Origin of the sequence: Pseudonocardia ammonioxydans (assembly GCF_900115005.1) — a bacterium.
GTDB classification, from domain to species: Bacteria; Actinomycetota; Actinomycetes; order Mycobacteriales; family Pseudonocardiaceae; genus Pseudonocardia; species Pseudonocardia ammonioxydans.
This window is the reverse complement of record NZ_FOUY01000019.1, coordinates 57,246-114,770: the sequence shown is the minus strand read 5'-3', so window position 1 is coordinate 114,770 and position 57,525 is coordinate 57,246. Positions and strand designations below refer to the sequence as shown.

Sequence of the window (57,525 nt, the reverse complement as noted above, 5' to 3'; positions counted from 1 at the left end):
GTCCGGACCGTCACCCATGAGGTGCGCGGGCCGGGCACTCTGGTGCTGTTCACGGGCCCGGCCGCGGCGGGGGCGGACGGGCGGCACCCGGCGGCGTCGGTGGTCCACGGCGACCCGGCCCGCACCGTCGCCGCGCTCACCGCGGCGGCACACGCTGCGGGGCACCGCGGCTCCGGCGCCGCCGCCGTGGCGGTGCCGGCTCCGGGCGGCCCCGCCGCCGTGGCGCCGTCCGGGCATCACGTCAGCGCCGAACGGCCCACGGCATAGACGTCTCTATGACGTAAATGGTGCGAAAAATGATTGATTCGTAAACCGTCCGGGAACAGTGGACATCGGTGCGGGAGTTGTCGTACAAAGTAGATTCGCTGAGCCGCCGACGGCGAGGACCTCGCAGGTCGCACCGACCGCGGAATCGGCGGTCCGGGTCACCGGGAACAGTCGCATCACGATTGTGCCTACGCGCGCCATCTGGGGGGAGACGCCGTCGTGGACACGTTGGTCCGGCGCTGTGCGCTGCCGGGGTGCGCGGCGACGATCGAGCAGCGCGCGGACCGTCCCGCCCGGCTCTACTGCACCCAGGAACACCGCCGGGCCGCCCGCCGGATGCGGGCCGAGCACGCCCGGACCGTTCCGGCGCCGCTCCGCCGCAGCGACGCGGGCCCGCCCCGCGCGCCGGAGGTCGGCGACCGCACCGGGCCCACCGCTCCCGGCGACGTGACCGCGGGTTCTGCACCGGCCCCGATCGACCGCACCTCCGCGGAGATCAACCACGACACGCTGATCCGCCCGGCGCGGGCGGCGTCCGCGCGGGCGGCCCGGCAACGACCGGAGCTGCTCGCCCGGATCCGGGGCCCGCTGTCCGGACCCGCCCGGGTCGCGGTGCTGTCGCTCAAGGGCGGGGTCGGGAAGACGACCGTGGCGGCCGGGCTGGGGCTGGCCCTCGCGGAGCACCGGGGTGACCGGATCGCCGTCCTCGACTCCGCGCCGGACCCGGGCACCCTGGCCGACCGGCTGGTCACCACGGGCTCCGGCGCGGGCCGGCGCGGCCTGGCCGGGCGTGCCCGCGTCGAGTCGCTCGGCGAGCTGCTCGGCTACGCCGGGCTGGCCGGCCGGCTGACGGTGATCGGTGACGACCGGGCCGAGAGCGGCACGACCGACGGTTTCCGGGCCGAGCACCTGGTCCGGGTGGACGAGCACCTGAGTCGCTTCTTCGACGTCACCATCGCCGACTGCGGTCCCGGCCTGCGGCACGGCGCGGTCCGCGCCGCCGTGGCGGCCGCGGACGTGCTGGTCGTCGTCGGGGGTCTGGCGGTGGACGACGCGAGCCGGGCGTCGGCGACGCTGCGCTGGCTGGTGGCGAACGGCGTCGCTGCCCGCGCCCGGGACGCGGTGGTCGTCCTGACCACGGACCGGGCCGCCCCCGACATCCCCGCCGAGCGGATCCGCTCGCACTTCCACCGGCACGCACGCGCGGTCGTGGAGCTGCCCCACGACCCGCACCTGGCCTCCGGTGGCCCGATCGACGTCGACCGGCTGCGCGCCACGACCCGGGAACGGTTCCTCGAGCTCGCCGCGCTCGTCGTGGAGGGTCTGCCCGGCGCGGGGAGCGCCGGGACGGGGGCCGGTCGGTGAGCCCGCGCAACCGGCGTGCGCGACGACGGGCCGACCGCCGGCGCGTCCGGCCCGGACCACCGGTCCGGGCGGCGCGTCCGGCGCGGGCCGGCCCGCCGAGGACAGCACCGGAGCCGGGTCCGGCCCGGTCGCTCCCGGGCGGGAAGCGGCTGCTCGTCCTGTTGCTGCTGGTCCTGCTGGTACTGGCCCTGGTCGCGTCCACCCTCGTGATCTCCGTGCCGGTCGGCGTCCCGCCGGCCTGAGCCTTCCTCCTGCGAACACCCCAGAGAGAACACCCCCGAGAGGACACCGTCGATGACAGAGCGGGACGTGAGCCCGGCCGTGACCGACCGCCCGGGCCCGTCGGCCGACGAGATCACCCACGACCAGCTGATGCGGCGCAGCGCCGAGCGCCCGCGCCGGGGCTGGCGCAAGACGCTCTACGAGGCCACCGGCGGCCGGTACAACCCCGGCATCAGCGAGGCCGAGGCCGAGCGGAACGCGCTGCTGCGCCGGATCCGGCGGCAGCTGCCCGGCGCCTACCGGATCGCGGTGACCTCGATCAAGGGCGGCGTCGGGAAGACGACGGTGACCGCCTGCCTGGGCATGACGCTGGCCGACCACCGTGGGGACCGGGTCGTCGCGCTCGACGCGAACCCCGACGCCGGCACGCTGGCCGACCGGCTCACCGGCGAGACCGGCATCACCGTCCGCCAGATGCTCGAGAAGATCGACGACATCGACTCGCTCACCGAGATGAGCCGCTACACCAGCCTGGCCGGCCGGCTGCAGGTGCTCGCGAGCGACCAGGACCCCGCGATGAGCGAGGCGTTCAACCGCGAGGAGTACACCCGGATCTGCACCGTGCTCTCCCGGTTCTGCAACATCCTGCTCACCGACTCCGGTACCGGGCTGGTGCACTCGGCGATGGAGGGCACCCTCGAGCTGGCCGACACGGTGGTCGTCGTCGGGGCCCCCACCGTCGACGGGGCCAGCCGGGCCGGGAAGACCCTGGACTGGCTGGCCGCGCACGGGCACAGCCGGCACGCGGAGAACGCCGTCGTGGTGCTGTCGCACGACCGCAGCAGCGAGGAGGTCGACGCGCAGCGCATCCACGACCACTTCGCGCAGCGCTGCCGCGCGGTGCACTCGGTTCCGGCCGACCCGCACCTGGCCGCCGGTGGGCGGATCGACCTGGACCTGCTGCGCGAGCCGACCCGGGAGGCGTTCCTGCGGATCGCGGCGACGATCGCCGACGACTTCCCGACCCGCTGAGCCCCGGCACACGCTGGGCCCGCTCTGAACACACTGCCCGGCCGGGCGGCGGGTGCTCAGGTCCAGCGGCCGACGAACTCCACCACCGCCGCGTTCACCTCGGCCGGGTCCGAGGCGCTCAGGAAGTGCTGCCCGCCCTCGACCACCCGCAGCTCGGCGGCCGGTGAACCGGTGAACCGGGCGATCCCGTCCTCGGCGTTGGCCACGGAGTACACGGCGTCGGCGGTGCCGTGCAGCCACAGCACCGGGCAGCGGACGCCGTCGAGCCGGGCGAGCAGGCCGTCGCGGTCGCGCAGGTTGATCGTGCTGGTCCGCAGCCGGTGCCGGCCCGCGTCGCCGGTGTAGTTGCGCCGGTAGGTCGCCAGCCAGAACTCGCGGTCCTCGGCGGTGACCGTGTCGCCCAGGCCGGCGGCGAGGACGCCGTCGACGAACTCGTCGGGCACCACCCAGTCCTCGCCGACCGGCTCGGCGAGGGCGTCGATCGACGGCGAGCAGAACTCGATGGCGTCCCAGCAACCCAGCTCGCGGCTGGTGGGGCTCTCCAGGTCCATCGAGGTCCCGAGCGGGACGATCCCCGAGATCCGGTCGGGGGCGAGCATCGCCATCCGGGCCGCGATCCAGCCGCCCTGTGAGGTCCCCAGCACGAAGGCCCGGTCGATGCCGAGCACGTCGAGGGCCTGCAGGTCGGCGACCGCGCTGTCCCAGTAGGTGAACTGCTCGTACCCGGCCCGGGTCGCGCCGTGCCCGTACGGCTCGAGGGCGAGCAGGTTGACGGCCCCGGCGAGCGCCGGGTCGGCGAACTGCGGCCGGTACAGCTCCACCGAGGTGGTGAACGAGTTGACCAGCACCAGCGTCGGCAGCGCGGGGTCGTACGGCCGGGCGAACCGGTAGCCGATCGCCGAGCTGCCGAGATGGCCGACGGCGAGGGTCTCGGTGGACCCGGGAGCGGGTGATGTCGGATCGGGCACGCCGGCCTCCGGGGCTCGAGGGATGCTGGGGCAGGGGCTGGTGGGGCTGCGCCGATCCTTGCGCACGGCACCCGTCCGGGGGAGTGGATCGTCCGGAATCCGCACAGCCGAGACCTGCGTCAACGTGTGAGCGGTCACCTCCTTAGAATCGCGACGGTGAATCCCGACGTGCTCGCCGACCTGGTCCGTGACGTCGCCCGGGACGTGCTGACCCGACGCGGCCTGGACGTCGCCGCGCTGCCCGCCGACGCCGGCGTCGAGCGCCCCCGCAACCCCGAGCACGGTGACTACGCCACCAACGTCGCGCTGCGCACCGCCAAGAAGGCCGGGGTGAACCCGCGCGAGCTGGCGACCTGGCTGGCCGAGGAGCTGGGTGGCCGGGACGGGATCGACAGCGCCGAGATCGCCGGTCCGGGGTTCATCAACCTGCGCCTGGCCGCGGACGCGCAGGGCGCGATCGTCGGCGAGATCCTCGCGGCGGGCGAGGCCTACGGCACCGGTGACGACTACTCCGGCCGCAACGTCAACCTCGAGTTCGTCTCCGCCAACCCGACCGGCCCGCTGCACCTCGGCGGGACCCGGTGGGCCGCGGTCGGCGACGCGCTCGGCCGGGTGCTGTCCGCGCGCGGCGCGAAGGTCACCCGCGAGTACTACTTCAACGACGCCGGCGCCCAGATCGACCGGTTCGTCGACTCCCTGGTCGCCGCCGCGCAGGGCGAGCCGGCCCCGGAGAACGGCTACGGCGGCGCCTACATCGCCGAGATCGCCCGCCGGGTCGTCGACGCCGAGCCGGGCGTGCTGGAGCTGCCCGCCGGCGAGCGGGACGAGACCTTCCGCCGGGTCGGCGTCGGCTTCATGTTCGCCGAGATCAAGGAGAAGCTCGGCGACTTCCGCACCGAGTTCGACGTCTGGTTCCACGAGCAGTCGCTGCACGACTCGGGCGCGGTCGAGGCCGCGGTCGCCGCGCTGAAGGAGAACGGCTCGCTCTACGAGGCCGACGGTGCCTGGTGGCTGCGGTCCACCGACCACGGCGACGACAAGGACCGGGTGGTCCTCAAGTCCGACGGCCGCCCGGCCTACATCGCCGGCGACATCGCCTACCTGCGCGACAAGCGGGCCCGTGGGTTCGACCTGTGCATCTACATGCTCGGTGCCGACCACCACGGCTACGTCGCCCGGCTCAAGGCGGCCGCGGCCGCCTTCGGCGACGACCCCGCCGTCGTCGAGGTCCTCATCGGACAGCTGGTGAACCTGGTGAAGGACGGCCACCCGGTCCGGATGAGCAAGCGGGCGGGCACCGTCGTGACGATGGACGACCTGGTCGAGACGGTCGGGGTCGACGCGGCGCGGTACTCGCTGGCCCGGTCCTCGGTCGACTCGTCGCTCGACATCGACCTGGACCTGCTGGCCAGCCGGACCAACGAGAACCCGGTCTTCTACGTCCAGTACGCGCACGCCCGGCTGGCCTCGCTGGCCCGCAACGCCGCCGACCTCGGCGTCGAGCCGGGCGACGGCTACGGCCTGCTCACGCACGACCGTGAGGGCGACCTGATCCGCACGCTCGGCGAGTTCCCCGAGGTCGTCCGCGCCGCCGCGGAGCTGCGTGAGCCGCACCGGGTCGCGCGCTACCTCGAGTCGCTGGCCGGCGCCTACCACAAGTTCTACGACTCCTGCCGCGTCCTGCCCCAGGGCGACGAGCAGCCCGGCGACCTGCACCGGGCCCGGCTCGCACTGTGCGTGGCGGCACGCCGCGTGCTGGCCAACGGCCTCGGCCTGCTGGGCGTCGGCGCGCCCGAACGGATGTGAACCGATGAGAGCCCATCCCGCAGGCCCGCTGCACGCCGGCCTCACCCCCGCCCCCGAGTCGGCCGGTCCCCGCCCGGAGTCCGCGGCCGAGCTGGACCATCTCGCCCCGGCGGTGTGGCCGCGCGGCGCCGCCCGCGGCACCGACGGCGTCCTGCGGACCGCCGGTGTCGACGTCCGCGACCTGGCCGGCCGCCACGGCACCCCGCTGTTCGTGCTCGACGAGGACGACTTCCGGTCCCGGTGCGCCGAGTTCGCCGCCGCGTTCGGCGCGTCGTCGGTGCACTACGCGGCCAAGGCGTTCCTGTGCACCGAGGTCGCCCGCTGGGTCGCCGAGGAGGGACTGTCGCTGGACGTCTGCTCCGGCGGTGAACTCGCCGTCGCGCAGCGGGCCGCGTTCCCGCCCGAGCGGATCGCGTTGCACGGCAACAACAAGTCCGTCGAGGAGCTGGCCGCCGCGGTCGACGTCGGGGTCGGCGGGATCGTGCTCGACAGCTTCGACGAGATCGCCCGGCTGGAGGCCGTCGCGGCCGAGCGGGGCGCGACGGCTCCGGTGCTGATCCGGCTCACCGTCGGCGTCGAGGCGCACACCCACGAGTACATCGCCACCGCGCACGAGGACCAGAAGTTCGGCTTCTCGATCGCGGCGGCCGGGGACGCGAAGGACTCGGCGGCGCTGGAGGCCGCGCGCCGGGTGCTCGCCGCGCGGCACCTCGAGCTCGTCGGGCTGCACAGCCACATCGGCAGCCAGATCTTCGACACCGAGGGGTTCGAGGCGGCCGCCCGGCGCGTCGTGAAGGTGCTCGCCGACCTGCACACCGAGCACGGCGCCGACAACCTCGCCGCCCTGCGCACGCTCGACCTGGGCGGCGGCATCGGCATCGCCTACCGGCCCGGCGAGGCCCCGCTGTCGATGCCCGCGCTGGCCGAGGAGCTGCGCGCCATCGTCAAGCGCGAGTGCGCCGCGGCCGGGCTCGACGTCCCCGCGATCGCGGTCGAGCCGGGCCGGGCCATCGCCGGGCCGGGCACCGTGACCCTCTACGAGGTCGGCACGATCAAGGACGTGCCGCTGGGCGGCGGCTACTCCCGGCGCTACGTCAGCGTCGACGGCGGGATGAGCGACAACATCCGCACCTCCCTCTACGACGCCGAGTACGACGTCCGGCTGGTCTCGCGGTCCTCGGAACGCGACGCGGTCCAGGGCGGCGCGGGCGGCGCGCCCGACGGGGCCGAGCCGGTGCTGTCCCGGGTGGTGGGCAAGCACTGCGAGTCCGGTGACATCGTGGTGCGCGACTGCTGGCTGCCGGCCGACCTCGCGCCGGGCGACCTGCTGGCCGTCGCGGCCACCGGGGCCTACTGCTACGCGATGGCCTCCGGCTACAACCGGCTGCCGCGGCCCGCGGTCGTCGCGGTGCGCGAGGGGGCCGACCGGACCCTGCTGCGTCGCGAGACACTGGAGGACCAGTTCCGGTTCGAGGTGTGAGGCCGGCTCGCCGGAACCACCGGCGGCCCCCGGGCCGGTGCCGGGTGACAACAGCCACCCTGCGCTGCCCGAGGGTGGCCTGACCAGGAATGATCGGCGCTCGCTGAAAGCGGGTGCGGTTACGCGAGGAGGGCTTGTGGCGAGCGGCGAGGGCTCCCGGAATTCTGCTGCCGTCCGGGTGGCACTGCTGGGCTGCGGCACCGTCGGCACCGAGGTGGTCCGGCTGATCACCGGACAGGCCGACGACCTGACCGCCCGGGTCGGTGCCCCGGTGGAGCTGGCCGGCGTCGCCGTCCGGCGTCCGCACAAGCATCCGTGGCTGACCGAGAACTTCGGCGACCTGGTCACCACCGACGCCGGTGAGCTGGTGACCCGCGACGACGTCGACGTCGTCGTCGAGGTCATCGGCGGCATCGAGCCGGTCCGTGGCTGGCTGCTGGAGGCGCTGAAATCGGGCAAGTCGGTCGTGACGGCGAACAAGGCGCTGCTGGCCGAGGACGGCCCCACGCTGGCCGAGGCCGCGGACGCCTCCGGTGCCGACCTCTACTACGAGGCCGCGGTGGCCGGGGCGATCCCGCTGCTGCGTCCGCTGCGCGAGTCGCTGGCCGGTGACCGGATCACCCGGGTCGCCGGGATCGTCAACGGCACCTCGAACTTCATCCTCTCGGCGATGAGCGCGGGCGGCACGTCGTACGCCGACGCGCTGGAGGAGGCCACCCGCCTCGGCTACGCCGAAGCCGACCCCAGCGCCGACGTCGACGGCTACGACGCCGCGGCGAAGGCCGCGATCCTGGCCACACTGGCGTTCCACACCCGGATCACCGCCTCCGACGTGCACCGCGAGGGCATGCGCGAGGTCAGCTCCGCCGACGTGGCCGCCGCCCGCCGGCTCGGCTGCACGATCAAGCTGCTCGCCATCTGCGAGCGCGTCGTCGACGCGTCCGGGGCCGAGTCGGTGTCCTCGCGGGTCTACCCGGCGATGGTCCCCGACACCCACCCGCTGGCCGGTGTGGACGGCGCGTTCAACGCGGTCTTCGTCGAGGCGGAGGCCGCCGGCCAGCTGATGTTCTACGGTCAGGGCGCCGGTGGCGCGCCGACCGCGTCCGCGGTGCTCGGCGACCTGGTCGCGGTGGCCCGCAACCGCGTCGGCGGTGGCCGCGGCCCGCGCGAGTCGGCGTACGCGAGCCTGCCGGTGCGCCCGATCGGCGAGGTGCCCACTCGCTACCACGTCGACCTGGAGGTCGCCGACCGCGAGGGGGTGCTCGCCGGGATCGCCGGCGAGTTCGCCCGGCACGGCGTCTCGATCGCCGCCGTCCGGCAGACCGGCGGGGTGAACGGGGCCGTCGACGGCGACTCCGGGCAGGCACGGCTGACCGTCGTCACGCACTCGGCGCCGGAGGCCGCGCTGTCGGCCACGGTGTCGGCGCTGCTCGACCTCGACCACGTCCTGGGCGTGGCGGGCGTGCTGCGGGTGGAGGGCCTGGGCCGTGCGGTCAGTGCGCTCGGCATGGGCGAATGAGATCTCGAGCCAGAGGAGGCGCCCGGCGATGACCGGCAGCGTGCAGAACGTCCGCGGACCGGCAGCCGGGGGTGCGGACCTCGTGGCGCAGACCGCCGGCGCGGTCGCGCCCCCGCCGCCGGGGCACTGGCCTGGGGTGATCGAGGCCTACCGCGACCGGATGCCGGTCCGGCCGGACTGGACGGTGGTCACCCTCGGCGAGGGCGGCACGCCGCTGCTGCCGGCCCCACGACTGTCCGAGCGGACCGGGTGCCAGGTCTACCTCAAGGTCGACGGCGCCAACCCGACCGGCTCCTTCAAGGACCGCGGGATGACGATGGCGGTCACCGCCGCGCTGGCCGAGGGCAAGCAGAGCGTGCTGTGCGCGTCGACCGGCAACACCTCGGCGTCCGCGGCCGCCTACGCCACCCGCGCCGGGATGACCTGCGCGGTCCTCGTCCCGCAGGGCAAGATCGCGCTCGGGAAGCTCGCCCAGGCCGTCGCGCACGGCGCCCGCATCCTGCAGATCGACGGCAACTTCGACGACTGCCTGGAGCTGGCCCGCAAGACGACCGCCGACTACCCGGCGATCGCCCTGGTCAACTCCGTGAACCCGACCCGGATCGCCGGTCAGGCGTCGGCCGCGTACGAGATCTGCGACCAGCTCGGCCGGGCGCCGGACGTGCACTGTCTGCCGGTCGGCAACGCCGGCAACATCACGGCGTACTGGAAGGGCTACCGCAGCTACCACGCCGACGGGCTGATCGCCGGGCTGCCGCGGATGTTCGGCTTCCAGGCCGCCGGGTCCGCGCCGCTGGTGCACGGCGCACCGGTGACCGAGCCCGAGACGATCGCGACCGCGATCCGGATCGGCGCACCGGCCTCCTGGAAGGGCGCCACCGCCGCCCGCGACGAGTCGGACGGCAAGTTCGCCGCGGTCACCGACGACGAGATCCTCGCCGCCTACCGGATGCTCTCGGCGGAGGAGGGCGTGTTCGTCGAGCCGGCGTCGGCCTCCAGCGTCGCCGGGCTGCTCCAGTCGCACGGGGACGGCTCGCTGCCGCAGGGCTCGCTCGTGGTGTGCACCGTGACCGGGCACGGCCTGAAGGACCCGGACACGGCACTGCTCACCGCCCCGGAGCCGGAGGTCGTGCCGATCGACCCGGGCGCCGTCGCCTCGGCCCTCGAGCTGGTCTGATGGGGCGCCCGTCGCGCGTGAAGCTCCGCGTCCCGGGATCCACCGCGAACCTCGGGCCGGGGTTCGACTGTCTGGGGATGGCGCTGGGGCTCTACGACGAGATCGACGTCGAGGCCTTCGACACCCCCGGCCTGTTCGTCGACGTCGCCGGTGAGGGCGCGCGGTTCGTGCCCCGTGACGAGCGCCACCTGGTGATGCGTGCGATGCGGCAGGCCTTCGAGGTGTTCGGCGGCACGGGCAGCTCGCCGTCCGCCCCGCCCGGTCTGCGGCTGCGCTGCACCAACGCCGTGCCGCACTCGCGCGGGCTGGGCAGCTCGGCGGCCGCCGCCGTCGCCGGGGTGGCCGCGGCCGCGGTGCTCTCCGGCCGGGACGTCGAGCTGGAACGCGACGCGTTGCTGCAGCTCTCGGCGGGGATGGAGGGCCACGCGGACAACGCCGCGGCCAGCCTGCTCGGCGGGTTCGTGGTGGCGTGGGAGACCTCCGAGCGCGGCGCGGGCGGGACCAGTGTCTACGCCGGTGGCGGGCGCAGGTTCCACGCCGAGCGGCTCGACGTGCACCCCGACGTGCAGCCCGTCGCGTTCGTGGCGGGGGTGGAGTCGTCGACCAAGACCACCCGTGGGCTGCTGCCCGCCGAGGTCCCGCTGTCCGACGCCGCCTTCACCGGGAGCCGGTGCGCGCTGGCGGTGCTCGCGCTCACCCGGCGCCCCGACCTGCTGCTGGCCGCGACCGAGGACCGGCTGCACCAGCCGTACCGGCGCCCGGCCTACCCGGCCTCGGCACGGCTGGTCGAGAGCCTGCGCGAGCACGGGGTGGCGGCCGCGATCTCCGGCGCCGGTCCCACGGTGCTGGCGCTGACCTGCGACGGCGCCGTGCCGGACGGGGTGGACACCGAGGGCTTCGCGGTGCTGCCGCTGCCGGTGGACCACGAGGGTGTGCGGGTCGAGGTCCTCTGACCGCTCAGGTTGTTACCACGGTGCGGGGCATGCCCTCGTCCGGACGTGACCGACGTGACCACATGCGACGGCGCGCCGAAGGTGGGGTGTTGTTGCTGCCGCGGGGGGATACGTCTAGTCTCGCCCCTGCATGGCGATCCACGCGACATCGGCGTAGTCTTGCGGCCGGGCCCGCTCGCCCGATCCCTCTTTCTGACCGGATTCGGATCTCCGAACGGGCGGCCTGACTCCCGCGACGTCGTCGTGGGGGCTCCATCTGTGAATGCTGCCGGTACGGGCTCTCCGTGCCGGTCGAGCGTGTGACATCCCCTGACCTGGACAGGACAACCGGGTCGGTCAGGAAGGAACTCTGTGAGCGAGACCGATCTCGCCGGTACCGGGACCGCATCGACCGAGGCGGCACCCCGCCGTCGTGGCGGCCTGTCCGGCATGGTGCTGGCCGAGCTGCGACAGCTGGCCACCGAGCTGAACGTCCCGGACATCTCCGGCATGCGTAAGGGCGACCTGATCGCGGCCATCAAGGAGCGGCAGGGCGGAGCCGCCACCCCGGCGCGCAAGCCCCGTGCCAAGGCCGGGTCCGACGGCGCCGACACCCCGACGCTCCCCCTCGAGGAGCCGGCCGCGACCTCGGGCAGCACCAACGGTGCTGGTCGGAGCGCTGCGGACGGCGCCGACCAGGCCCCCGCCGCGGGCGGTGAGCAGGCGGAGGCACCCGCTCCGCGGGCCCGCCGTCGTCGTACGGCCAGCCGCCCGGCCGGTGCCCCCGACACCTCGGCCGAGCCCGCCGCGGCGGAGCCGGCGGCTGCGGCGGCTCCGGTGGAGGCGGCGGCCCCGGCCGACGAGCCGAAGGCCGAGCGCAAGCCGCGCACCACCCGGGCGAAGCAGTCCGCCGAGTCCGCTCCGGCCGTCGAGTCGAGTGCTCCGGCCGAGGCGAGCGCTCCGGCCGCGCAGGCGGCGCCCGCCGAGGCGCCGGCGACGCCGGGGAGCCCGGACGACGCGCCCGGCGGGGACGACCGCAAGGGCGACCGGAACTCCGACGGCGCCGACGGCGGCCGTCGCTCCCGCACCCGTCGCCGGGGCGGTCAGGGCGACGACGGCGGTCAGAAGGACGGCCAGCCGGACACGGGCACCGAGGACGGCCGCAGCGACAGTGGCCGCACCGACGGTGGCCGCACCGACGGTGGCCGCACGGACAGTGGTCGCACCGACGGTGGTCGTGGTGACGGTGGCCGCAACCGCAACGACAGCAACCGCGGCGACAGCAACCGCAACGACAGCAACCGCAGCGACAACGGCGGCGGCGACAACAACGGCGGCGGCCGGGGCGGTCGCAACCGCAACGACGGCAACCGCAGCGACAACGGCGGCGGCGACAACAACGGCGGCGGCCGGGGCGGTCGCAACCGCAACGACCGCAACGACAACGGCGGCGGCGACAACGACGGCGGTGGGCGGAACAACCGCAACAACAACCGCGACAACCGCGTGGACGACGACGGTGACGACGGTGACGGCCGCGGTCGCCGCGGCCGCCGGTTCCGCGACCGCCGCCGCGGCCGGGACCGCGAGCGCGGGGGTGGCGGCGGCAACGTCGACACCGAGATCCGCGACGACGACGTCCTGCTGCCGGTCGCCGGCATCGTCGACATCCTGGACAACTACGCGTTCGTGCGGACCACCGGCTACCTGTCCGGCCCGACCGACGTCTACGTCTCGATGTCGATGGTGCGCAAGAACGGCCTGCGCCGTGGTGACGCCATCACCGGTGCGGTCCGCCAGCCCCGCGAGGGCGAGCAGCAGCGGCAGAAGTTCAACCCGCTGGTCCGGGTGGACACCATCAACGGGCGCGACCCGGAGGCCGCGCGCCAGCGGCCGGAGTTCACCAAGCTGACCCCGCTCTACCCGAACGAGCGGCTGCGCCTGGAGACCGAGCCGACCCAGCTGACCACCCGGGTCATCGACCTGGTGATGCCGGTCGGCAAGGGCCAGCGTGCACTGATCGTGTCCCCGCCGAAGGCGGGCAAGACCACGATCATGCAGAACATCGCCAACGCGATCACGACGAACAACCCCGAGTGCCACCTCATGGTCGTCCTCGTCGACGAGCGGCCGGAGGAGGTCACCGACATGCAGCGGTCGGTGAAGGGCGAGGTCATCGCCTCGACCTTCGACCGCCCGCCGTCGGACCACACCACGGTCGCCGAGCTCTCCATCGAGCGGGCGAAGCGCCTGGTGGAGATGGGGCACGACGTCGTCGTCCTGCTGGACAACATCACCCGCCTGGGCCGGGCCTACAACCTGGCCGCGCCGGCGTCGGGCCGGATCCTGTCCGGTGGTGTCGACTCGACCGCGCTGTACCCGCCGAAGCGTTTCCTGGGTGCCGCGCGCAACATCGAGGACGGCGGCTCGCTGACCATCTTCGCGACCGCGCTCGTCGAGACCGGGTCCACGATGGACACGGTGATCTTCGAGGAGTTCAAGGGCACCGGTAACGCCGAGCTCAAGCTCGACCGGAAGATCGCCGACAAGCGGATCTTCCCGGCGATCGACGTCGGCGACAGCAGCACCCGCAAGGAGGAGCTGCTGATGTCGCCGGACGAGCACGCGGTGATGGTCAAGCTCCGCCGTGTCCTCGCCGCGCTGGACGACCAGCAGGCGATCGACCTGGTGCTCGACCGGCTCAAGAAGACGAAGACCAACATCGAGTTCCTGATGCAGGTCGCGAAGAACACGCCCGGCAAGGACGACGACTGAGCGAGGCTTGCCGAGCGAAACATCGGCACAGCTCGTGCACCGGGGCCCCGGTGGGAATTCCACCGGGGCCCCGGTGGTTCAATGGAGCGTCAGCTTCCCGGCTCCGGTTCACCCGCACGGGCAGTGCTCGCGGGACCCGGCGCCATCGAGAGGAGAATCCCATGCGCGAGGGCATCCACCCTCAGTACGTCGAGACCCAGGTCCTCTGTGGTTGCGGCAACCAGTTCACCACCCGCAGCACCCGGTCGAACGGCTCGATCACCGTCGAGGTCTGCTCCGCCTGCCACCCGTTCTACACCGGCAAGCAGAAGATCCTGGACTCCGGCGGCCGTGTGGCCCGCTTCGAGGCCCGCTACGGGAAGCGCAAGCCCGCAGCCAAGTAGCCACCGATCCGGCGCCCGTCTCCTCGCCCGCACGAGGAGGCGGGCGCCGTTTCGCTTCTCGGCAGCGGTATCCCGGCGAACCCGAAGGAACCCCAGTCATGGCAGCCACCCCGGCATCCACCGCGCAGTCGGTCGGCGCACTGCTCGACGAGCACGCCGAGCTGGAGCAGCGCCTCGCCGATCCCGAGGTGCTCGCCGACCAGACCCAGGCGCGGAAGCTGGGGCGCCGCTACGCCCGGCTCGGACCGGTGGTGGCCTGCGCGAACGAGCTGGCCCGGGCCCGTGACGACCGCGACACGGCCCGCGAGCTCGCTGCGGAGGACAAGGCGTTCGCGAGTGAGGCGGACACCCTCGACGTCCGCGTGGTCGAGCTCGAGACCCGGCTGGCCGAGCTGCTCGTGCCGCGCGACCCGCACGACGCCGACGACATCCTGATGGAGGTCAAGTCCGGTGAGGGCGGCGAGGAGTCCGCGCTGTTCGCCGGGGACCTGGTCCGGATGTACACCCGCTACGCCGAGTCCCGCGGCTGGAAGGTCGAGGTGCTCGGCTCCACGCCGTCCGACCTGGGCGGGTACAAGGACGTGACGATCTCGGTCCGGGCCACGTCGGCGGTGGAGCCCGTTCACGGCGTGTGGGCGTCGCTGAAGTTCGAGGGCGGCGTGCACCGGGTGCAGCGGGTGCCGGTCACCGAGTCACAGGGCCGCATCCACACCTCCGCCGCCGGTGTCCTGGTGTTCCCGGACGCCGACGAGACCCCCGACGTCCGCATCGACGACAAGGACATCCGCGTCGACGTGTTCCGTGCCTCCGGGCACGGCGGGCAGAGCGTCAACACCACCGACTCCGCGGTCCGGGTCACCCACCTGCCCAGCGGCATCGTCGTGAGCTGCCAGAACGAGCGGTCCCAGCTGCAGAACAAGGCGCGCGCGCTGGAGGTCCTGCGGGCCCGGCTGCAGGCGAAGGCGGAGATGGAGGCGGCCGCCGAGGCGTCGGAGCAGCGCCGCTCCCAGGTGCGCACCGTCGACCGGTCCGAGCGGATCCGCACCTACAACTTCCCGGAGAACCGGATCTCCGACCACCGGGTCGGGTTCAAGGCCCACAACCTGTCCACGGTGCTCGACGGCGACCTGGCCGACGTCGTCGCCGCGCTCACCGCGGCCGAGCGCGCCGAGGCGATGGCGGGGGAGAGCGGGGGCGCGTGACCCCCCGGCCGGGTGATCTTCCGGTCACGTCACGTGCGGTCGGGCCGTCCGGTCGCCCGGGGACGGGTGACACTGGGGGCGTGACCAGGAACGCCGCCGGGAGCCGGCTGCCACTGCGGGTGGCGATCGCGGAGGCCGAGCGCGCCCTGGCCGCGGCCGGGGTCGCGTCGCCGCGGGTGGACGCCGAGCTCCTCGCCGCGCACGTGGTCGGGGCGAGCCGGTCGACACTGCCGATGATCCCGCTCGTCGACCCCGACGTCGTCGAGCGCCTGACCGCGCTGGTCGAGCGCCGGGTGACCCGGGAACCGTTGCAGCACATCCTCGGCACCGCCGTCCTCGGGCCGGTCGAGGTGGCCGTGGGCCCGGGTGTGTTCACCCCCCGCCCGGAGACCGAGCTGCTGCTGGAGTGGGGGCTCGAGGCGATCGGCGATGTCCGGCGGCCGGTGGTGCTGGACCTGTGCACCGGCTCGGGCGCGCTGGCGCTCGCGTTCGCCGTCTCCCGGCCGGACGCCGCCGTGCACGCCCTCGAGGCCGACCCGGCCGCGTTGTCCTGGACCCGCCGCAACCTCGCCGCGCACACCGAGCGCGGTGGCCGCCCGGTGACCCTGCACGTCGCCGACGTGCGGTGGCCGGACCTGCTGGTCGAGCTCGAGGCCAAGGTCGACCTGGTCGTCTGCAACCCGCCCTACGTGCCGGACGGCACCGCGGTCCCGCCCGAGGTCGAGCGTTGGGACCCGGCGACCGCGGTGTTCGGCGGACCGGACGGGACCGAGATCATCCAGGCGGTGGTCCGCGGCGCGACCGGCTGGCTGCGGCACGGCGGGTCGCTGGCGATCGAGCACGACGACACGCACGGCGAGACGGTGCCCGCGCTGCTGCGCCGCAGGCGCACCCTCACCGAGGTGACCGAGCACCGGGACCTGACCGGCCGTCCCCGCTTCGTCACCGCTCGGCGGCAGGCCGTGAGTGGATAACGCGGTCAGGGCCCGCTTTTCCGCTCACAGGGCCGACGGCCTACTCTCGCGAGCCGTGAGCGTCCCGAATGCGGCACCGTCGCAGCAGCTGTTCGACTGCAGCAACCCGGCCGAGCGGGAGCGTGGCCTGAGCGCAGCGGCCCGTGCCGTCCGTGGCGGGGAGCTCGTCGTGATGCCGACCGACACCGTCTACGGGCTCGGCTGCGACGCCTTCAACGGCACCGCGGTGCGCGGGCTGCTCGCCGCGAAGCGGCGCGGCCCGGACATGCCGGTCGGTGTCCTCGTCGGGTCCTGGCACACGATCGACGGCCTGGTCACCAGCGTCCCGCAGTCGGCCCGGTCGCTGATCGAGGCGTTCTGGCCGGGCGAGGTGTCGCTGGTCCTCGAGCACGCGCCGTCGCTGGCCTGGGACCTCGGCAGCACCCACGGCACCGTGATGCTGCGGATGCCGCTGCACCCGGTGGCGCTGGAGGTGCTGCGCGAGGTCGGGCCGATGGCCGTGTCCAGCGCGAACACCTCGGGCAACCCGCCCGCGTCGAACGTCAGCGAGGCGATCACCCAGCTCGCCGGCAGCGTCGGGGTGTACCTGGACGGGGGCCCGTCCGGCGACCCGGTGGCGTCCACGATCGTCGACCTGACCGGCGTCCGCCCGCGCCTGCTCCGTGTGGGATCGGTGACCGCCGAACAGGTCGAGGAGGTCACCGGCCAGGAGGTCGACCGGCCCTGATCCGAGGTGTGATCGCTTCGTCAGGGGCACAGTCAGGGACGATCCGGGCGGGTAACCTCTCCGGTCGTGAGTGAGCAGACCTTCTGGGGCCCGGACTTCTCCGCACTGCAGCAGCAGGATCCCGAGATCGCGGGAGTCGTGCTGGACGAGCTGGATCGCCTCCGCGGCGGACTCCAGCTCATCGCGAGCGAGAACCTGACCAGCCCGGCGGTGCTGGCGGCACTCGGGTCGACCCTGTCCAACAAGTACGCCGAGGGCTACCCCGGCCGTCGGTACTACGGCGGCTGCGGCGTGGTCGACCAGGCCGAGAACATCGGCAACGCCCGCGCCAGGGAGCTCTTCGGCGCCGAGCACGTCAACCTGCAGCCGCACTCCGGGGCGAGCGCCAACCTCGCCGCCTACGCCGCGTTCGCCAAGCCGGGCGACACCGTGCTGGCCATGGACCTCAAGCAGGGCGGCCACCTGACGCACGGCAGCAAGGTCAACTTCTCTGGCCTGTGGTTCAACGCGGTCTCCTATCTGGTGCGTGAGGACACCGAGATCATCGACTACGACCAGGTCCGTGACCTGGCCAAGCAGCACCAGCCGAAGATCATCATTGCGGGTGCGACCGCTTACCCGCGGCTGATCGACTTCAAGATCTTCCGCGAGATCGCCGACGAGGTCGGCGCCAAGCTGATGGTCGACGCCGCGCACTTCATCGGCCTCGTCGCCGGGCAGGCGATCCCGTCGCCGGTGCCCTACGCCGATGTCGTCACCGCGACCACGCACAAGGTGCTGCGCGGCCCGCGCGGCGGCATGGTGCTGTGCCGCGAGGAGCACGCCAAGGCCATCGACAAGGCGGTCTTCCCGTTCTCGCAGGGTGGTCCGCTGATGCACGCGGTCGCGGCGAAGGCCGTCGCGATGCGGGAGGCCGCGCAGCCGGAGTACCAGGCCTACGCCCGCCAGGTCGTCGCGAACGCCCAGGCGCTGACCAAGAGCCTGGAGTCCGAGGGCATGCGGGCAGTCTCCGGCGGGACCGACAACCACCTCGCGCTGATGGACCTGCGTCCGATCGGCGTCACCGGTGGCGACGCCGAGACCCGCTGCGACCGGGCCGGGATCAGCCTGAACAAGAACGCCATCCCTTACGACCCGGCTCCGCCGATGAAGCCGTCGGGCATCCGGGTCGGGTCCCCGAGCGTCACCACGCAGGGGATGACCGAGACCGACATGGCCGAGATCGGCTCGCTGCTCGCCCGGGCGGTCAAGGCCGAGCACGACACCACGGCCGGTGACGCCGAGCTGCGCAACGTCGCCGAGGCGGTCACCGCACTCGTGCGGAAGGCACCCGCCTACCCTCGGGGGTGACCTGAGAGCGAGCGGAGTCGGAGAGGCGGCGTACCCGACGTGCCGGTGGACCAGCTGAGCAGCGGACTTCCGATTCGGGAGTTCCTGCTGGTCGGCCTGGTCTCCGGTGGGGTCACGCTGCTGCTGACCGGTCCCGTTCGCATGCTCGCCCTCAAGGCGGGCGCCGTCGCCTGGCCGCGGGGCCGGGACGTGCACGTCACCCCGACCCCGCGGTGGGGCGGCCTCGCGATGTTCGGCGGGGTCCTCGCCGGGCTGGTGCTGGCCCTGCAGCTACCCGCGTTGCGGCTGGCGTACTTCGAGGGCAGCACCGAGGTGATCGGCGTCGTCGTCGCGACGGCCCTGCTCGTCGGGGTGGGGCTGCTCGACGACCGCTACGACCTCGACGCCGTCACCAAGTTCGCCGCCCAGGTGACGGCCGGCGGGCTGCTGGTCCTCTACGGGGTCCAGTGGATGATGATCTGGATCCCGCTGGGCGGCGGCGGGACCGGGATCTCCGGCTCGCTGCTGTCCCTGGGCCAGGGCCAGGGCGTGCTGCTCACCGTGCTGCTGACCGTCGGCCTGGTCAACGCGATGAACTTCGTCGACGGGTTGGACGGCCTGGCCGCCGGCATCGGCCTCATCGCCACCCTCGCGACGGCCGTGTTCTGCATCGGGCTGATCAGCGAGAACGGCAACGACCCGGCCGCGTTCACCCCGGCGCTCATCGCGGTCGTGCTGGCCGGGGCCTGTCTGGGGTTCCTGCCGCACAACTTCAACCCTGCCCGGATCTTCATGGGCGACACCGGCTCGATGCTGGTCGGGGTGATGCTGTCCGCGGCGGTGACGAGCGCCTCGGGGAAGCTGACCTACAGCGACGAGACCTCCGGGACCGACCTGCTCGCGCTGATCGCCCCGATCCTGGTCGTGATCGGGATCGTGTTCATCCCGACGCTGGACCTGCTGCTCGCCATCGTCCGCCGGACACGGGCGGGCACGAGCCCGTTCAGCCCGGACAAGATGCACCTGCACCACCGGCTGCTCCAGGTCGGGCACAGTCACCGGCGCGCGGTGCTGCTGGCCTACCTGTGGGTGGCCGTGATCGCCTTCGGTGCGGTGGCGCTGGCGCTCGTGCCGCAGACCTGGCTGGTGCTGGCCGCGACCGCCGTGGCGCTGATCATCGCGTTCGTGGCCTCCGCGGTCCCGCACCGCTCGCGCCGGCGGGCCGCGGCCGCTGCTGCACCGGTCGCCGCGGCCGATGACGTCCCCGCCTCCGGTGCGTCGGCTCCCGGCACCGCGGCTCCCGGCACCGCGGCTCCCGGTACCCCGGGACCTCGGCGGGAGACGCCGGGCCCTGGCGGGCCGGACCGGTCCGCGCAGCGACCGGCGCCGGACGTCGGGACGCCGCCGCACCATCCTGCGGGAGCACCCGGCCGGGCCGGCGATGCGGCGCCGCAGCGGCCCGGGGGTCCGCCCGGTCCGCCCGGTTCGGGGAACGGTGCGACGCCGCACCGGCCGGGGGGCGCGCCCGTTCCGGGCAGTGCCGGGGCAGCGCACCGTCCGGCGCCGCCGGTTCCGGGGAACGGCGCGATGCCGCACCGGCCGGGAGACTCGCCGGTTCCGGGGAACGGCGCGATGCCGCGCCCGCCCCAGGAAGCACCGGATCCGGGGCTCGCCCGGGCACCGCACCGGCCGGGACCGCCGCCGGGGAACGGCGTGCCACCCCGTCGGCCGGCGGATCCGCCACCCCACCGGCCCGGCGAGACGCCCGTCCCCGGAGGTGCCGAGCCGCCGCGCCGCCCGCCGGGCCGCGTGCCGACGTCGGCCGGTCCGCCCCCGCCCGTTCCCACGCCCGATGCTGTGCTGCCGGGGCACCACGGCGCCCCGGCGGGGTCGGTACGGTCCCGCGACCCCGGATCGATCACGGCGGACGGGACACCCGTCCACCCGGACGCCGGCCTGCACACGCCGCCGGACCCTGCTCCGGACGCTGTCGCGCCCCGGGGCGCCGACGAGCACCCCCGGCGCCGCGGTGCTGAGCAGCCGACCGTCCCGACCGCGCCGCCCCCCGGCCCCCGCGACGACAGCGGTTCCTGACCGCACGCCGCGCCGGCCCCTCGGGAGCGTTCCGCGGAACGCGGCGCGGGGAAGCTCGTCGAACCCGTGGGTGCCGTCCATCGTGGGCACGACGTCCGAGACGGCCCCGCTGGTGCGGGTCCGGCGCCGTTGTGAGGCGTTCCGCGGAACAGATCTCCGGGTGGTTCCCTCGGCCGGGACGGCCGGGGAGGCGTCACCGGGACCCGTATCCGGGGGCAGCGCCGGGACCGCCGAGCTGTGGTTCACCGGCGGCACGGCCGGGATGTCGAGTGGCCGTGCAGGCGGTAGTGCCGGACTCCGGCGTGTCCTGGGGGACTGCGGAGCCGGCACGGCGGAGCGACCGGCAGGTGGCGGTGCCGACTCCCGGGCGTTCCGCGGAACGCGGGCGACCGTGGATCGGGCGGGTGGCCCCGGAAGATGTTCCGCGGAACGTCCCGGAGCTGCGGCGCGCCCACCCGCAACGACGGTACGGGGTGTTCCGCGGAACGCCGGATCGTCCGACCGACATGTACTGCGGGCCGGTCCCCCCGGCGACCGCCGCCCCTGCCGAAGCCGCTGCCGACCCCACGGCCGCCGCCTCCCGCCGAAGCCGCAGCCGATCCCGCGACCGCCGCCCCTGCCGATCCCGCTGCCGATCCCGCGGCCGCCGTCCCCGCCGCCGGCCGCGTTCCGCGGAACGCAGTGGGCCACCGGTTCCGGGTACCGGTACGTGGGCACCGCGTTCCGCGGAACCCGAGACGTCGGCCTTCCAGGTTTCGGCGCGCGCCGCCCCAAGTTCCGCGGAACGCAGCGGAGCCCGTTCTCCCGGATGTCGGCGCGCGTCGCGCTGTGTTCCGGGGACGCAGCGGGGCTCGTTCTCCCGGGTGCCGGTGCACGTCGCGCCGTGTTCCGCGGAACGCAGCGGTAGCGGTCTCCCGCGGCGGCGGGTACCGCACCGTGTTCCGCGGAGCCCGTTCCGCTGTGTTCCGCGGAACGCTCCCGGAGGCGGTGTTTCGTGTGCCGGCGCGGGCTGCGGTTCCGCTGAACGCCGTCGGTGCCGACTTCCCGCGCGCCGGCTTCCCGCGTGCGGCCGGCGCTCGACCGCGTTCCGCGGAACGCGATCGGCCGGACGCCGCGAAGTCAGGGCCGTGAGGACAGCACCGCGAGGGCGGCACCACGAGGGCGCTGACACCGGGCAGTCGTGACCGGGGGAGTGGCGGCGCCGGCGCCGGCCCGTTCCGCGGAACAGGTCGTCGCAGCCCGTCGTCGGACGCCGACCGGAGGCGCCTGGCCGACACGAGCCGGCGTCGCGGCCCGCCGGCCGGACACCGGAGGACGACCCGGCGCGTTCCGCGGAACGCCGATGCGGACGACGTCGGCGAGGCGACGGGACGGCGGGGAGGTGAGGGACGGAGAGTGAGCGGGACGGCGGGCGGAGCGGAACGGTGGGGCAGAGCGGGGCGGTGAGGCTGAGCGGGGCGGCGGGGCGCAGCGGGGCAGCGGGCCAGGGAGGAAGCGGGACAGCGGGCCGGCGCGCCGGCGGGGGCGATGCGACGCCCAGCCGAAGGGCGGCGGGAGGGTCGGGCCACGAGACGCCCAGCCGCGGGCGACAGGACGGCCGGATCCGGCAGCCGCCCCGACCTCACCTTCCGCGCAGGTGTCCGGGGTCACGGATGGCGGTCCCGGACCACCCGCGCCCCGGGTCCCCGCCGCCGGTGTCGGGGCCCGCCGCTACCGTGGACGCACACGTCCCTGCAGGTGGGGCGGGTCTTGATCCGGAGGGACGGCCGAACCGTGTGGCGATGGGACCGCTGGGGGACGGTGGACTACGACGGTCCCGCCGTCGGTCAGGCGCAGGTGATCCGGCGGCTCTCGGGCTCGATGGCCCGTGGCGCCGCCCTGGTCGGCGGGGTCACCTCGCTGATCTGCATCGTCGTCGCGACGGTGGCCGAGGGGCTCCCGGGGCTCTACGGCGCCGGGCTCGGCGGCCTGCTGGCCACCGGGTCCGCGCTGCTCACCCCGGCCCTCATGCTCCGGACGACCCACCTCGAACCCGGCGCTGTGATGCTGGCCTCATTCGGCGGCCTCGCCGCCAAGGCGATCCTCCTGCTGCTCGCGCTGTTCACGCTCGGCGGGGCGCCCGCGCTGCACCGCACGTCACTGGCCGTCACACTGCTCGCCGTGTTCGTCACGACGACTGCGGCGGAGGCATGGGCCGGCAGCAAACTGAAAATCCTGATCGGGGCGGAACCGGATTCCTCGAACGTCTGACCTGGGGATCGACGACCGATTTGCCGGGTTCAGGCCTTCCGGACACGGGTCCCGGCGAGTCCGCCGCGGCCGCCGGGGCGAGGCGACCGGTGAGGCGGATCCGGGTCCGGTGGCACGGTTGCGGCGACCGCCGCACGGGGTCGCTTTCAAGATCGTTTCGTGGCGCGAAGGCGCAGGTGAGCTGCGTGCCAGCCCCCGACATGCTGTAGAAGTACGGCTGATAACATCCGCCCCGTAGGCGATGTGGGTGACTTCCGGTGTTTCGACCCGGGCGCCCGGAAACGCATCGAGCCACGAGGCACCTTGCAGGCGATCCCCCGTTTCGCGTGTATGCGGGACGGGAGCACCGGAAGGACCCCCATTGGGCACGTTGGTACTGGCGGCCGAGGAGTTCACGCCCCCCGGCGCGGGACTGTTCAACTTCCCGCCGATCTTCGGTGATGTCACGAAGCCGATGGTGCTCGCGGTGCTGTCGCTGATCATCGTCGTCGCGGTGTTCACGCTCGGCACCCGCCGGATGGCGATCGTCCCGGGCAAGGGTCAGTTCCTCCTCGAGTCCTTCTACGACATCCCGCGCAACACCATGGCCCGGGACCAGATCGGCTCCGAGGACTTCAAGCGGTTCATCCCGCTGATCCTGGGACTGTTCAGCTTCATCCTGGTCAACAACCTCTTCGCGATCGTCCCGGTGATCCAGTTCCCGACGATGTCGCGGATCGGCTTCCCGCTCGCGCTGGCGATCTTCGTCTACGTCTTCTACCACTACGCCGGGTTCAAGAAGCACGGGTTCGCCGGCTACATCAAGCACGCCGCGCTGCCGCCCGGCGTGCCGGTCTTCATCGCGCCGCTCATCATCATCATCGAGCTGCTGCAGAAGTTCCTCTTCCAGCCGCTCTCGCTGGCACTGCGTGTGTTCGCCGCGATGTTCGCCGGCCACCTGATCATCGCCCTGGCGGCGGTGGGTGCGGAGTTCCTGCTCTTCGCCGGTGGTGCGCTCACGATTCCGGCGCCCCTGGTGTTCGTCGCCGGGATCGGCTTCACGTTCCTGGAGGCGCTGGTCCAGGTCATCCAGGCCTACGTCTTCGCCCTGCTCGCCGCGGTCTACATCGGCGCAGCGATCTCGGAGGACCACTAGACCACCGGCGCGTGAGCGCCGATCCGATCCGCCGGCTCGTCCGGCCCGACCCACCGAACGACCCGCATCACCGCGGACCCGACGGAAGGAAACCGAAGTGAACACGACCACCACCCAGGTGCTGGCCCAGGCCGCCGACATCAACCCCGGCCTCGCGGCCATCGGCTTCGGCGCCAGCGCCATCGGCGCCGGCATCGGCGTCGGCCTGATCTGGTCGGCCGTCATCAGCGGCACCGCCCGCCAGCCGGAGGCGCGCGGCCAGCTCATGGGTATCGGCTGGACCACCTTCGTGCTCGCCGAGCTGGTCATGCTGATCGGCCTGGTGCTGTTCTTCATCGCGCAGTAAGCAGCGGTCGATCATCCCCATGCCGGTCGTCCAACCGGCGGCCCTGTCAGGGAAGGACACACGGTGGAACTGATTCTCGCCGCCGAGGAACCGCTGCCGATCATCCCGCTGCCTGCCGAGCTCATCCTCGGCGTCGTGGCGTTCGCGATCCTGCTGTTCGTGCTGTGGAAGTTCGCGGTCCCGCGTTTCGAGAAGCTCTACGAGGAGCGGACCGACGCGATCGAGGGCGGTCTGAAGCGCGCTCAGGAGACGCAGGAGCAGGCGGACCGGCTGAAGAAGGAGTACGAGGACCAGCTGGCCGGTCTGCGGGCCGAGGCGGCGCGCATCCGCGACGACGCCCGGGCCGAGGGCCAGCAGATCAAGGCGGAGCTCCGCGAGGAGGCCGAGCAGGAGGCAGCCCGCATCAAGGCCCGCGGCGAGGAGCAGGTCACTGCCGCCCGCGATGCCGCGCAGCGCGCGCTGCGTGGCGAGGTCGGCGGCCTGTCGGTGCAGCTGGCCGAGCGCCTGCTGCGTGAGCAGCTCGCCGACGACTCGCGCCGCTCCGCGACGATCGACTCGTTCCTCGGCGAGCTCGACCAGCAGGGCGTGGCGCAGCGGACCGGGGCGAACTGATGGCACAGGTCCTGCAGCCCGCCTCCCGGGACGCGCTGGCCGCGCTGACCGAGCGGCTGGACGCCTACGTCGACGGTGCGTCGGCCCGGGACCTGACCGCGACCGCGGACGAGCTGTTCGCGGTGGCCCGGTTCCTGGACGGCGAGCGCGCGATCCAGCGCCTGCTGGCCGACTCCGCCTCGCCGGAGGAGGTCCGGGCGGACCTGGTCCGGCGGCTGTTCGGCGGGCAGCTGTCCCAGTCGACGGTCGACCTGGTCATCGAGCTGGTGCGCAGCCGCTGGTCCAAGACCCGTGACCTCGTCACGGCGACCGAGGTGCTGGCCCGCCAGGCCGCCATCGCCATCGCGGACAAGAACGGGTCGCTCGATGAGGTCGAGGATCAGCTCTTCCGCTTCGGCCGGATCCTCGGTCGCGAGCCCGAACTCAACACCCTGCTCGCCGACACCGCGCGACCGGTGCAGGGACGCGTCCAGCTGCTGGACAGCGTGCTCGGGGACCGGGTCTACCCGGTCACGGCGACGCTGCTGCGCGAGGCGGTCCGGCTGCCCCGCGGCCGGCACCTGGAGGTCGTCGCGGAGGAGCTCTCCGAGCTCGCCGCGGCCCGCCGGGACCGTTCGGTGGCGAAGGTGCGCACCCCCGTGGCGCTCACTCCCGACCAGGAGTCGAAGCTCGCGGAATCCCTCGGCCGGATCTACGGCCGCACGATCTCCCTGCAGGTCGAGCTCGACCCGGACCTCCTCGGAGGACTGGTCGTGCAGGTCGGCGGCGAGGTCATCGACGGCAGCGTGGCGGGCAGACTCGCCGCCGCGCGCCGGTCCCTGCCCAGCTGACCTGCTGAGACACCGAGGCGCCGATCCGGCGGCACGATCTCAGACCCCGTTCGAGAGAAGGAACGACGCAGCCATGACAGAGCTGACGATCTCCTCCGAGGAGATCCGGAGTGCGATCTCCAGCTACGTCTCGTCGCTGGAGAGCGGCACGTCCCGGCGTGAGGTCGGGACCGTGGCCGACACCGGTGACGGCATCGCCCACGTCGAGGGCCTGCCCTCGGCCATGACCAACGAGCTGCTCGAGTTCGAGGGCGGCGTCCGTGGCGTCGCGCTGAACCTGGAGCAGAACGAGATCGGCGCCGTCATCCTCGGCGACTACACCGGCATCGAGGAGGGCCAGCAGGTCACCCGGACCGGCGAGGTCCTCTCGGTCCCGGTCGGCGAGGGCTACCTGGGCCGGGTCGTCGACCCGCTCGGCAACCCGATCGACGGCCTCGGTGACGTCGAGACCGACTCCCGCCGCGTGCTGGAACTGCAGGCCGCCTCGGTCATGCAGCGCCAGTCGGTGAGCGAGCCGCTGCAGACCGGCATCAAGGCGATCGACGCCATGACGCCGATCGGGCGCGGCCAGCGCCAGCTGGTGATCGGCGACCGCAAGACCGGCAAGACCGCGGTCTGCGTCGACACGATCATCAACCAGAAGGAGAACTGGGACTCCGGCGACCCGACGAAGCAGGTCCGCTGCATCTACGTCGCCATCGGCCAGAAGGGCTCGACGATCGCCGGTGTGCGGCAGTCCCTCGAGGACGCCGGCGCGCTGGACTACACGACGATCGTCGCCGCCCCGGCGTCCGACCCGGCCGGCTACAAGTGGCTCGCCCCCTACACCGGCTCGGCCATCGGCCAGCACTGGATGTACCAGGGCAAGCACGTCCTGATCGTCTTCGACGACCTCTCCAAGCAGGCCGAGGCCTACCGCGCCATCTCGCTGCTGCTGCGCCGCCCGCCGGGCCGCGAGGCCTACCCGGGCGACGTGTTCTATCTGCACTCGCGGCTGCTGGAGCGTTGCGCGAAGCTCTCCGACGACCTCGGCGCGGGGTCGATGACCGGCCTGCCGATCATCGAGACCAAGGCGAACGACGTGTCGGCCTACATCCCGACCAACGTCATCTCGATCACCGACGGCCAGGTCTTCCTCGAGTCCGACCTGTTCAACCAGGGCGTCCGGCCGGCGATCAACGTCGGTATCTCGGTCTCCCGGGTCGGCGGTGACGCCCAGGTCAAGGCCATGAAGACGGTGTCGGGTTCGCTGCGTCTGGACCTGTCCCAGTACCGCGAGCTGGAGGCGTTCGCCGCCTTCGGTTCCGACCTCGACGCCGCGTCGGCCGCCTCGCTGGGCCGCGGTGAGCGCCTGGTGGAGCTGCTCAAGCAGGCTCAGTACTCGCCGGTCGCGGTGCAGGACCAGGTCGTCTCGATCTGGCTGGGCACCACCGGCAAGCTGGACTCGGTGCCGGTCGCGGACGTGCAGCGCTTCGAGGCGGAGTTCCGTGAGTACTCCCGCCGGCACGCCACCGGCCCGCTGAACGAGATCCAGGAGACGGGCAAGCTCTCGGACGACGCGATCGAGACGCTGAACAAGGCCGTCGACCAGTTCAAGCGCAACGAGTTCACCACCTCCGACGGTTCCTCGGTCGTCCCGAACGAGAAGCCCGCCGAGGCCCTCGACGAGGACGACGTCGAGCAGGAGACCGTCACGGTCAACAAGAAGAGCTGAGGCTGATACCCGATGGCGGCACAGATCCGGGTGCTGCGCCGGCGTATCCGGTCGACGCAGTCCATCAAGAAGATCACCCGCTCCCAGGAGCTGATCGCGACCTCGCGGATCGCGAAGGCCCGGGCGCGGGTGGACGAGGCACGTCCCTACGCCGAGCTGATGACGAGCACGCTGTCCGAGCTCGCGACCAACTCGGCGCTGGACCACCCGCTGCTCGTCGAGCGGGAGCAGCCGAAGCGGGCCGCGGTCCTGGTCGTCACCAGTGACCGCGGCCAGTGCGGCGGCTACAACGCCAACGTGCTCAAGGAGGCCGAGCAGCTGCAGTCCCTGCTCCGTGAGCAGGGCAAGGAGCCGGTGCTCTACGTGATCGGCCGCAAGGGCGTCTCCTACTACCGGTTCCGCAACCGGGAGATCGAGCAGTCCTGGACCGGCTTCTCCGAGCAGCCCGGCTACGAGCACGCGGCCGCGGCGGCGAAGACGCTGGTGTCGGCGTTCATGGCGGGCGCCGACGACGCCGAGGGCAATGCCGACGGCGTTCAGGGCGTGGACGAGCTCCACCTCGTCTACACCAGCTTCAAGAACATGATCACCCAGGTTCCGCAGGCGCGCCGGATGGCGCCGCTGGAGGTCGAGTACTCCGGCGGCGTGTCCGCTGCGGCGGACCCCGACGCCGAGACCGGGCCGGAGGCGCAGCCGTCCCGCGGCGAGAGCCAGGGCCCGCAGGCGTTGTACGAGTTCGAGCCGGACGCGGACACGCTGTTCGACGCGCTGCTGCCGAAGTACATCGGGGCCCGGCTCTACGCGGCCCTGCTGGAGTCGGCGGCGTCGGAGTCGGCGAACCGGCAGCGGGCCATGAAGGCCGCGACCGACAACGCCAACGACCTGATCCGTAGTCTGACGTTGGAGGCCAACCAGGCTCGTCAGGCGCAGATCACCCAGGAGATCAGCGAGATCGTCGGTGGGGTCGACGCGCTCGCGAGTTCAGGAAGTGAGAGCTGATGACCGCAACTGCCGATCCCACGGCCAACACCGCCACGGGCGCGATCACCGGGCGCGTCGTCCAGGTGACCGGCCCGGTCGTCGACGTCGAGTTCCCGCGCGACCAGGTCCCGGACCTGCTCAACGCGCTGTCCCTGGAGGTCGACCTCTCCGGCGACCACCGCAAGCTGACCCTGGAGATCGCCCAGCACCTGGGTGACAACCTGGTCCGCGCCATCTCCATGCAGCCGACCGACGGCGTGGTCCGCGGCCAGGAGGTCACCGACCTCGGCCGTCCGATCTCGGTGCCGGTGGGCGACCAGGTCAAGGGGCACGTGTTCAACGCGCTCGGCGACTGCCTGGACGACCCGAACATCCAGTTCACCGGCGACCTGCGCTCGATCCACCAGAAGGCGCCGCGGTTCGACCAGCTCGAGGGCAAGACCGAGATGCTGGAGACCGGCATCAAGGTCCTCGACCTGATGACGCCGTACGTGGTCGGCGGCAAGATCGGCCTGTTCGGCGGTGCCGGCGTCGGCAAGACCGTGCTGATCCAGGAGATGATCCAGCGTGTCGCGCTCAACTTCGGCGGCACCTCGGTCTTCGCCGGTGTCGGTGAGCGGACCCGTGAGGGCAACGACCTCATCACGGAGATGACCGAGTCGGGCGTCATGAAGAACACCGCGCTGGTGTTCGGTCAGATGGACGAGCCGCCGGGCACCCGTATGCGCGTCGCGCTGTCGGCGCTGACGATGGCGGAGTACTTCCGGGACGCGCAGGACCAGGACGTCCTGCTGTTCATCGACAACATCTTCCGGTTCACCCAGGCCGGCCAGGAGGTCTCCACCCTGCTGGGCCGGATGCCGTCCGCGGTGGGGTACCAGCCCACCCTGGCCGACGAGATGGGCGAGCTGCAGGAGCGGATCACCTCGACCCGGGGCCGGTCGATCACCTCGATGCAGGCGATCTACGTCCCCGCGGATGACTACACCGACCCGGCGCCGGCGACCACGTTCGCCCACCTCGACGCCACCACCGAGCTGTCCCGGCCGATCTCCCAGAAGGGGATCTACCCGGCGGTGGACCCGCTGACCTCGACGTCGCGGATCCTGGACCCGCAGTACGTCGGTGACGAGCACTTCCGCGTCGCCAACGAGGTCAAGCGGATCCTGCAGAAGTACAACGACCTGCAGGACATCATCGCCATCCTCGGCATCGATGAGCTGTCCGAGGAGGACAAGCAGCTCGTCGGCCGGGCGCGGCGGATCGAGCGCTTCCTGTCGCAGAACCTGCTGGTCGCCGAGCAGTTCACCCAGCAGCCCGGATCGACGGTCCCGCTCAAGGAGACCATCGAGGCGTTCGACAAGATCGCCAAGGGTGAGTTCGACGACGTGCCCGAGCAGGCGTTCTTCCTCTGTGGTGGTCTGGACGACCTGGAGAAGAACCGCAAGAAGCTCGAGGGCTGAGCGGAGCTTGCGGAGCGAAGGGACAGCGGAGGCTCACGATGCCTGCTGAGATGACTGTGGAACTGGTTTCCGTGGAGCGCCGGCTGTGGTCGGGCGACGCGCGGTTCGTGCTCGCCCGCACCACCGTCGGTGAGGTCGGCATCATGCCCGGCCACCAGCCGATGCTGGCCCAGCTGGAGGAGGCCGGCGTCGTCCGGATCGACTCCACCGACGGCGCGAAGCGCACCATCGCGGTGCACGGCGGCTTCCTGTCGGTGTCCGCGGAGCGGGTGTCGATCCTGGCGGAGTTCGCCGAGCAGGCCGACGAGATCGACACGGCGCGCGCCCAGCGGGCGCTCGAACGTGCCGACGACTCGGACGCGGGCAAGGCGGCGAAGGCCCGGGCCGAGGCCCGCCTGCGGGCGGCCGAGGCCAACTAGGACGGAAGCCGGCACGGTGGTGGGACTCATTGCGGCGATCGTCGGAGTTCTGCTGCTGTGTCTGGTCGCCCCGCTGATCTGGCTCGCCGTACGGCGGGTACGACTCATGCGCAACGGCGGCGTGGACCTGTGTCTGCGCCGCCGTTTCGCTGTCACGGATTGGCACTTCGGGGTCGGCCGCTACGAGGGTGAGCGGTTCGGCTGGTACCGGCTGACCAGCCTGCGCATCGGCGCCACCGTGGTGCTCGACCGCGCGAAGCTGGAGATCGTGGAACGACGCCCGCCGCACCGGTCGGAGGAGTTCGCGATCCCGATGGCGGTCGAGGTGCTCCGCTGCCGGGGCCGTGACGCGTGGGGCCGGGAGATCGACGTCGAGCTCGCGATGTCCCAGGACGTCCGCACCGGCTTCCTGGCGTGGCTGGAGGCCACGCCGCCGGGCCGGCACGGGTACCGCGCAGCGTCCTGACCAGGCGCCCCCCGGGTGACGGGAGGCGCCTGTCGTGTGTCTCAGGCCGTGTCGTCCGCGGCAGCGGTGTCCTCGACACCGCCGGCGTCGGGCGCCCCGTGCGGACCGCCCGGCTGCCACAGCACGTCGCCGTCGGGGTTCGCGAGCCGGCCCAGGATGAACAGCAGGTCCGAGAGCCGGTTGAGGTACTGCGCCGTCAACGGGTTGGTGTGCTCGGCGTCGGCCTCGAGCAGCGCCCACACCGACCGCTCGGCGCGCCGGGTGACCGTGCGGGCGACGTGCAGGTGGGCCGCACCCGGGGTGCCGCCGGGCAGGATGAACGAGCGGAGCTTCGGCAGCTCCGGGTTGAACTCGTCGCACCAGTTCTCGAGCCGCGTCACGTAGCCCTCGGTGACCCGCAGCGGCGGGTACTCCGGGTCGGGCACGATCGGCGTGCAGAGATCGGCGCCGACGTCGAACAGGTCGTTCTGGATCTGCCGGAGCGGGTCGACGATCCGCTCGGCCAGCCCGCCGACCGTCACCGCGACGCCGAGCGCGGCGTTCGCCTCGTCGGTGTCGGCGTAGGCCGCCAGCCGGGCGTCGGTCTTGCGGACCCGGCTGAAGTCACCGAGTGCCGTGGTCCCGTCGTCGCCGGTCTTCGTGTAGATCCGAGTCAGGTGCACCGCCACGCCGACAGGCTATGCGTACGACGGATCCGGCGGCCAGGCCGTGCCGACCCGCCCGGCCCGCGACGGCCGTTCGGTTCGCTGCGCCGGACGGCGTAACCCGCTGCGACATCTCGGGGTGTGGCCGTGCTCAGGTCCCGGCCCCGTTACCGTTCCAGACGTGGTGGAGCATTTCGCGGTCCGCGGCGGGGCCCGCCTGACCGGGTCCGTCGACGTCGTCGGGGCGAAGAACAGCGTGCTCAAGCTGATGGCGGCGGCGCTGCTGGCCGAGGGGCGCACGACGCTGACCAACTGCCCGGAGATCCTGGACGTGCCGCTGATGGCCGACGTCCTGCGCAGCCTGGGCTGTTCGGTGACGATCGAGGGCGCGACCGTGCACATCGACGTCCCGCCGGACCCGGGGGCCGAGGCGGACTACCGGTCGGTGTCGCGGCTGCGGGCCTCGGTCTGCGTGCTGGGGCCGCTGGTGGCGCGCTGCCGCCGGGCGGTCGTCCCGCTGCCGGGTGGTGACGCGATCGGCTCCCGCCCGCTGGACATGCACCAGAACGGTCTGCGCAAGCTGGGGGCGACGACCGACATCGAGCACGGCAGCGTCACCGCGTCGGCGCAGGACCTGCACGGCGCGCAGATCTGGCTCGACTTCCCCAGCGTGGGGGCGACCGAGAACATCCTGATGGCGGCGGTGCTCGCCGAGGGCACCACGGTCATCGACAACGCCGCGCGCGAACCCGAGATCGTCGATCTCTGCGTGATGCTGCAGCAGATGGGCGCGAAGCTGGAGGGCGTCGGCTCGTCCACGCTCACCGTGCACGGCGTCACCGGCCTGCAGCCCACCACCCACCGGGTGATCGGCGACCGGATCGTCGGCGCCACCTGGGCGTTCGCCGCGGTGATGACCCGCGGCGAGGTGACCGTGCGCGGTGTCGATCCGCACCACATCGACCTGGTGCTGGACAAGCTGCGCACCGCCGGGGCCGACATCACCGTGGGCGACGACGAGTTCTCGATCCGGATGGCGGGCCGTCCGCAGGCGGTCGACTTCGTGACGCTGCCCTACCCGGGCTTCGCGACCGACCTGCAGCCGATGGCGATCGCGCTCTCCGCCGTCGCCGAGGGCACCTCGATGATCACCGAGAACGTCTTCGAGGCCCGGTTCCGGTTCGTCGACGAGATGATCCGCCTGGGCGCCGACGCCCGCACCGACGGTCACCACGCCGTCGTCCGGGGGCGCCCGGAGATGTCCAGCGCGCCGGTGTGGGCCAGTGACATCCGGGCCGGCGCCGGGCTCGTGCTGGCCGGGTTGTGCGCGCGCGGCACCACCGAGGTCTGGGACGTCGCCCACATCGACCGCGGCTACCCGCGGTTCGTGGAGAACCTCTCCGCGCTCGGCGCCGACATCCGGCGCGTCGCCGGCGAGCCCGAGCGGTAGCAGCCCGGACCGAACTGCGGGGACCACCCGGCCGTGGAAGGCTTCCCGGCACAGGGATGGTGAGGCCGGTGATGGTGAGCGGTCCGGACGCCGCGGACGTGGCCCGGGCAGGGCACAAGGTCGGCCGGGGCGCGCGCGACGTGGCGCACTCCGCACCGGTGCGGATCGCGGCCCGGATGGGCATCGCCGCGAACGGGGTGCTGCACCTGCTCATCGGCTGGCTCGCGATCCAGGTCGCCCTGGGCTCCGGTGCACAGGCCGACCAGAGCGGTGCGCTGGGCGCGATCGCCGCGGAGCCGGTGGGCCGGGCACTGCTGTGGGTGCTGGTCGTGGGGTTCGCCGCGGTCGTGCTGTGGCGGGCGGTGTCGTCGGTGTGGGGTTTCGGCTACGCCGGCAGCCGCACCGAGCAGCTGGCCAAGCGGGGTGTCTCGGCCGGGCTCGCGGTCGTCTACGCGGTGCTCGCGGTGCTGGCGGCGACGACCGCGCTGCGTGGCCGCGCGTCCTCCGGCGGGGGTGGGCAGGCGACCGCGGGCCTGCTGGGCCTCCCCGGCGGGCAGGTGATCACCGCGCTCGTCGGCGTCGGTGTGGTGGTCGGCAGCGGGGTGATGGTGTGGAACGGTTGGCACAAGCGGTTCCTCGGGGACCAGGACCTGTCCGGGGCGGCCCCGGGGATCCGGCGGCTCGCCGCCCGGACCGGCCAGGTCGGGTTCATCGCCAAGGGGCTCGCGGTCGCCGTGGTGGGCGCGCTGCTCTGCGTGGCGGCGCTGACGTTCCACCCGGAGCGCGCGAACGGCCTGGACTCGGCGCTCAAGACGCTGCGCGAGCAGCCGTACGGGGTCTTTCTGCTGATCGCGGTCGGGCTCGGGATCGCCTGCCACGGGGTGTTCTGCTTCGTCGACGCCCGTTACCACCGGGTCACCTGAGCCGCGCTCACTCCGGCGAGCCGCTGAGCACCACCTTCGCGTCCCCGACGTCGCGCGGGAAGACCAGCACGGCGTACCCGCCGTCGTCGGACCGGGAGACGGTGGCCCGGATCCCCGCCGCCCGCAGCCGGTCGCGGAGCACCCCGGCGGCCTCCGCCCCCGGCGCCCGGGAGACCTCGGTGAGCAGGCCGGTGGCGACCGGGTCGTCCGGGTCGTCGGTGGGCACCGCCAGGTTGCGCTGGTGGCCGAACGTCCACCGCAGCAGCAGGCCGATCACCACGAGTGCGACGATGACGCCGACGACCGTGCCCAGGCGTGGCATGACGCCCTCCAGGTCCATCGGCCGATCGTCGCATCCCGGCCGCGCCGCCGCGCGCGCCGAGCCACAGAACGATGAACCGATCCAGTGCTCGGTTTCCCGCGCGGATCGCGTAGTTTACCGACCACAAGTGTGTGACGAGGGACGACTATCGGCCCGGAAGCGGGCTACTCGCCAGTAGTATCCACCCGACCGAGGACAGTGTCGACGAGGACGCGGAGGTGTCCGGTGCCGTACCCGACCGATCGTGAGCGCGACCGCCCGTGGGTGATCCGCACCTACGCCGGCCACTCGTCGGCGACCCAGACCAACGAGCTGTACCGGCGCAACCTCGCCAAGGGCCAGACCGGGCTGTCGGTCGCCTTCGACCTGCCCACCCAGACCGGCTACGACCCCGACGACGAGCTCGCCAAGGGCGAGGTCGGCAAGGTCGGCGTGCCGGTCAGCCACATCGGCGACATGCGGGCGCTGTTCGACGGCATCCCGGTCGCCGAGGCCAACACCTCGATGACGATCAACGCGCCTGCCATGTGGCTGCTCTCGCTCTACGTCGCCGTCGCCGAGGAACAGGCCGAGGAGCAGGGCCTCGACTACTCCGAGGTCCGGGCGAAGCTCGCCGGCACCACGCAGAACGACATCGTCAAGGAGTACCTGTCGCGGGGCACCTACGTGTTCCCGCCCGGGCCCAGCCTGCGGCTGATCACCGACATGGTCGCCTGGTCGGTCACCGAGATCCCGAAGTGGAACCCGATCAACATCTGCAGCTACCACCTGCAGGAGGCCGGTGCCACGCCGACCCAGGAGCTGGCGTACGCGCTGTCCACCGCGATCGCGGTGCTCGACTCGGTGCGCGACTCCGGCCAGGTGCCGCCGGAGAAGTTCGGCGACGTCGTCGGGCGCATCTCGTTCTTCGTCAACGCGGGTCTGCGCTTCGTCGAGGAGATGTCCAAGATGCGCGCGCTGGCGCGCCTGTGGGACGAGATCACCGCCGAGCGCTACGGCGTCGAGAACCCCAAGCAGCGCCGCCTGCGCTACGGCGTCCAGGTCAACTCGCTGGGACTGACCGAGGCCCAGCCGGAGAACAACGTCCAGCGGATCGTGCTGGAGATGCTCGCGGTCACCCTGTCCCGCGACGCCCGGGCGCGCGCGGTCCAGCTCCCGGCCTGGAACGAGGCCCTCGGCCTGCCCCGGCCGTGGGACCAGCAGTGGGCGCTGCGGATGCAGCAGGTGCTGGCCTACGAGACCGACCTGCTCGAGTACGAGGACATCTTCGAGGGCTCGGTCGTCGTCGAGGCCAAGGTCTCCGAGCTGGTCGAGGGCGCCCGGGCCGAGATCGACCGGGTGCAGGAGATGGGCGGTGCGGTCTCCGCCGTCGAGTCCGGCTACATGAAGGGCGAGCTGGTCAGCTCCCTGGCCGCGTACCGCCGGGAGATGGAGTCCGGCGAGCGCGTCGTCGTCGGGGTCAACAAGTTCGACACCACCGAGCCCAGCCCGCTGCAGGCCGAGGGCGCCGGGGCGATCTTCACGGTGGACCCGGAGACCGAGCGGTCCGCGATCGAGGCGATCCGGACCTGGCGCGCCGAGCGTGACCAGGCGGCCGTCGAGGAGTCCCTGCGGGCGCTGCGGGACGCGGCCAAGACCGAGCAGAACCTGATGCAGGTCTCGATCGACTGCGCCAAGGCCGGCGTCACGACGGGGGAGTGGGCCGGCGCGTTGCGCGAGGTCTTCGGCGAGTTCCGGGCGCCGACCGGGGTGTCCGCGGCGGCCGCCTCCGGCGAGGGCGCGACCGAGATCGCCGAGGTGCGCGAGCGGGTGCGGGCCACCGGCGACGAGCTGGGCCAGCGGCTGCGCATGCTGGTGGGCAAGCCCGGCCTGGACGGGCACTCCAACGGTGCCGAGCAGGTCGCCGTGCGGGCCCGCGACGTCGGTTTCGAGGTCGTCTACCAGGGCATCCGGCTCACCCCGTCGCAGATCGTCGCGGCCGCGGTCCAGGAGGGCGTGCACGCGGTCGGTCTCTCGGTGCTCTCCGGCTCGCACCTCGAAGTCGTCCCGGCGGTCGTGCGGGGGCTGCAGGACGCGGGCGCCGGTGACATCCCGGTCGTCGTCGGCGGGATCATCCCGCCGGAGGACGAGAAGCTGCTGCGCGACGGTGGGATCGCCGCGGTCTTCACGCCGAAGAACTACCGGCTGACCGAGATGATGGACGAGATGGTCACCCTGATCCGGCAGGCGCAGGGGCTCTCCTGAGCCGGTCGGCCACCGCTGTACGCTGCGGCATCCGCTTATGATCGACCGTTGCGCTCCGGTGCACGGCGTAAGGAGATATGTCGTGTCGCGCAGCAGAATCGGTGTCGTGCTCGCTACCGCGGCGGCGGCCGTCCTGGCCACCCTCGCGGTGCCGGCCGCGGCGTCCGCCGAGATCCCGGTCCGTACGGTCGCCCAGACCGCCCCCGCGGGCGTCCACCGCGGCGGCGGCGAGTGCATCAACTGGTCGTGGGGCGACGGGAACGTCAGCACCACGATCTACTTCCACAACCACTGCACCTCCGCCCGCTGGCTCGAGGTCGGGCGCACCGGTCAGTACTGGCCCAAGTGCATCAAGGTGAACGGCAACACCAAGGGCAGCAAGAAGATCTGGGACTCCACGCCCACCTGGATCCACGAGAAGGCCACCTGCACGCAGCAGAGCGGCTGATCCCGGAGCCGGGCCGTCAGCCCTCGTCCCGGTCCCCGCCGCGGCGGCTGAGCAGCCGGAAGCCAGGGATGCCGACGATCGCCTGCCGGACCTCCTTGAGCACGTCCAGCAGCTCGTGGACGTCCGGGCCGACCCGGTCCAGCGTGGCCAGGATCGGCATGATGTCGCGCTCCATGTGCTCGGTGAACACCGGGAGCTGGTCCACCAGGGCGATCGCGGCGCGGACCTCGGCCTCGGACAGTTCGTCGACGAACATCGTCGCCAGCGGGGCCGCGCGCCGGGCGAGCGGGCCGTAGAGGTCGAGCAGCCGGCCGGCCTGGTCACTGGTGCCCGCCGCCTGCTCGACCACCGTGCCGGCGCGGGCGGCGACCCGGTTCGCGGAGTCGACGACGGCGGTGGCCTCGCCGGTGACCTGCTCGACCTGCGCGATCAGCGTTCCGGTGCGGTCGCTGACCGTGGTGACGGTGCGGACCAGGCCCTCGGCGTCGCCCGCGACGGCGTCCACCCGGGCGACGAGGCCCTCGGCGTTCTCGGCGACCCCGGAGACCCGGGCGACCAGGCGTTCGGCGTTCCCCGCCACGCCGGTGACCCGCTCGACCAGCTCGCCGGCCCGATCGGCCACCGGCCGCACCCGCTCGACCACGTCGGTCGCGTCCGTCACCACGGATCCCACCGACCCGACGAGATCCTCCGCGCGGTCGACCACGCCGTCCACCCGGTCCAGGAGCGACTCGGCGCGGGTCGCGATCGTGCCGATCCGGCCGACCAGTGAGCCGACCTCGTCGAGCAGCTCACCGGTGCGTGACGGCAGCTGCCCCACGGTCCGGGCGAGCTCGCCGGTGCGGTCGACGACGGTGGCCGCGCCGTGGAGCAGCTCCGTGGGGCCGGGGAGGGCGATCCCGGCGATGCGCAGCGCCATGCGCGGGATCCTCGCATCCCGGGCATGGCGGCCCGGTCACGACTCGGGCGTGCGCGCGCAGAGATCGTCGATGGTGAGTTCGCGCGGGGGCAGGTTGTTCTCGGTGAACCCGAACGGCCGGGCGATCTCGAGCCAGCGGCCCGACTCCTGCAGCGCGGTCAGGCCGCGGTCGAACTCGGTCCGGAACTCCGTGTCGGCCGGCCGGAACGCGAACGCGCCGGCCCCGAGCATCGACTGCCCGTTCACCTCGGGCTCGAAGCCGCGGGTGACCTCCAGTCCGATCCCGGCGTTGCGGCGGACCTCGTCCAGCAGCGAGATCCGGGTCAGCGCCCCGACCTGAGCCTCGCCGCCGGCGACCCCGCGGACCAGTGCACCCTGGGACTCGAACGGGACGATCTGGTCGGCTCCGAGGCCCGCGGCGTAGGCGTACTCCTGCTCGGCGGAGCCGGCGAGCACGGCGAGCGTCGCCCCGGCCCGGCGGACACCGGCCAGGGACGCCACGCCGAGTGGGTTGCCGCTCGGGACGAGCAACCCGGTGCGTGAGATGTAGTCCGGCCGGGAGAACGCGACCTGCTGGCAGCGCAGCGGGGTGACGGTGAGCCCGACGGCGATCATGTCGAACCGGCCGTCGAGCAGGTGCGGGACGAGCTGGTCGAACGCCATCTGGACGGCGATCAGCCCGCCGCCGCCGAGGTCCGTCACGACCGCGCGGGCGACCTCGGGGCTCTCCCCGGTCGCGCGACCCGTGCCGTCGGTGTAGCCGAACGGACGCTCGCCGGACAGCCCGACCACGACGTCCCCGCCGGAGCGCAGCCGCTCGAGCGGGTCGCCGGACTCCCGGCCGCACCCGGCCAGCAGCGCCGCGCCGCCCAGCGCCGCGGCGGCGCCGAACAGTCGTCGTCTGCTCAGTCGGCTCGGGAGGTCCATGGTCCGCACGAGCCTAGGTGATCTCGATGCGGCGTCTAGTCGGGCCACTCCGGGGCACGCTTGCCGATGAAGGCGGCCATGCCCTCGCGGGCCCCGTCGGACTGCGACATCGAGGCCATGACCTCGGTGGCGATCGCGTAGGCGTCGGCCTCGGGGCGGTCGAGCTGTGCGTAGAGGGTCTGCTTGCCGACGGCCTTGGACAGCCGGCTGCCCCGGGTGGCCCGGGCCAGCAGCTCGTCGACGCGCGCGTCGAGCTCGTCGTCGGGCACTGCGTAGTTGACCAGGCCCCAGTCGGCGGCGGTGGCGGCGTCGATCGCGTCCCCGGTGAGCGCCAGCTCCATCAGCCGCTTGCGGCCGACGTTGCGGGCGACCGGGACCGCCGGGGTGTGGCAGAACCAGCCACCCTTGCCGCCGGGCAGCGCGAACGTCGCCGACTCGGCCGCCACGGCCAGGTCGCAGGACGCGACGAGCTGGCAGCCCGCCGCCCACGCCGTCGCGTGCACCCGGGCGATGACCACCTGCGGGACCTCCTCCACGGTCCGCATCACCGTGGTGCAGAGCCGGAGCAGGTCGCGGACGCCGGCGAGGTCGCGGTCGGCGACGTCGCCGAAGTCGTGCCCGGAGGAGAACGCCTTGCCGGCACCGGCGAGCACGATCCCGGTCGCGTCGCTGCGGCCCGCCGCCTCGAACGCGTCCAGCAGCTCGCGCAGGTGCTCCTCGGTCAGCGAGTTCCGGCGTTGCGGCCGGTTCATCGTGATCCGGACCGTGTCGCCGTCCTGCTTGACCAGCAGGTGCTCGTAGTCGGACATGCGCCGACGGTATCCCGAAAACGTGGCGGCGCCGAGGGTCGGTCGCTGCTATGGTGACCGAGTGACCGAATTTGCGAATCTGGTCATGGAGTCAGGAGCGCGGCGGACGACAGTCGAGGAGGCACGGTGGCGGCGGAGGAGCCGGACACGGCGGGGATCGACGCCGAGCGGATGGAGCGGGTGCTCGACGCGGCCGCCGAGCTGCTGGTGCGCTGGGGCTACCGGCGGGTGACCGTCGAGGACGTGGCGCGCCGGGCCGGCGTCGGCAAGGGCACCGTCTACCTGCACGTCCGCACCAAGGACGCGCTGTTCCTCACCGTGCTGCTGCGGGCGCAGCGCCGGCAGTTCGCCGACCTGGCCGACCGGATGCTCGCCGAACCGCAGGTCGCGCTGCCGTGGTCGATGTCGCGGCTGCTGTACCAGCGACTGCGTGCCGACGAGGTCTCCCGTGCCCTCTACCTGGGCGACGCCGAGGTGCTCGGACGGCTCGCGCATGAGGCCGCCGGCGCGCTCGGGGAGCTGGCGGCGCGGCGCAACGACGTCGTCCGCGAGCACTTCCGCCTGCTGCGCGAGGCCGGGCTGATCGACGACGCGATCACGCTCGACGAGCAGCTGCACGGCTGGGGCGCGGTGACCTACGGCTACTTCTTCCTCGACGGTGTGGCCGCGCAGTCCCCGTTCGCCCCGGACGGCCCGGAACGCGCCGGGGAACTGATCGAGCACGCCATCCACCGGCTGCTGGCCGGTCCGGCACCGCAGCACCGGGCTGCGGACGTCGTGGGGGAGGTGGCCGCCCTGTACCGGCCACTCGTCGACCACATCGACGCCGAAGCGAGACGTCGCACCCGCTGACGCGGGCGCGGAGCACCACCACCGAGGGGAGACCGCCATGACCGCACCGACCGAGATCCGGGACCTGCTGGCCCCGGAGCTGCTCGCCGACCCGTACACCGGATTCGCGCGGATGCGCGAGGAGGCCCCGGTCGTGAAGGTCTCCCTGATGGGGGCCCCGCCGATGCTGCTGGTCACCCGGCACGACGACGTCCGGGCCGTGCTCACCGACCCGCGCTTCGTCACCGACCCCGAGCTCGCCGGCGGCCCCGGCATGCGCCAGATCATGCTGGAGCAGCTCGGCGTGCCCGACGACCTGGTCGACTACCTGCTCCACAACATCCTCACCACCGACGGTGCCGACCACACCCGGCTGCGCAAGCTCGTGTCGCGCGCGTTCACCGTCAAGCGGGTGCAGGGGCTGCGGCCGCGGGTCGAGGAGATCACCGCCGGGTTGCTCGACGACCTCGCCGACGCCGGTGCCGACGGCCGGCCGGTCGACATCGTCGAGAAGCTCGGCTACCCGCTGCCGATCACTGTGATCTGCGAGCTGGTCGGGGTCCCCGAGCCGGACCGTCCCCAGTGGCACGAGTGGGGACGGGTGCTGACCTCGATGGACCCGGAGCGGATCCCGGCCGTCCTGCGGGCCGCCGTCGACCACGTGCACGCCCTGATCGACGCGCGCCGGGCCGAGCCGGCCGACGACCTGATCACCGCGCTGGTCCAGGCCCAGGACGAGGACGGCGACCGGCTCTCCGACCGCGAGATGGTCACCATGATCTTCGCGCTGGTGATGGCCGGGCACGAGACGACCGCGCACCTGATCTCCAACGCCACCCTGGCGCTGCTGACCCACCCGGACCAGCTCGCGCTGCTGCGCGCCGAGCCGGGCCGCTGGCCGCAGGCGGTCGGCGAGCTCATGCGGCTGCGGGGCCCGGTCCAGTTCACCCAGAACCGCTACCCGACGACCGACGTGGTGATCGGCGGGGTGGACGTCCCGGCCGGCACACCGGTGATCGCCGGGCTGCTCTCGGCGAACACCGATCCGCGTGCCTACTCCGGGCCGGACCGGCTCGACGTCACCCGGGAGGCCGGGCGGGGCGACGGGCATCTCGGCTTCGGGCAGGGTGTGCACTACTGCCTGGGCGCGGCGCTGGCCCGGCAGGAGGCCGAGGTGACGTTGCGGATGCTGTTCGACCGGTTCCCCCGGATCGAGCTCGCGGTACCGCCCGCGGAGATCGTCTGGGACGCCAAGCCCGGGTTCAGCCGGATCGTCGAGCTGCCGGTGCGGGTGGCGTGACCCGGGGTTCCCCCGCGGCGTCCACCCCGCGGGGGAGGGGAACGGGCCGGGCCCCGGCCTAGCGTCGGTGCGCGTCGCCCGGTGACCGCCGGGCACGGACACGGGAGGTGCACCGATGACGACCCGGCCCACCCGGGCTGCTGGGGACGGCGGCCTGCGCGCGACCGCCCGCCGGTTGGTGGCGGGCGGTCGCGGCATCCTGGCCGCCGACGAGAGCGTCCGGACGATGTCGCAACGCCTGGCCGACGCCGGCGTCGCGGCCTCGACGGAGCACCGGCGTGCGTACCGGGAGCTCCTGGTGACCGCCGACGGCCTGGTCGAGGGGGTCAACGGCGTCATCCTCTGCGAGGAGACGCTGCGCCAGAGCCTCACCGACGGTCGCACGTTCCCGGCCGGGATCACCGAGCGCGGGATGCTGCCGGGGATCAAGGTCGACACCGGGACCGCGCCGCTGGCCGGTGCACCCGGCGAGACCGTCACCACCGGGCTGGACGGGCTCGCCGACCGGGCCGGCGAGTACGCCGTGCTCGGTGCCCGGTTCGCCAAGTGGCGTGCCGTGTTCCGGATCGCCGACGACCTGCCGTCGACGTGGGCGGTGCGCGCGGGCGCGCACGCGCTGGCCCGCTACGCCGGGACCTGCCAGGAAGCGGGGCTGGTCCCGATCGTCGAGCCGGAGGTGCTCGCCGAGGGCGGGCACTCCGCGGACCGGGCCGCGGCGGTCACCACCCGGGTGCTCGCCGCGGTGGCGACCGCGATCGCCGACGCCGGCGTCGACCCGGCCGCGATGGTGCTCAAACCCAACATGGTCACCGCGGGGACCGACGCCCCCGGCCAGGCGCCGGCGGACGTCGCGCGGGCCACCGTCGAGGTGCTGCGCGCGACGATGCCGGACGAGCTGGCCGGCGTGGCGTTCCTGTCCGGTGGCCGGCCGTCGGCGACGGCCGCGGCGGACCTGGCCGCGATCCGGGCGGTCCCGACCCCGTGGCCGACGACGTTCTCGTTCGGCCGGGCCCTGGTCAGCCCCGCGCTGCACACCTGGCGGGGTGACCCGGACGCGGTCCGCGCCGCCCAGGACGCGCTGCTCGCCGAGGTCCGCCGCAACACCACGGAGGTGCCGGCGGCGGCCTGACACAGTGGTCGTGCCGGCGCCCTCTCCGACGGTGGCCGCCGGCCGGTCGGCCGTGCCGCCGCGGCATCGCCGTTCATCCAGGCCACGCGCCGGGTCCGAGCTCCACCGGAGCGGGCCGTCGGGGCACCGGTCAGGGGCGGTGCCACGGGCTGGTCGCGAGCACGTGTGCGAGCAGCAGCTCGGTGCTCGCGGTCGCGTCCGGGTGGGTCACCAGGTGCCACGGCCGCTGCAGCGGCGTGCCGGGCACGTCCAGCTCGACCAGCTCGCCCGCGGCGAGCAGCCGGCGCACCGCCTCCCGCGAGACGAGGGTGATCCCCAGCCCGGCCCGAGCGGCCGCGACGGTCGCGCCGTGCGAGCCCAGCAGCAGGCGCGGCGGATCCACCCCGATGTCGCCGAGCAGCGCCTCCTGGGTCGCCCGGGTTCCCGAGCCGGGTTCGCGCAGCAGCCACGTCGCCCGGGCCGGGTCGGCGCTGGTACCCGGGCCCGCCACCACGACCAGGGTGTTGTCCCGTACCGCCCGCACCGGCGGCGGGCCCGCTGTGCCCGGGGCCGCCGCGGTCGCCGGGGGTCGTCCGGCGACGACGACGTCGACCTCGTGGTGCGCGAGCATCGGCCAGACCCGGTCGCTCGGGGCGACGTCCACCTCGAGCACGACGCCCGGGTGGCGCTCCCGGAAACCGGCGAGCAGCTCCGGCAGCAGGTGCTCCCCGGCCGTGGTGACCGCGGCCAGGCGGATGCGCCCGTGCTCGGGGTCGGCCTCGCCCCGGGCGGCGGCCGTCCCCTCCTCGAGCAGGCCCAGCACCCGGCGGGCGTACCCGGCGTAGCGCTGCCCCGCCGGGGTGAGCCGTACCCCGCGGCCGTCCCGTTCGACCAGGGCGACACCGACCTCGTCGGCCAGCGCCCGGACCGCGGCCGAGACCGTCGACTCGGTCACCACCAGCCGGGCCGCCGCGCCGCGGACCGAGCCCTGCTCGGCCAGCGCGACGAACGCACGCAGCCGGGCGGTCGTGGTCACGCCGAGCAGGGTAGGCCGTGCCTGCGTGTTTCCGTGCCTCCGTGCCTCGTGGCTCCTCGCCGTGACCCCGCGTGCTCGACGTGCTCCGTGTGACGCGCGTGGCCCGTCGGTGCGCGGAGCCGCGGGAGGCCGTACCGGTCCGCGTGACCGCACTTGCCGACATCCCGCCGCCGGACCCGAGGCCGGCCCCGAGGCCGCCGCTGCGGACGCCACCCGCCCGAGCCGGGCCGACACCCGGCGCGAACGGTGCGCGCCGCACACGTTGTCGGCACGCCGCACGAGTCCGGAGTAGTGCGGCGGACCCGCAACCCGTGCGGTGGACCCGCAACCCGTGCGGCGTCCGGCCGGGCCGAGCGCCCCGGAGGTCGGGTGGCCGCGGCGGCGGGGTGGCACGCCGTCGCCGCACAGGGTGGCGGCGCGTCGCACGGGTTCGGCCATGTGCGGCGGGCCGTGAACGTGTGCGGTGCGCGGCGAACTCGTGCGGCGGCACGGGAGGCGCCGGGTGAGGAGCGTGTCGTGGCCGCTGTGCTGCCTGCCCCGGCCGAGCTTGTGCGTCAAGCCGTGAGCGTGTCCGGGCGCCGCGGGCCGGGCGCTCGGCCCGAGTGCCCCGTGCCCGCCGCGCCGGCGGCAGCGGTGTGCGCCGCACAAGTTGGTGGCGCGTCGCACGGGTCCGGTCTGGTGCGGCTGCCCGTGAACGTGTGCGGAGCTGGAGCCGGGCTCGGCGCCGGCCAAGCTGAACCGGCGCCGGCCGAGCCGGGCCGGCGCCGGGCGAGCCGGGCCGGCGCGAGCGGGCGAGCCGGCGCGAGCGGGCGAGCGGGCGGTCGGCGTGGCGCGTCAGCGGGCCAGGCCCCCGGCGAACACCCGGCTGGCGCGCAGGTCGGCGGCGGTCAGCGTGCACAGCTCCGGCATACCGACCCGGCCGGTGACCGAGGCGAGGCGCAGCGCCTGGCGCATGCGGGCCCGGTCGAGGGCGTTGCGGACGCTGCGCGCGCCGGCGAACCACGGCTGCTCCACCCGCAGCTCCAGGTAGTCGTGCAGGGCCACCGACGCCTCGGCCGAGAGCGTGAGGCCGAGCCCGTCGACCATCCGCTGCCCGATCTCGGCGAGCTCGGTGACCGTGAAGTCGGGGAAGTCGACGTGGTGCGCGATCCGCGACTGCATCCCCGGGTTCGCGGTGAAGAACGTGTCCATCCGGTCGGCGTAACCGGCGAGGATCACGGCGACGTCCTCGCGGTGGTCCTCCATCGCCTGCAACAGGATCTCGATGGCCTCGCCGCCGTAGTCCCGCTCGTTGCCGGGCCGGTGCAGGTAGTAGGCCTCGTCGACGAACAGCACCCCGCCCAGTGCCTTCTGCACGATCTCCTTGGTCTTCGGGGCGGTGTGCCCGACGTACTGGCCCACGAGGTCGTCCCGGGTCGCGGTGACGACGTGCCCGTGGCGCAGGTAGCCCAGTCCGTGCAGCAGCCCGGCCATCCGCTGCGCGACTGTCGTCTTCCCGGTGCCGGGGTTGCCGGTGAAGCACATGTGCAGGGTCGGCCGGTCGGTCGTCGCACCGAACCGCGCCCGGACCCGGTCGACGACGAGCAGCGCCGCCAGCTCCCGCAGTCGCTGCTTGACCGGGGCGAGCCCGACCAGCTCGCGGTCCAGTGCGTCGAGGACCTCGTCGACGCCGGCCGACCGGCGCACCTCGCCGAGATCGACGGTGTCGGCCGGGCCGAGGTCCGGCCCGGTGTCGTGGCCGGACCGGTCGGGCTCCGCCGGCGCGGGCGGCGCGGCCGCGGACCCGAACGCGATGCGGGTGGGCCCGGCCGCGGGCCGGTCCGGTGTACCCGCCCGGAGCCCGTCCGGTCCCGCCACCGGGTCAGTGCGCGGCACGGCCGTTGCCCTGGTGCCCACCGGGGACCGGGTAGCGGGTCCCCGACGGCCGTTCGGTCGCGTAGGAGTGCACGGTGTAGCCGATCCGCCGGTCGGCGCCCTCGGCCCGGTCCAGCCGGAAGCCCGGCTCCGCCGTCGGGCGCTGCACCAGGAACGACAGCGCCACCGTCTGTCTGCCCAGCGACGCGTCGTAGGCGTTGACCCGGACGTAGTGCTCCGGGTGGGCCTCGCGGCAGGCGTTGACCTCGGCGAGCACCCCGGCGGGGTCGGCCAGGTCGAACATCGGCATGCCCCACATCTCCCAGTAGGTGTTGCGGGGGTGCGGGTCGTCGGTGAACTCCACCGCGCACGGCCAGCCGTGCCCGAGCGCGTAGCCGATCTGCGCGGTGATCTCGTCGTCGGTGAGGTCGGGCAGGAACGAGAACGTGCCCTGGGTGATCCGCATGTGGTGGCTCCTAGGCCGGGGTGGGGGTCGCGACGACGTCCGGGGTGTCGGTCGAGGCGTAGTCGAAGGTGACGTCGCCCCAGGTCGCCAGCGCCGTCTCCAGCGGACGGTTGCGCCGGGCGGCGGCCCGCAGGATCTCCGGGCCCTCGGTGAGGTAGTCCGCCCCCTCGTTCCGCGCCTTGATCATCGCTTCGACGGCGACCCGGTTGGCCTCGGCGCCCGCGGCGATCCCCATCGGGTGCCCGATCGTCCCGCCGCCGAACTGCAGCACGGTGTCCTCGCCGAGGTGGTGCAGCAGCTGGTGCATCTGTCCGGCGTGGATCCCCCCGGAGGCGACCGGCATCGTCGCCGGCATCGACACCCAGTCCTGGTCGAAGTAGAGCCCCTTGGCCGGGTCGGCGCGGTAGCGGCCCTTGCGGAGCACGTCGTAGAACCCGGCGACCGAGTTCGGGTCGCCCTCCAGCTTCCCGACGACCGTGCCCGCGTGGATGTGGTCCACCCCGGCCAGCCGCATCCACTTGGCGATCACCCGGAAGCTCACGCCGTGGTTCTTCTGCCGGGTGTAGGTGCCGTGCCCGGCCCGGTGCAGGTGCAGGATCACGCCGTTGCGCCGGGCCCAGCGCGACAGCGACTGGATCGCGGTGTAGCCCACGGTCAGGTCCACCATGACGATCACGCTGCCGAGCTCGCGGGCGAACTCGGCGCGCTCGTACATGTCCTCCATCGTCGCCGCGGTGACGTTGAGGTAGTGGCCCTTGATCTCGCCGGTCTCGGCCTGTGCCCGGTTCACCGCCTCCATGCAGGACAGGTAGCGGTCCCGCCAGCGCATGAACGGCTGGGAGTTGATGTTCTCGTCGTCCTTGGTGAAGTCGAGGCCACCGCGCAGCGCCTCGTAGACGACCCGGCCGTAGTTCCGCGCGGACAGGCCCAGTTTCGGCTTCGTGGTGGCACCGAGCAGCGGGCGGCCGAACTTGTCGAGGTACTCGCGCTCGGTGACGATCCCGTGCGGCGGGCCGGGGAAGGTCTTCACGTAGTGCGGCGGGATCCGCATGTCCTCCAGGCGCAGCGCCGCCAGCGGCTTGAACCCGAAGACGTTGCCGATGATCGAGCTGGTCAGGTTCGCGATCGAGCCCTCCTCGAACAGGTCGAGGTCGTAGGCGATGTAGGCGATCCACTGGCCGGGCACGTTCGGCACGGGTTCCACCGCGTAGCACTTGGCCTGGTAGTGCTCGTAGGTCGTCAGCCGGTCGGTCCAGACGACGGTCCAGGTCGCGGTGCTCGACTCACCGGCGACGGCGGCCCCCGCCTCCTCCGGGGGCACCCCGTCCTGCGGGGTGACCCGGAACGCGCACAGCAGGTCGGTGTCCTTGGGCTGGTAGTCGGGCTGCCAGTACCCCATCTCCGCGTAGGGGATGACGCCCGCGCTCCATCGGTCGCTCATGCACCTCAGCGTGCGGGCAGACCATCAGTCGGACAATCGAGTGTTTCCAATCGACTCTTCGCCGATCGGCTCAGTATCGAGCGGTTCGGTGTCGACCGGCTCGGTGTCGGCAAGGTCTGTGTCGGAGAGTTCGGTGTCGCGGGGGGCGGTGACGACGACCGTGGTGCCCGACCCCGGGCGCGAGCGCACCTGCAGCGTCCCGCCGATCAGGTCGGCGCGCTCGCGCATCGACGCCATCCCGTAGCCGGACCCGCTCCGCTCGTGCGCACCGCCGTCGGACAGCCCGCCGGACTGTCCGCCGCCGGACGGCTCGCGGTACAGCCCACGGCCGTCGTCGGCGATCTCCAGCCGGACGTTCGGGTCCCCGGCCGCCAGCCGCAGCGCGACCCGCTGGGCGCCGGCGTGCTTGCGCACGTTCTGCAGTGCCTCCTGGGCGATCCGGTACAGCGCCACTTCCACGTGGTCCGGCAGCCGCCGCTCGTCGAGGTCGAGCCGGACGTCGAGGTCCGGCACGTCCCGGACCAGCGCCGCCAGCGCGCCGGCCAGCCCGAGGTCGTCGAGCACCGGCGGGCGCAGCGCCCCGATCGCCGCCCGCGCCTCGTCCAGCGTGGTGCCGACCAGCCCCGAGGCGTGCGCCAGCTGGGCGCGGGCCTCGTCGACGTCGCCGGCGCCGCCGTGCGACAGCAGCGTCGCCGCCGCGTCCAGGTGGAACGACAGCGTGACCAGCCGCTGCGAGATGCCGTCGTGGATGTCGCGGGCGAGCCGGCGCCGCTCGGTCTCCTGGGCCGCGACGGTCTGCTCGGCGAACCGCTCGTGCGCGCGCCCGCGGGCCCGCAGCCGCCGGTGCATCCGGGCCTGGTGCAGGGCCGCGGCGAGCAGCCGCCCGATCGCCAGCAGCAGCCGCACGTCCCGGTCGCCGAACTCGCGCCGGTCCACGGTGTGCACGTTGAGCACGCCGGCCAGGCCGTACGGCTCGGACAGCATCGGCACCGACACCATCGAGGTGTAGTCCGCGCCGCGCAGCTCCGGGATCGGCAGATAGCGCGGGTCGGAGGTCTTGTCGCTGGTGATGACGGCCGGGGTGTGGTGCGCGGCCACCCAGCCGCTGACCCCGTGCCCGAGCGGCAGGTGCACGGTGCCGACCCGCGCGTCGAACGGCGGGGTTGCCCCGGCCAGGGTGAGCGCGGTGTCGGTGTCGTCGAGCACGTGCACGAAGCAGATGTCGGTGGCGGTCGCCTCGGTGATCACCCGGGCGACCGCGGCGGCCAGCGGTTCCACCCCGGGCCCGGACGCCGTGGCCTCGATGATGCCGAGCAGCACGGCGTTCTCCCGCTCCGGATCGCCCAGCCCGAGCCCGCGCCCGGTCCCGTCCGCGGTCACCGGAACACGCCCTCGCGCAGCGCCGCGGCCACCGCGGCCGTGCGGTCGGGGACGTCGAGCTTGCGCAGCACCGCGCGGACGTGCGACTTCACCGTCTCCTCGCCGATCACGAGCTCGGCGGCGATGGCCCGGTTCGAGTGCCCCGCGACCAGCAGCGCGAGCACCTCGCTCTCCCGGTGGGTGAGCCCGAGCCGGGCACCCGGCCAGAACTCGTTGCGCTCCAGCCGGGCCGCCGACGCGGCGGCGCGGCCGGCCATCGTCGCGTCCACCACCGTCACCCCGGACGCGGCCAGCTCCAGCTGGCGCACGAGCTCCTCGCCGCCGATCCGCTTGAGCAGGTATCCGGCTGCCCCGGCGCGCAGCGCCTGGAACAGGTACTGCTCGTCGTCGTAGACGCTGAGCAGCACGACCTTCTGCTCGGGCAGGCGCTCGTGCAGCCGGCGGCACAGGTCGAGCCCGGAGTCGCCGGCCATCCGGACGTCGCACAGCACGATGTCGGGTGCCAGCGACAGCACCGCGTCCATCGCGGCCACCGCGTCGTGTGCGGTGCCGACCACCCGGACCCGGCCGCGGAACGGGGCGAGCATCGCCTTCAGCCCCTGCACCACCATCTCGTGGTCGTCGACCACGACCAGCCGGAGCGGAGTGGCCTGTGTCATACCGGCCACGATAAGTGGCGATCTCCCCCGGTGGCTCCCCCGTGACGGGGGAGAGCGGCCCGGGGTGTCTCCGTAGCGTCGTGTCCTCCCTGACCGGAGAGGAGCGCTGCCGTGCCGGACAAGTCACTGCGCATCCGGCGGGCCCGGCCCGAACGGGCCGGCCGCCGTCCGATCATGCTGGCCATCGCGGGGGACAGCGCCGCGGGCAAGACCACCCTGGCCCGCGGGCTGGAGGAGGCACTCGGGCCCGGGCGCTGCGTGTCGCTGTGCACCGACGACTACCACCGCTACGACCGGGCCGAACGCAAGGACCTGCCGTTCACCGCGCTGCACCCGGACTGCAACCACGTCGGGATCATGGAGCAGCACCTGCAGCTGCTCGCCACCGGCGAGCCGGTGCTCAAGCCGGTCTACGACCACGCGACCGGCGAGCTGGTCCGGCCCGAGCTCGTCGAGCCCGCCGACGTCGTGATCGTCGAGGGCCTGCTGCCGCTGTACTCGAAACCGGCCCGGGCGTGCTTCGACGTCACGGTGTTCCTGGACCCGCCGGAGGAGATCCGGCGCGGGTGGAAGGTGCAGCGCGACTGCGCGAAGCGCGGCTACACACCCGAGCAGGTGCTGGCCGAGCTGGAGCGGCGCGAACCCGAGTCGGCCGCGCACATCCGCCCGCAGCGCCGGCACGCCGACCTCGTCGTGCGGTTCGCGCCGATCGAGAGCCGTGACGACCCGGCGGGCACGCCGCTGTCGGCGACGGTGATGCTGCGCCCGACGATCCCGCACCCCGACCTCTCCGCGGTCCTGCAGCCCGGGCTGACCCGGGCGATGCACCTCAAGCTCGAGCGCGATCCGGACGGGCGCCCGGCCGAGTCCCTGCACGTGCACGGCTACGTGCCGCGGGAGGAGAGCCTGGCGGTGGAGAAGGCGATCTGGGCCGAGCTCGGGGACCCGGGCGGGGGCGCGCCCGAGTCGCTGGGCCGGCTCGGCGACGCGCGCAGCGAACCGCTGGCGATCGCCCAGCTGCTGATCCTGTTCCACCTGATGGAGCTGGACCGGTGAGCGCGCCCCCGGCCGTGCTGTTCGACGTGGACGGCACGCTCGCCGAGACCGAGCGGGACGGCCACCGGCCGGCGTTCAACCGGGCGTTTGCCGAGCACGGCGTGGCCGTGCACTGGACCCCGGAGCACTACGCCCGGCTGCTGCGGGTCACCGGCGGGCGGCAGCGGATCACCGCCGACCTGCGTACCCGGGGTGTGCCGGCGGGGGAGGCCGACCGGATCGCGGCCGCGGTGCACCGGACGAAGACCGCGTTGTTCGCCGAGCACGCCCGCGCGGGCACGATCCCGGCCCGGCCGGGGGTGCGGTCGCTGGTGGCGGACCTGCGCCGGTGCGGGGTCCGGGTCGGGGTGGTCACCACCGGACGACGGGAGTGGGCCGAGCCGCTGGTCCGGCACCTGATCGGCGACGTCGCCGGTGAGCTCGCAGTCGCCGTGTACGGCGACGACGTCACCGCGCTCAAGCCGGACCCGCAGGCCTACCGGCGCGCGCTGCGCGGGCTGGGGATGCCCTCGGCCTGCGTCGTGGCGGTGGAGGACTCCGCACCCGGGCTGCAGGCCGCCCGCGCGGCCGGGCTGGTCACCGTCGTCGTCCGGTCCGAGCCGACCGCCGGGCACGACGTCCGCGGCGCCGCCCTGGTCCGTGACACCTTCGACGGCGACCCGCCGCTCGACACGGCGCTGTTCGGGCGGCTGCTCGCCGCCGCCGACGATCAGCGGCTGGCGGCGCGGCGCGCGTCGTGCAGGCGCAGCAAGGTGTAGGCGGCGAGGGTCTGGGCGTCGGTGAGCTGCCCGTCCCCGGTCATCCGCTCGAACTCGGCGGGGGTGAACCAGGCGGCCCGCATGTCCTGCTCCTGGTGCTCGCGCCGCGGTGTGCCCTGGGTCAGCCCGGTCGCGAGGTAGACGTGGCCGCGCTGGCTGGACATGCCCGGTGCGACGTCGAGCGTGCCGAGCGGGGTCATCGACCCGGCGACGAGCCCGGTCTCCTCGACGAGCTCGCGCACCGCCAGCTCGGCCGGGTCGGCCTCGGCCCGGTCCGGCGCGGTGCCGGCCGGGAACTCCCAGCGGCGCTCGCCGACCGGGTAGCGGAACTGCTCGACCAGGTGCAGCCGGCCCGCGTCGTCGCGGGGGACGACCAGGGCGTAGGTGGGCTTGTCGACGACGCCGTAGATCCCCTCGGAACCGTCGGCGCGGCGGATGCCGTCCTCCCGGACGGTCATCCAGCTGTTCGTGTAGACGCGGCGGGTCGAGGTCTGCTCGATCACCCGCCCAGCGTGCTGCATCCGCCGACGACCCGCCCACCCCGGGCCGCCCCGGCAGCCTTACAGTCGGCCGGGTGCGTCTCGTCATCGCCCGCTGCCAGGTGGACTACGCCGGGCGGCTGACCGCCCACCTCCCCATGGCGCCCCGGCTGCTGCTCGTGAAGGCGGACGGGTCGGTGAGCGTGCACGCCGACGACCGCGCCTACAAGCCGCTCAACTGGATGTCGCCGCCGTGCCGGCTCACCGAGGAGCCCGGCGTGTGGACCGTGCGCAACAAGGCCGACGAGACCCTGGTCATCACCATCGAGGAGGTGCTGCACGACTCGTCGCACGAGCTCGGGGTCGATCCCGGGCTGGTCAAGGACGGTGTCGAGGCGCACCTGCAGGAGCTCCTGGCCGCACATCCGGACACCTTCGGCGAGGGCTGGACCCTGGTCCGGCGCGAGTACATGACCGCGGTCGGCCCGGTCGACCTGCTCTGCCGCGACGCCGCGGGCGGGCACGTCGCGGTCGAGGTGAAGCGGCGCGGTGAGATCGACGGCGTCGAGCAGCTGACCCGCTACCTCGAGCTGATGAACCGGGACCCGCTGCTGGCGCCGGTGCAGGGGGTCTTCGCCGCGCAGCAGATCAAGCCGCAGGCGCGCACGCTGGCGACCGACCGGGGCATCCGGTGTGTCACCGTCGACTACGACGCGCTGCGCGGGATGCAACGCGACGACCTGTTGCTGTTCTGATCGTGCGGCCCGACCTGCGGCTCCCGGGCCCCGCGGGCCAGGCCGGGCCCGTCCGGACCCTCGCGTCGCCCTTAGGCTGACCACGTGAGTGCCACCGCCGCTGACTCCACCGCCGCCGACTCCACCGCGAGCACGACCGCCGTACCGGCGGAGTTCGCCTCGCTCTCCCCGCGCACCGGCGCCGAGCTGGCCCGCTACCCCGTGCACGACGGCGAGCACGTCCGCGGCGCCGTCCGGGACGCCGCCGCGGCCGCCGAGTGGTGGGACGGGTTGGGCTTCGCCGGGCGCCGCACCCGCCTCGCGGCCTGGAAGAAGGTGCTGGTCCGGCAGCTGGACCGGGTCGCGCGGGTGGTGGCCGACGAGACCGGCAAGCCCTTCGACGACGCCCGGCTCGAGGTCATCCTCGCCATCGACCACCTGGGGTGGGCGGCCGGCAACGCGCAGAAGGTGCTCGACACCCGGTCGGTCCCGCCGGGCCTGCTGATGGCGAACCAGGCCGCGTCGATCACCTACCGGCCCTACGGCGTCATCGGCGTGATCGGGCCGTGGAACTACCCGATCTTCACCCCGATGGGCTCGATCGCCTACGCACTCGCCGCAGGCAACACCGTCGTCTTCAAGCCCTCCGAGCTGACCCCGGGGGTCGGGCACGAGCTCGCCCGGACCCTCGCCGAAGCGGTCCCCGAGGTCGGCCGGTACCCGCTGCTCACCGTCGTCACCGGCTTCGGCGCGACCGGCGCCGAGCTGTGCCGCGCCCCGGGTGTGGGCAAGGTCGCGTTCACCGGCTCGGCGGCCACCGGCCGCCGGGTGATGGCCTCGTGCGCGGAGAACCTGGTGCCGGTGCTGATGGAGTGCGGCGGCAAGGACGCCCTGATCGTCGACGCCGATGCCGACCTGGACGCCGCCGCCGATGCCGCGGTCTGGGGCGGCATGTCCAACGCCGGCCAGACCTGCGTGGGCGTCGAGCGCGTCTACGTCGTCGAGTCGGTCGCCGGGCGGTTCCTGGAGAAGGTGCGGGCGGCGGCGTCGGTGCTGGAGGTCGGGACGGCCACCCACGAGGGCCAGCTCGGGCCGATGACCATGCCGTCGCAGATCGAGGTCGTGCGCCGGCACGTCACCGACGCCCTGGACAAGGGCGCCCGGGCGATCGTCGGCGGCGCGGACTCGGTCGGACAGGCCGGCGACGACGGGGTCTGCTCCGTCCGGCCGGTCGTGCTCGCGGACGTGCCGGAGGACTCGGTCGCCGTCACCGAGGAGACGTTCGGCCCGCTCGTCGTGGTGAACCGGGTGCCCGATGCCGACGAGGCGGTCCGCCGCGCCAACGCCACCGGTTACGGCCTCGGCGCCACCGTGTTCTCCGCGAAGCGCGGCGAGGAGATCGCCCGCCGGCTCCGGACCGGGATGGTGTCGATCAACGGCGTCATCTCGTTCGCCGGGATCCCGGCGCTGCCCTTCGGCGGGGTGGGGGAGTCCGGCTTCGGGCGCATCCACGGTGCCGACGGGCTCCGCGAGTTCGCCCGCACCCAGTCGATCGCCCGGCAGCGCTTCGGCCTGCCGGTCCCGGTGGTCAGCTTCCGGCGGCCCGCGGCGGTCATGCGGGCGATCACGGGTGCCCTCCGGGCCCGTGAGTGGTTTTCGCGGTCCTGACCGCGAAAACCACTCACGGGGCACGGAATGGCAGGATCGCGGAAGTCGTCGAACTGGGAGGTTCCAGCGTGGGACGCGAGATCCGGACGGTCGGAGTGGTCGGCCTCGGCACCATGGGCGCGGGCATCGTGGAGGTGTTCGCCCGCAACGGCCTGGACGTGATCGCCGTCGAGGTCGACGCCGCAGCGGGTGAGCGCGGCCGGGCCCACCTCGACGCCTCCACCGGACGCGCGATCGAGCGAGGCAAGCTCAGCCAGGAGCAGGCCGACGAGCTGCTCGGCCACATCACGATCAGCACCTCGCTGTCCGACCTGGCCCCGGCCCAGCTGGTGGTGGAGGCCATCCCGGAGAGCCTGGAGGCCAAGGCCGAGGTCTTCGCCGCGGTCGACGCCGTCGTGGGCGAGGAGACGATCCTCTGCTCCAACACCTCGTCGCTGTCGGTGACCGAGCTGGCCGTGCGCACCAAGCGTCCCGGCAAGGTCGTCGGGATGCACTTCTTCAACCCGGCGCCGGTGCAGAAGCTGGTCGAGGTCGTGCGCACCGTCGTCACCGAGCCGGACGTGATCTCCGACGTCGAGACGTTCGCGGACTCGCTGGGCAAGGTGCCGGTCGTCATCGGCGACCGCGCGGGCTTCATCGCGAACGCGCTGCTGTTCGGCTACCTCAACCACGCGGCGAAGATGTACGCCGAGCGCTACGCCACCCGCGAGGACCTCGACGCCGCCATGCGCCACGGCGCCGGCTACCCGATGGGCCCGCTGGCGCTGCTCGACCTCATCGGCCTGGACACCGCCTACGAGATCCTCGAGACGATGTACCGGGAGTCGCGCAACCTGATGCACGCGCCGAACCCGGTGTTCAAGCAGATGATCACCGCGGGTCTGCTCGGCCGGAAGACCGGCCGCGGCTTCTACACCTACCAGGCGCCGCACAGCTCCACCGTCGTGCCGGACGGCGAGACGCCGTCGAGCGAGGTCCCCGCCGACGTGACCCTGCGCGACGTCAGCCGGGTCGGCGTCGTCGGGACCGGGACGATGGCCTCGGGCATCGTCGAGGTCTTCGCCAAGGCCGGGTACGACGTCGTCGTCCGCGGCCGCAGCGACTCCAAGGTCGAGGGCTCGATCGGGGGCGTGAAGAAGTCGCTGGACAAGGCGGTCGCCCGCGGCAAGCTGGAGGAGGCCGACCGCGACGCGGCCATCGGCCGGATCACCGGCACCACGCAGCTCGAGGACATGGCCGATGTCGACCTGGTCGTCGAGGCGGTCGCCGAGGAGATCGACGTCAAGCGGGCGATGTTCGGCGCGCTCGACGACATCTGCAAGCCGGGCGCGATCCTGGCGACGACGACGTCGTCGCTGCCGGTCGTGGAGTGCGCCGCCGCCACCCGGCGACCGGCCGACGTCGTCGGCATGCACTTCTTCAACCCGGCGCCGGTGATGAAGCTGGTCGAGATCGTGTCGACCATCGGTACCTCGCGCGACGTGGCCTCCACCGTGCTGCAGGTGACCAAGAACCTGAAGAAGGTGCCGGTCAGCTGCGGGGACCGGGCCGGGTTCATCGTCAACGCGCTGCTGTTCCCGTACCTCAACGATGCGGTGAAGATGCTCGAGGCGCACTACGCCACCGCCGACGACATCGATGCCGCCATGAAGACCGGCTGCGCGCTGCCGATGGGGCCGTTCGAGCTGCTCGACGTCGTCGGCCTGGACGTCTCGCTGGCGATCGAGCGCTCGCTGTACACCGAGTTCCGCCAGTCCGGGTTCGCCCCCGCGCCGCTGCTGGAACACCTGGTGACGGCGGGCCGGCTCGGCCGCAAGACCGGCCACGGGTTCCGGGACTACACCCAGCGGTAGACGCATGGCCCGCGGACGTTCCCGAAGGCCCCGCCCCACGGAGAGGGGGCGGGGCCGTCCCGCCGCGCCGCCGCTCGGCAGCAGCATGATCACGTCGCGGGAGAGCGGTCGCGACGGTGAGTGGAACGTTCGCCGGGTCTCCGGCGGGGCGTCGGTGAAGGCCTACCGGTGCCCGGGCTGCGACCAGGTGCTGCCGTCCGGGACCCCGCACGTGGTCACCTGGCCGGCCGACGAGACCGGCGGCGTCGAGGACCGCAGGCACTGGCACCTGCCGTGCTGGAACGCCCGGGACCGCCGCCGTCCCGGCTTCCGGCGGCACTGACACTCCCGGCGACACTGACACTCGGCGGCACTGACACACCCAGCGGCACTGACACGCCCGGGGCCGCCGGCCCGGTCAGCGGCGGGCGCCCGGCTCGGCGTAGTGCGCGGGCCGCGGGGTCGGCGACGGGCGGCCGTCCCGGTCGGAGGCGGGTTCGGGCTGCTGCTCCGGCACGTCGGCGATCGTGGGGCCGGCCGTCAGGTCGTCGGCCTCGTTCTCGATCAGGGACCGGGTCGACCGCAGCTGCTCGGCCACCTTCTCCCGCAGGCCGGTGAGCTGTTCGACCCGGCGGCGGGCGCGCTCGGTGATCTCCTCGGCGTCGCGGCGGGCGTCGGACCGGATCGTCTCGGCCTCGGTGCGGGCCTCGTCCAGCGACCGGCGGATCTGCTCGTCGGTCTCCCGGTGACGCCGCGCGATCTCCTCGGTCAGCCCGTCCCGCTCGGTGAACAGGGCGCTGAGCGCCTCGGTCCGGCGCTGGTCCATCGCGATCCGGAAGTCGTGCTCGACCTGCTCGCGGTTCTCCCGGGCCTCGGCGTCCAGACGGGTGATCCGGTCGGTGACCGTGCGTTCCTGCTCGGCGAGCTCGCGCAGGGTGTTCTCGCGCTGCTCGGTCAGCGAGCGCTCGGTGCTGGTCCGCTGTTCGGTGAGCTCGGTCTCGGTCCGCTCCCGCAGGTCGGCCAGCTCGCGCTCGATCCGCGCCTGCTTGTCGTCCAGCTCCTGGTCGCGCTGCTCGGCCTTGCGGTCCAGGTCGGCCCGGTGCGCCTCGGCGTCGGCGATGAGCTGGTCGGCGCGGGCCCGGGCGTCGGTCACGACGGTGCGGGCGTGCTCCTCGGCCTGCCGGCGCTGCTCGGCGATCTCCCGGTCGGCCTTGGAGTGCATCTCGGCGACCTCGTCCTCGGCCAGCCGGAGCATCGAGCGCAACCGTTCGCTCATGCCCTGGACGCTCTGCGGCGGCCCGGCGAGGCGGTTGACCTGCTGCTGCATGGCCTCGGTGCGGGTGCGTGCGTCGTCGAGCTCGCGGCTCAGCCGAGTGTTCTGGGCGACTGCGGCGTCCCGGTCGGCGGCCAGCATCCGCACCTCGGCGTCGAGCCGGCGCAGGTGGCTGTCGACCTGCGCCTGGTCGTATCCGCGGCGCGCGATCGAGAAACCGGTCCGGGGTACGGGCACATCGTGGTCACCGGCCATGGGGGTCACCGTACCGTCGCCCGCGTTGCACGGTCGTGAGATCGGTTACGGGTCACGAGGTTCACGTCCCCGAGCGAGCGGGCCCGCCCGTGGGACACGGACGGGCCCTCGTCACCCGGTCGGGTGTCGTGCACTGCTCGGGTCAGACGCCGCGGAAGCGGTTGATCCCCTCGAGGTGCTGCTCGCGCTTCTCCGGGTTCGACACGCCCAGGCCCTCCTCGGGGGCCAGCGCCAGCACACC

The 57,525-nt window shown here is 73.3% G+C and carries 54 protein-coding genes (2 of these 54 running past the window's edge); 39 read left to right on the top strand and 15 right to left on the bottom strand.

Annotation, left to right across the window (positions count from 1 at the left end):
• The 4 genes from BM093_RS18970 to BM093_RS18955 all read left to right on the top strand — a co-directional run.
• Window positions 1–267, top strand: partial view of a hypothetical protein gene (locus BM093_RS18970; RefSeq protein ID WP_143105438.1) — the final stretch only. Its footprint begins 19,305 nt before the window's first position; only the last 267 of its 19,572 coding nucleotides appear in the window; its start codon lies off the left edge, out of view; the stop codon is at window positions 265–267.
• A 219-nt stretch (window positions 268–486) separates the two neighbouring features.
• A complete protein-coding gene (locus BM093_RS18965) occupies window positions 487–1,632 on the top strand; it encodes a MinD/ParA family ATP-binding protein (protein WP_093345761.1) in 1,146 nt (381 codons plus the stop codon).
• The gene (locus BM093_RS18960; RefSeq protein ID WP_093345754.1) at window positions 1,629–1,874 is read left to right on the top strand and encodes a hypothetical protein; all 246 of its coding nucleotides are present in this window, start codon (window positions 1,629–1,631) and stop codon (window positions 1,872–1,874) included. Before BM093_RS18965 ends, BM093_RS18960 begins: the two co-directional genes overlap by 4 nt.
• A 52-nt stretch (window positions 1,875–1,926) precedes the next feature.
• The gene (locus BM093_RS18955; protein WP_093345750.1) at window positions 1,927–2,886 is read left to right on the top strand and encodes a MinD/ParA family ATP-binding protein; all 960 of its coding nucleotides are present in this window, start codon (window positions 1,927–1,929) and stop codon (window positions 2,884–2,886) included.
• 56 nt (window positions 2,887–2,942) lie between these two features.
• On the opposite strand, the gene BM093_RS18950 is transcribed toward BM093_RS18955, so the two are convergent.
• Window positions 2,943–3,854, bottom strand: coding sequence for an alpha/beta fold hydrolase (locus BM093_RS18950; RefSeq protein WP_093345746.1), 912 nt, complete (start codon window positions 3,852–3,854; stop codon window positions 2,943–2,945).
• Between the two features lie 156 nt (window positions 3,855–4,010).
• Between BM093_RS18950 and argS the strand changes: the two genes are divergently transcribed.
• The 22 genes from argS (at window position 4,011) to BM093_RS18840 (ending at window position 30,468) form a co-directional block, all read left to right on the top strand.
• Entirely contained in the window at window positions 4,011–5,660 is a 1,650-nt protein-coding gene (argS, locus tag BM093_RS18945; protein ID WP_093345743.1) for an arginine--tRNA ligase, read from the top strand.
• Between the two features lie 4 nt (window positions 5,661–5,664).
• Window positions 5,665–7,140 carry a diaminopimelate decarboxylase gene (lysA, locus tag BM093_RS18940; protein WP_093345740.1) on the top strand — a complete coding sequence of 492 codons (1,476 nt, stop codon included), beginning with the start codon at window positions 5,665–5,667 and terminating at the stop codon, window positions 7,138–7,140.
• A gap of 136 nt (window positions 7,141–7,276) precedes the next feature.
• A complete protein-coding gene (locus tag BM093_RS18935) occupies window positions 7,277–8,659 on the top strand; it encodes a homoserine dehydrogenase (protein WP_093345736.1) in 1,383 nt (460 codons plus the stop codon).
• Window positions 8,660–8,819: 160 nt separating this feature from the next.
• A complete protein-coding gene (gene thrC / locus BM093_RS18930; RefSeq protein ID WP_245773634.1) occupies window positions 8,820–9,836 on the top strand; it encodes a threonine synthase in 1,017 nt (338 codons plus the stop codon).
• Window positions 9,836–10,789, top strand: a complete 954-nt coding sequence (gene thrB, locus BM093_RS18925; RefSeq protein WP_093345732.1) for a homoserine kinase — start codon at window positions 9,836–9,838, stop codon at window positions 10,787–10,789. The genes thrC and thrB overlap by 1 nt, the downstream gene beginning before the upstream one ends.
• A 351-nt stretch (window positions 10,790–11,140) precedes the next feature.
• Window positions 11,141–13,543, top strand: a complete 2,403-nt coding sequence (rho, locus tag BM093_RS18920; RefSeq protein WP_425439176.1) for a transcription termination factor Rho — start codon at window positions 11,141–11,143, stop codon at window positions 13,541–13,543.
• Between the two features lie 161 nt (window positions 13,544–13,704).
• The gene (gene rpmE / locus BM093_RS18915) at window positions 13,705–13,926 is read left to right on the top strand and encodes a 50S ribosomal protein L31 (RefSeq protein WP_093345728.1); all 222 of its coding nucleotides are present in this window, start codon (window positions 13,705–13,707) and stop codon (window positions 13,924–13,926) included.
• Between the two features lie 98 nt (window positions 13,927–14,024).
• Window positions 14,025–15,128 carry a peptide chain release factor 1 gene (prfA, locus tag BM093_RS18910; protein WP_093345723.1) on the top strand — a complete coding sequence of 368 codons (1,104 nt, stop codon included), beginning with the start codon at window positions 14,025–14,027 and terminating at the stop codon, window positions 15,126–15,128.
• Between the two features lie 80 nt (window positions 15,129–15,208).
• Window positions 15,209–16,102: a peptide chain release factor N(5)-glutamine methyltransferase gene (gene prmC, locus BM093_RS18905; RefSeq protein ID WP_093345718.1), complete on the top strand. Its 894-nt coding sequence runs from the start codon at window positions 15,209–15,211 to the stop codon at window positions 16,100–16,102.
• A gap of 55 nt (window positions 16,103–16,157) precedes the next feature.
• A complete protein-coding gene (locus tag BM093_RS18900) occupies window positions 16,158–16,829 on the top strand; it encodes an L-threonylcarbamoyladenylate synthase (protein ID WP_245773626.1) in 672 nt (223 codons plus the stop codon).
• A 66-nt stretch (window positions 16,830–16,895) separates the two neighbouring features.
• Window positions 16,896–18,179 (top strand): serine hydroxymethyltransferase, encoded by a 1,284-nt coding sequence (locus BM093_RS18895; protein WP_093345714.1) that lies wholly within the window; start codon window positions 16,896–16,898, stop codon window positions 18,177–18,179.
• Between the two features lie 45 nt (window positions 18,180–18,224).
• Window positions 18,225–20,252 (top strand): hypothetical protein, encoded by a 2,028-nt coding sequence (locus BM093_RS38200; protein WP_342743021.1) that lies wholly within the window; start codon window positions 18,225–18,227, stop codon window positions 20,250–20,252.
• 1,773 nt (window positions 20,253–22,025) lie between these two features.
• Window positions 22,026–22,502: a Cg1360 family ATP-synthase-associated protein gene (locus BM093_RS18885; RefSeq protein ID WP_143105437.1), complete on the top strand. Its 477-nt coding sequence runs from the start codon at window positions 22,026–22,028 to the stop codon at window positions 22,500–22,502.
• A gap of 361 nt (window positions 22,503–22,863) precedes the next feature.
• Window positions 22,864–23,637, top strand: a complete 774-nt coding sequence (atpB, locus tag BM093_RS18880; RefSeq protein WP_093345704.1) for a F0F1 ATP synthase subunit A — start codon at window positions 22,864–22,866, stop codon at window positions 23,635–23,637.
• Window positions 23,638–23,734: 97 nt separating this feature from the next.
• Complete coding sequence (locus BM093_RS18875) at window positions 23,735–23,983, top strand: ATP synthase F0 subunit C (protein ID WP_281248713.1); 249 nt, start codon at window positions 23,735–23,737, stop codon at window positions 23,981–23,983.
• Window positions 23,984–24,046: 63 nt separating this feature from the next.
• Window positions 24,047–24,595, top strand: a complete 549-nt coding sequence (locus tag BM093_RS18870; RefSeq protein ID WP_093345699.1) for a F0F1 ATP synthase subunit B — start codon at window positions 24,047–24,049, stop codon at window positions 24,593–24,595.
• Entirely contained in the window at window positions 24,595–25,425 is an 831-nt protein-coding gene (locus BM093_RS18865; RefSeq protein WP_177238570.1) for a F0F1 ATP synthase subunit delta, read from the top strand. Before BM093_RS18870 ends, BM093_RS18865 begins: the two co-directional genes overlap by 1 nt.
• Before the next feature lie 73 nt (window positions 25,426–25,498).
• Window positions 25,499–27,139, top strand: coding sequence for a F0F1 ATP synthase subunit alpha (atpA, locus tag BM093_RS18860; RefSeq protein ID WP_093345696.1), 1,641 nt, complete (start codon window positions 25,499–25,501; stop codon window positions 27,137–27,139).
• Between the two features lie 12 nt (window positions 27,140–27,151).
• Window positions 27,152–28,138 (top strand): F0F1 ATP synthase subunit gamma, encoded by a 987-nt coding sequence (locus BM093_RS18855; protein ID WP_093345692.1) that lies wholly within the window; start codon window positions 27,152–27,154, stop codon window positions 28,136–28,138.
• Entirely contained in the window at window positions 28,138–29,583 is a 1,446-nt protein-coding gene (atpD, locus tag BM093_RS18850) for a F0F1 ATP synthase subunit beta (protein WP_093345687.1), read from the top strand. Before BM093_RS18855 ends, atpD begins: the two co-directional genes overlap by 1 nt.
• A 50-nt stretch (window positions 29,584–29,633) precedes the next feature.
• Window positions 29,634–30,002 (top strand): F0F1 ATP synthase subunit epsilon, encoded by a 369-nt coding sequence (locus BM093_RS18845; RefSeq protein WP_093345683.1) that lies wholly within the window; start codon window positions 29,634–29,636, stop codon window positions 30,000–30,002.
• 16 nt (window positions 30,003–30,018) lie between these two features.
• Window positions 30,019–30,468 (top strand): DUF2550 domain-containing protein, encoded by a 450-nt coding sequence (locus BM093_RS18840; protein WP_245773625.1) that lies wholly within the window; start codon window positions 30,019–30,021, stop codon window positions 30,466–30,468.
• A 41-nt stretch (window positions 30,469–30,509) separates the two neighbouring features.
• Here BM093_RS18840 and BM093_RS18835 read toward each other — a convergent pair whose 3' ends face one another.
• On the bottom strand, window positions 30,510–31,136 hold the full coding sequence (locus BM093_RS18835; RefSeq protein ID WP_093345678.1) for a cob(I)yrinic acid a,c-diamide adenosyltransferase: 627 nt from the start codon (window positions 31,134–31,136) through the stop codon (window positions 30,510–30,512).
• A gap of 157 nt (window positions 31,137–31,293) precedes the next feature.
• Here BM093_RS18835 and murA point away from each other — a divergent pair, with 157 nt between their 5' ends.
• Together murA and BM093_RS18825 are read left to right on the top strand one after the other, a co-directional pair.
• Window positions 31,294–32,562, top strand: coding sequence for a UDP-N-acetylglucosamine 1-carboxyvinyltransferase (gene murA, locus BM093_RS18830; RefSeq protein ID WP_093345673.1), 1,269 nt, complete (start codon window positions 31,294–31,296; stop codon window positions 32,560–32,562).
• Window positions 32,563–32,633: 71 nt separating this feature from the next.
• Window positions 32,634–33,485: a DUF1206 domain-containing protein gene (locus BM093_RS18825; RefSeq protein ID WP_093345874.1), complete on the top strand. Its 852-nt coding sequence runs from the start codon at window positions 32,634–32,636 to the stop codon at window positions 33,483–33,485.
• 7 nt (window positions 33,486–33,492) lie between these two features.
• Here BM093_RS18825 and BM093_RS18820 read toward each other — a convergent pair whose 3' ends face one another.
• Window positions 33,493–33,825 carry a hypothetical protein gene (locus tag BM093_RS18820; RefSeq protein WP_245773624.1) on the bottom strand — a complete coding sequence of 111 codons (333 nt, stop codon included), beginning with the start codon at window positions 33,823–33,825 and terminating at the stop codon, window positions 33,493–33,495.
• A gap of 207 nt (window positions 33,826–34,032) precedes the next feature.
• Here BM093_RS18820 and BM093_RS18815 point away from each other — a divergent pair, with 207 nt between their 5' ends.
• Together BM093_RS18815 and BM093_RS18810 are read left to right on the top strand one after the other, a co-directional pair.
• Window positions 34,033–36,051, top strand: coding sequence for a protein meaA (locus BM093_RS18815; protein ID WP_093345668.1), 2,019 nt, complete (start codon window positions 34,033–34,035; stop codon window positions 36,049–36,051).
• A gap of 82 nt (window positions 36,052–36,133) precedes the next feature.
• Entirely contained in the window at window positions 36,134–36,499 is a 366-nt protein-coding gene (locus BM093_RS18810) for a hypothetical protein (protein ID WP_143105436.1), read from the top strand.
• 16 nt (window positions 36,500–36,515) lie between these two features.
• Here the strand turns inward: BM093_RS18810 and BM093_RS18805 are convergent, their stop codons facing one another.
• From BM093_RS18805 to BM093_RS18795, 3 genes are read right to left on the bottom strand one after another with little or no spacing between them, the layout of a single operon-like run.
• On the bottom strand, window positions 36,516–37,418 hold the full coding sequence (locus BM093_RS18805; protein WP_093345658.1) for a methyl-accepting chemotaxis domain-containing protein: 903 nt from the start codon (window positions 37,416–37,418) through the stop codon (window positions 36,516–36,518).
• A 36-nt stretch (window positions 37,419–37,454) separates the two neighbouring features.
• A complete protein-coding gene (locus BM093_RS18800; RefSeq protein ID WP_143105435.1) occupies window positions 37,455–38,345 on the bottom strand; it encodes a transporter substrate-binding domain-containing protein in 891 nt (296 codons plus the stop codon).
• Between the two features lie 35 nt (window positions 38,346–38,380).
• Window positions 38,381–39,154: an enoyl-CoA hydratase-related protein gene (locus BM093_RS18795; protein ID WP_093345649.1), complete on the bottom strand. Its 774-nt coding sequence runs from the start codon at window positions 39,152–39,154 to the stop codon at window positions 38,381–38,383.
• A 126-nt stretch (window positions 39,155–39,280) separates the two neighbouring features.
• Here BM093_RS18795 and BM093_RS18790 point away from each other — a divergent pair, with 126 nt between their 5' ends.
• From BM093_RS18790 to BM093_RS18780, 3 genes are all read left to right on the top strand, one after another.
• Window positions 39,281–40,006 carry a TetR/AcrR family transcriptional regulator gene (locus BM093_RS18790; protein WP_245773623.1) on the top strand — a complete coding sequence of 242 codons (726 nt, stop codon included), beginning with the start codon at window positions 39,281–39,283 and terminating at the stop codon, window positions 40,004–40,006.
• Window positions 40,007–40,043: 37 nt separating this feature from the next.
• Complete coding sequence (locus BM093_RS18785; RefSeq protein WP_093345645.1) at window positions 40,044–41,285, top strand: cytochrome P450 family protein; 1,242 nt, start codon at window positions 40,044–40,046, stop codon at window positions 41,283–41,285.
• A 115-nt stretch (window positions 41,286–41,400) separates the two neighbouring features.
• On the top strand, window positions 41,401–42,414 hold the full coding sequence (locus BM093_RS18780; protein ID WP_093345641.1) for a class I fructose-bisphosphate aldolase: 1,014 nt from the start codon (window positions 41,401–41,403) through the stop codon (window positions 42,412–42,414).
• A 130-nt stretch (window positions 42,415–42,544) separates the two neighbouring features.
• On the opposite strand, the gene BM093_RS18775 is transcribed toward BM093_RS18780, so the two are convergent.
• The 6 genes from BM093_RS18775 to BM093_RS18750 all read right to left on the bottom strand — a co-directional run bounded on the left by BM093_RS18775 (window position 42,545) and on the right by BM093_RS18750 (window position 49,229).
• Window positions 42,545–43,429, bottom strand: coding sequence for a LysR family transcriptional regulator (locus BM093_RS18775; RefSeq protein WP_218162826.1), 885 nt, complete (start codon window positions 43,427–43,429; stop codon window positions 42,545–42,547).
• 834 nt (window positions 43,430–44,263) lie between these two features.
• Complete coding sequence (locus tag BM093_RS18770; RefSeq protein ID WP_093345859.1) at window positions 44,264–45,286, bottom strand: AAA family ATPase; 1,023 nt, start codon at window positions 45,284–45,286, stop codon at window positions 44,264–44,266.
• Window positions 45,287–45,290: 4 nt separating this feature from the next.
• A complete protein-coding gene (locus BM093_RS18765) occupies window positions 45,291–45,749 on the bottom strand; it encodes a ribulose bisphosphate carboxylase small subunit (protein WP_093345633.1) in 459 nt (152 codons plus the stop codon).
• Window positions 45,750–45,759: 10 nt separating this feature from the next.
• Window positions 45,760–47,190 (bottom strand): form I ribulose bisphosphate carboxylase large subunit, encoded by a 1,431-nt coding sequence (locus tag BM093_RS18760; RefSeq protein WP_093345628.1) that lies wholly within the window; start codon window positions 47,188–47,190, stop codon window positions 45,760–45,762.
• A 24-nt stretch (window positions 47,191–47,214) separates the two neighbouring features.
• Window positions 47,215–48,570, bottom strand: coding sequence for a GAF domain-containing sensor histidine kinase (locus tag BM093_RS18755; protein ID WP_177238569.1), 1,356 nt, complete (start codon window positions 48,568–48,570; stop codon window positions 47,215–47,217).
• A complete protein-coding gene (locus tag BM093_RS18750; protein WP_093345624.1) occupies window positions 48,567–49,229 on the bottom strand; it encodes a response regulator in 663 nt (220 codons plus the stop codon). The genes BM093_RS18755 and BM093_RS18750 overlap by 4 nt, the downstream gene beginning before the upstream one ends.
• 111 nt (window positions 49,230–49,340) lie before the next feature.
• On the opposite strand from BM093_RS18750, the gene BM093_RS18745 reads away from it, so the two are divergent.
• Window positions 49,341–50,285, top strand: a complete 945-nt coding sequence (locus tag BM093_RS18745) for a phosphoribulokinase (protein WP_093345619.1) — start codon at window positions 49,341–49,343, stop codon at window positions 50,283–50,285.
• Window positions 50,282–51,043, top strand: a complete 762-nt coding sequence (locus BM093_RS18740) for an HAD-IA family hydrolase (protein ID WP_093345614.1) — start codon at window positions 50,282–50,284, stop codon at window positions 51,041–51,043. Before BM093_RS18745 ends, BM093_RS18740 begins: the two co-directional genes overlap by 4 nt.
• Here BM093_RS18740 and BM093_RS18735 read toward each other — a convergent pair.
• Window positions 50,995–51,543 carry an NUDIX domain-containing protein gene (locus BM093_RS18735; protein WP_245773633.1) on the bottom strand — a complete coding sequence of 183 codons (549 nt, stop codon included), beginning with the start codon at window positions 51,541–51,543 and terminating at the stop codon, window positions 50,995–50,997. The genes BM093_RS18740 and BM093_RS18735 overlap by 49 nt on opposite strands.
• Before the next feature lie 74 nt (window positions 51,544–51,617).
• On the opposite strand from BM093_RS18735, the gene nucS reads away from it, so the two are divergent.
• From nucS to BM093_RS18715, 4 genes are all read left to right on the top strand, one after another.
• The gene (gene nucS, locus BM093_RS18730) at window positions 51,618–52,277 is read left to right on the top strand and encodes an endonuclease NucS (RefSeq protein ID WP_093345607.1); all 660 of its coding nucleotides are present in this window, start codon (window positions 51,618–51,620) and stop codon (window positions 52,275–52,277) included.
• Between the two features lie 84 nt (window positions 52,278–52,361).
• Window positions 52,362–53,924, top strand: coding sequence for an aldehyde dehydrogenase family protein (locus BM093_RS18725; RefSeq protein WP_093345602.1), 1,563 nt, complete (start codon window positions 52,362–52,364; stop codon window positions 53,922–53,924).
• A 68-nt stretch (window positions 53,925–53,992) separates the two neighbouring features.
• A complete protein-coding gene (locus BM093_RS18720; protein ID WP_093345596.1) occupies window positions 53,993–55,777 on the top strand; it encodes a 3-hydroxyacyl-CoA dehydrogenase family protein in 1,785 nt (594 codons plus the stop codon).
• Between the two features lie 85 nt (window positions 55,778–55,862).
• Window positions 55,863–56,099, top strand: a complete 237-nt coding sequence (locus tag BM093_RS18715; RefSeq protein ID WP_093345590.1) for a hypothetical protein — start codon at window positions 55,863–55,865, stop codon at window positions 56,097–56,099.
• A 75-nt stretch (window positions 56,100–56,174) separates the two neighbouring features.
• On the opposite strand, the gene BM093_RS18710 is transcribed toward BM093_RS18715, so the two are convergent.
• Window positions 56,175–57,284 carry a hypothetical protein gene (locus tag BM093_RS18710; RefSeq protein ID WP_093345586.1) on the bottom strand — a complete coding sequence of 370 codons (1,110 nt, stop codon included), beginning with the start codon at window positions 57,282–57,284 and terminating at the stop codon, window positions 56,175–56,177.
• A 142-nt stretch (window positions 57,285–57,426) separates the two neighbouring features.
• On the bottom strand, window positions 57,427–57,525 hold the 3' end of the coding sequence (gene ccrA / locus BM093_RS18705; RefSeq protein ID WP_093345582.1) for a crotonyl-CoA carboxylase/reductase. Its footprint extends 1,233 nt past the window's final position; only the last 99 of its 1,332 coding nucleotides appear in the window; the start codon falls outside the window, past its right edge — the gene reads right to left on this strand; its stop codon occupies window positions 57,427–57,429.

What these genes read in the sequence shown, in the direction of transcription:
- BM093_RS18800 (WP_143105435.1), bottom strand. Translation starts at nt 38,345, where the DNA reads ATGGACCTCCCGAGCCGACTGAGCAGACGACGACTGTTCGGCGCCGCC.
- atpD (WP_093345687.1), top strand. Translation starts at nt 28,138, where the DNA reads ATGACCGCAACTGCCGATCCCACGGCCAACACCGCCACGGGCGCGATC.
- BM093_RS18710 (WP_093345586.1), bottom strand. Translation starts at nt 57,284, where the DNA reads ATGGCCGGTGACCACGATGTGCCCGTACCCCGGACCGGTTTCTCGATC.
- BM093_RS18760 (WP_093345628.1), bottom strand. Translation starts at nt 47,190, where the DNA reads ATGAGCGACCGATGGAGCGCGGGCGTCATCCCCTACGCGGAGATGGGG.
- BM093_RS18715 (WP_093345590.1), top strand. Translation starts at nt 55,863, where the DNA reads ATGATCACGTCGCGGGAGAGCGGTCGCGACGGTGAGTGGAACGTTCGC.
- BM093_RS18855 (WP_093345692.1), top strand. Translation starts at nt 27,152, where the DNA reads ATGGCGGCACAGATCCGGGTGCTGCGCCGGCGTATCCGGTCGACGCAG.
- BM093_RS18955 (WP_093345750.1), top strand. Translation starts at nt 1,927, where the DNA reads ATGACAGAGCGGGACGTGAGCCCGGCCGTGACCGACCGCCCGGGCCCG.
- BM093_RS18765 (WP_093345633.1), bottom strand. Translation starts at nt 45,749, where the DNA reads ATGCGGATCACCCAGGGCACGTTCTCGTTCCTGCCCGACCTCACCGAC.
- thrB (WP_093345732.1), top strand. Translation starts at nt 9,836, where the DNA reads ATGGGGCGCCCGTCGCGCGTGAAGCTCCGCGTCCCGGGATCCACCGCG.
- BM093_RS18825 (WP_093345874.1), top strand. Translation starts at nt 32,634, where the DNA reads ATGGTGAGCGGTCCGGACGCCGCGGACGTGGCCCGGGCAGGGCACAAG.
- prfA (WP_093345723.1), top strand. Translation starts at nt 14,025, where the DNA reads ATGGCAGCCACCCCGGCATCCACCGCGCAGTCGGTCGGCGCACTGCTC.
- atpA (WP_093345696.1), top strand. Translation starts at nt 25,499, where the DNA reads ATGACAGAGCTGACGATCTCCTCCGAGGAGATCCGGAGTGCGATCTCC.
- rpmE (WP_093345728.1), top strand. Translation starts at nt 13,705, where the DNA reads ATGCGCGAGGGCATCCACCCTCAGTACGTCGAGACCCAGGTCCTCTGT.
- BM093_RS18750 (WP_093345624.1), bottom strand. Translation starts at nt 49,229, where the DNA reads ATGACACAGGCCACTCCGCTCCGGCTGGTCGTGGTCGACGACCACGAG.
- thrC (WP_245773634.1), top strand. Translation starts at nt 8,820, where the DNA reads ATGCCGGTCCGGCCGGACTGGACGGTGGTCACCCTCGGCGAGGGCGGC.
- BM093_RS18780 (WP_093345641.1), top strand. Translation starts at nt 41,401, where the DNA reads ATGACGACCCGGCCCACCCGGGCTGCTGGGGACGGCGGCCTGCGCGCG.
- BM093_RS18865 (WP_177238570.1), top strand. Translation starts at nt 24,595, where the DNA reads ATGGCACAGGTCCTGCAGCCCGCCTCCCGGGACGCGCTGGCCGCGCTG.
- BM093_RS18845 (WP_093345683.1), top strand. Translation starts at nt 29,634, where the DNA reads ATGACTGTGGAACTGGTTTCCGTGGAGCGCCGGCTGTGGTCGGGCGAC.
- BM093_RS18820 (WP_245773624.1), bottom strand. Translation starts at nt 33,825, where the DNA reads ATGGACCTGGAGGGCGTCATGCCACGCCTGGGCACGGTCGTCGGCGTC.
- BM093_RS18795 (WP_093345649.1), bottom strand. Translation starts at nt 39,154, where the DNA reads ATGTCCGACTACGAGCACCTGCTGGTCAAGCAGGACGGCGACACGGTC.
- BM093_RS18805 (WP_093345658.1), bottom strand. Translation starts at nt 37,418, where the DNA reads ATGGCGCTGCGCATCGCCGGGATCGCCCTCCCCGGCCCCACGGAGCTG.
- BM093_RS18785 (WP_093345645.1), top strand. Translation starts at nt 40,044, where the DNA reads ATGACCGCACCGACCGAGATCCGGGACCTGCTGGCCCCGGAGCTGCTC.
- lysA (WP_093345740.1), top strand. Translation starts at nt 5,665, where the DNA reads ATGAGAGCCCATCCCGCAGGCCCGCTGCACGCCGGCCTCACCCCCGCC.